This window comes from Roseibium sp. AWQ4_254, from assembly GCF_056161025.1.
The window spans coordinates 57672-112608 of sequence record NZ_JBSWYH010000010.1 but is presented as its reverse complement, the minus strand read 5'-3'; the positions used below and the strand labels follow the sequence as shown (position 1 = coordinate 112608).

The 54937-nt window shown below is 60.6% G+C and carries 58 protein-coding genes, 1 tRNA gene and 1 pseudogene (2 of these 60 only partly in view); 36 read left to right on the top strand and 24 right to left on the bottom strand.

The genetic code is table 11. From position 1 onward, the window contains the following. On the top strand, window positions 1-1020 hold the 3' portion of the coding sequence (gene lepA, locus ACXAIC_RS09880) for a translation elongation factor 4 (RefSeq protein WP_475176897.1). It extends 786 nt beyond the left edge of the window; the window shows 1020 of its 1806 coding nt (coding positions 787-1806); the start codon falls outside the window, past its left edge; it ends in the stop codon at window positions 1018-1020. Between the two features lie 73 nt (window positions 1021-1093). Further along, window positions 1094-1678 (top strand): PhnA domain-containing protein, encoded by a 585-nt coding sequence (locus tag ACXAIC_RS09875; RefSeq protein ID WP_475176896.1) that lies wholly within the window; start codon window positions 1094-1096, stop codon window positions 1676-1678. Window positions 1679-1754: 76 nt separating this feature from the next. Here ACXAIC_RS09875 and ACXAIC_RS09870 read toward each other — a convergent pair whose 3' ends face one another. Continuing rightward, the gene (locus ACXAIC_RS09870) at window positions 1755-2612 is read right to left on the bottom strand and encodes a LysR family transcriptional regulator (RefSeq protein ID WP_475176893.1); all 858 of its coding nucleotides are present in this window, start codon (window positions 2610-2612) and stop codon (window positions 1755-1757) included. 103 nt (window positions 2613-2715) lie between these two features. Between ACXAIC_RS09870 and ACXAIC_RS09865 the strand changes: the two genes are divergently transcribed. Then, window positions 2716-3126, top strand: coding sequence for a tautomerase family protein (locus ACXAIC_RS09865; RefSeq protein ID WP_475176891.1), 411 nt, complete (start codon window positions 2716-2718; stop codon window positions 3124-3126). 33 nt (window positions 3127-3159) lie between these two features. On the opposite strand, the gene ACXAIC_RS09860 is transcribed toward ACXAIC_RS09865, so the two are convergent. Together ACXAIC_RS09860 and ACXAIC_RS09855 are read right to left on the bottom strand one after the other, a co-directional pair. Further along, the gene (locus ACXAIC_RS09860; RefSeq protein ID WP_475176888.1) at window positions 3160-3759 is read right to left on the bottom strand and encodes a short chain dehydrogenase; all 600 of its coding nucleotides are present in this window, start codon (window positions 3757-3759) and stop codon (window positions 3160-3162) included. Continuing rightward, complete coding sequence (locus tag ACXAIC_RS09855) at window positions 3756-4118, bottom strand: MerR family transcriptional regulator (protein WP_475176883.1); 363 nt, start codon at window positions 4116-4118, stop codon at window positions 3756-3758. The genes ACXAIC_RS09860 and ACXAIC_RS09855 overlap by 4 nt, the downstream gene beginning before the upstream one ends. A gap of 174 nt (window positions 4119-4292) precedes the next feature. On the opposite strand from ACXAIC_RS09855, the gene ACXAIC_RS09850 reads away from it, so the two are divergent. Together ACXAIC_RS09850 and ACXAIC_RS09845 are read left to right on the top strand one after the other, a co-directional pair. Continuing rightward, window positions 4293-4517, top strand: coding sequence for a type II toxin-antitoxin system CcdA family antitoxin (locus ACXAIC_RS09850; RefSeq protein WP_475176879.1), 225 nt, complete (start codon window positions 4293-4295; stop codon window positions 4515-4517). Next, a complete protein-coding gene (locus tag ACXAIC_RS09845; protein ID WP_475176875.1) occupies window positions 4517-4816 on the top strand; it encodes a CcdB family protein in 300 nt (99 codons plus the stop codon). Before ACXAIC_RS09850 ends, ACXAIC_RS09845 begins: the two co-directional genes overlap by 1 nt. Window positions 4817-4853: 37 nt before the next feature. Here the strand turns inward: ACXAIC_RS09845 and ACXAIC_RS09840 are convergent, their stop codons facing one another. Further along, window positions 4854-4991 (bottom strand): hypothetical protein, encoded by a 138-nt coding sequence (locus tag ACXAIC_RS09840; protein WP_475176871.1) that lies wholly within the window; start codon window positions 4989-4991, stop codon window positions 4854-4856. Between the two features lie 133 nt (window positions 4992-5124). Here ACXAIC_RS09840 and ACXAIC_RS09835 point away from each other — a divergent pair, with 133 nt between their 5' ends. The 4 genes from ACXAIC_RS09835 (at window position 5125) to pheT (ending at window position 10949) form a co-directional block, all read left to right on the top strand. Beyond that, window positions 5125-6042: a LysR substrate-binding domain-containing protein gene (locus tag ACXAIC_RS09835; protein WP_475176866.1), complete on the top strand. Its 918-nt coding sequence runs from the start codon at window positions 5125-5127 to the stop codon at window positions 6040-6042. Between the two features lie 664 nt (window positions 6043-6706). After that, entirely contained in the window at window positions 6707-7789 is a 1083-nt protein-coding gene (gene pheS, locus ACXAIC_RS09830) for a phenylalanine--tRNA ligase subunit alpha (RefSeq protein ID WP_475176861.1), read from the top strand. A gap of 26 nt (window positions 7790-7815) precedes the next feature. Then, window positions 7816-8469 carry a phenylalanyl-tRNA synthetase subunit alpha gene (locus tag ACXAIC_RS09825; protein WP_475176856.1) on the top strand — a complete coding sequence of 218 codons (654 nt, stop codon included), beginning with the start codon at window positions 7816-7818 and terminating at the stop codon, window positions 8467-8469. A gap of 62 nt (window positions 8470-8531) precedes the next feature. Further along, window positions 8532-10949 (top strand): phenylalanine--tRNA ligase subunit beta, encoded by a 2418-nt coding sequence (gene pheT, locus ACXAIC_RS09820; RefSeq protein WP_475176850.1) that lies wholly within the window; start codon window positions 8532-8534, stop codon window positions 10947-10949. A 98-nt stretch (window positions 10950-11047) separates the two neighbouring features. On the opposite strand, the gene ACXAIC_RS09815 is transcribed toward pheT, so the two are convergent. Continuing rightward, window positions 11048-11386 carry a hypothetical protein gene (locus tag ACXAIC_RS09815; protein ID WP_475176845.1) on the bottom strand — a complete coding sequence of 113 codons (339 nt, stop codon included), beginning with the start codon at window positions 11384-11386 and terminating at the stop codon, window positions 11048-11050. 201 nt (window positions 11387-11587) lie between these two features. Between ACXAIC_RS09815 and ACXAIC_RS09810 the strand changes: the two genes are divergently transcribed. Then, a complete protein-coding gene (locus ACXAIC_RS09810) occupies window positions 11588-12211 on the top strand; it encodes a nucleotidyltransferase family protein (RefSeq protein ID WP_475176838.1) in 624 nt (207 codons plus the stop codon). A 125-nt stretch (window positions 12212-12336) separates the two neighbouring features. Here the strand turns inward: ACXAIC_RS09810 and ACXAIC_RS09805 are convergent, their stop codons facing one another. From ACXAIC_RS09805 to ACXAIC_RS09785, 5 genes are read right to left on the bottom strand one after another with little or no spacing between them, the layout of a single operon-like run. Further along, complete coding sequence (locus ACXAIC_RS09805; RefSeq protein WP_475176832.1) at window positions 12337-13308, bottom strand: alpha/beta fold hydrolase; 972 nt, start codon at window positions 13306-13308, stop codon at window positions 12337-12339. Window positions 13309-13351: 43 nt separating this feature from the next. Then, window positions 13352-13495 carry a phenolic acid decarboxylase gene (locus ACXAIC_RS09800; RefSeq protein WP_475176826.1) on the bottom strand — a complete coding sequence of 48 codons (144 nt, stop codon included), beginning with the start codon at window positions 13493-13495 and terminating at the stop codon, window positions 13352-13354. Between the two features lie 8 nt (window positions 13496-13503). Continuing rightward, the gene (locus ACXAIC_RS09795) at window positions 13504-14802 is read right to left on the bottom strand and encodes a multicopper oxidase family protein (RefSeq protein WP_475176820.1); all 1299 of its coding nucleotides are present in this window, start codon (window positions 14800-14802) and stop codon (window positions 13504-13506) included. 8 nt (window positions 14803-14810) lie between these two features. Next, window positions 14811-15656, bottom strand: coding sequence for a copper resistance D family protein (locus ACXAIC_RS09790; RefSeq protein WP_475176815.1), 846 nt, complete (start codon window positions 15654-15656; stop codon window positions 14811-14813). Further along, window positions 15656-16000: a copper resistance CopC family protein gene (locus ACXAIC_RS09785; protein ID WP_475176809.1), complete on the bottom strand. Its 345-nt coding sequence runs from the start codon at window positions 15998-16000 to the stop codon at window positions 15656-15658. Before ACXAIC_RS09785 ends, ACXAIC_RS09790 begins: the two co-directional genes overlap by 1 nt. A 434-nt stretch (window positions 16001-16434) precedes the next feature. Between ACXAIC_RS09785 and pncB the strand changes: the two genes are divergently transcribed. From pncB to dmeF, 3 genes are all read left to right on the top strand, one after another. Next, a complete protein-coding gene (gene pncB, locus ACXAIC_RS09780; RefSeq protein WP_475176803.1) occupies window positions 16435-17727 on the top strand; it encodes a nicotinate phosphoribosyltransferase in 1293 nt (430 codons plus the stop codon). A gap of 136 nt (window positions 17728-17863) precedes the next feature. After that, the gene (locus ACXAIC_RS09775) at window positions 17864-18136 is read left to right on the top strand and encodes a metal/formaldehyde-sensitive transcriptional repressor (RefSeq protein WP_475176797.1); all 273 of its coding nucleotides are present in this window, start codon (window positions 17864-17866) and stop codon (window positions 18134-18136) included. A 29-nt stretch (window positions 18137-18165) separates the two neighbouring features. Next, entirely contained in the window at window positions 18166-19152 is a 987-nt protein-coding gene (gene dmeF / locus ACXAIC_RS09770; protein ID WP_475176793.1) for a CDF family Co(II)/Ni(II) efflux transporter DmeF, read from the top strand. Window positions 19153-19178: 26 nt separating this feature from the next. On the opposite strand, the gene pabB is transcribed toward dmeF, so the two are convergent. The 9 genes and pseudogenes from pabB to ACXAIC_RS09725 form a co-directional block, all read right to left on the bottom strand. Then, on the bottom strand, window positions 19179-21041 hold the full coding sequence (gene pabB, locus ACXAIC_RS09765) for an aminodeoxychorismate synthase component I (protein ID WP_475176788.1): 1863 nt from the start codon (window positions 21039-21041) through the stop codon (window positions 19179-19181). A gap of 143 nt (window positions 21042-21184) precedes the next feature. Continuing rightward, window positions 21185-22672: a methyl-accepting chemotaxis protein gene (locus ACXAIC_RS09760; protein ID WP_475176785.1), complete on the bottom strand. Its 1488-nt coding sequence runs from the start codon at window positions 22670-22672 to the stop codon at window positions 21185-21187. A 596-nt stretch (window positions 22673-23268) separates the two neighbouring features. Continuing rightward, window positions 23269-23565 (bottom strand): annotated as a pseudogene (locus ACXAIC_RS09755) (transposase); the annotation flags it as partial. 58 nt (window positions 23566-23623) lie between these two features. After that, entirely contained in the window at window positions 23624-24013 is a 390-nt protein-coding gene (locus ACXAIC_RS09750; RefSeq protein WP_475176782.1) for a transposase, read from the bottom strand. Between the two features lie 158 nt (window positions 24014-24171). After that, complete coding sequence (locus tag ACXAIC_RS09745) at window positions 24172-25071, bottom strand: hypothetical protein (RefSeq protein WP_475176779.1); 900 nt, start codon at window positions 25069-25071, stop codon at window positions 24172-24174. A 72-nt stretch (window positions 25072-25143) separates the two neighbouring features. Beyond that, the gene (locus ACXAIC_RS09740) at window positions 25144-25494 is read right to left on the bottom strand and encodes a transposase (protein ID WP_475176776.1); all 351 of its coding nucleotides are present in this window, start codon (window positions 25492-25494) and stop codon (window positions 25144-25146) included. Window positions 25495-25511: 17 nt separating this feature from the next. Then, a complete protein-coding gene (locus ACXAIC_RS09735; protein WP_475176773.1) occupies window positions 25512-25901 on the bottom strand; it encodes a transposase in 390 nt (129 codons plus the stop codon). Window positions 25902-25996: 95 nt separating this feature from the next. After that, complete coding sequence (msrA, locus tag ACXAIC_RS09730; protein ID WP_475176767.1) at window positions 25997-26650, bottom strand: peptide-methionine (S)-S-oxide reductase MsrA; 654 nt, start codon at window positions 26648-26650, stop codon at window positions 25997-25999. A 196-nt stretch (window positions 26651-26846) separates the two neighbouring features. Further along, complete coding sequence (locus ACXAIC_RS09725; RefSeq protein ID WP_475176764.1) at window positions 26847-27173, bottom strand: hypothetical protein; 327 nt, start codon at window positions 27171-27173, stop codon at window positions 26847-26849. Between the two features lie 356 nt (window positions 27174-27529). On the opposite strand from ACXAIC_RS09725, the gene ACXAIC_RS09720 reads away from it, so the two are divergent. From ACXAIC_RS09720 to ACXAIC_RS09705, 4 genes are all read left to right on the top strand, one after another. Then, window positions 27530-27619, top strand: a tRNA-Ser gene (locus ACXAIC_RS09720). Between the two features lie 745 nt (window positions 27620-28364). Continuing rightward, entirely contained in the window at window positions 28365-29462 is a 1098-nt protein-coding gene (locus ACXAIC_RS09715) for a tRNA-dihydrouridine synthase (protein WP_475176760.1), read from the top strand. Between the two features lie 533 nt (window positions 29463-29995). Beyond that, entirely contained in the window at window positions 29996-30526 is a 531-nt protein-coding gene (locus tag ACXAIC_RS09710) for a DUF5946 family protein (protein ID WP_475176753.1), read from the top strand. A gap of 188 nt (window positions 30527-30714) precedes the next feature. Then, window positions 30715-31356 carry a glutathione S-transferase family protein gene (locus ACXAIC_RS09705; RefSeq protein ID WP_475176749.1) on the top strand — a complete coding sequence of 214 codons (642 nt, stop codon included), beginning with the start codon at window positions 30715-30717 and terminating at the stop codon, window positions 31354-31356. A gap of 17 nt (window positions 31357-31373) precedes the next feature. On the opposite strand, the gene ACXAIC_RS09700 is transcribed toward ACXAIC_RS09705, so the two are convergent. Beyond that, complete coding sequence (locus ACXAIC_RS09700) at window positions 31374-32411, bottom strand: LacI family DNA-binding transcriptional regulator (protein ID WP_475176746.1); 1038 nt, start codon at window positions 32409-32411, stop codon at window positions 31374-31376. Window positions 32412-32564: 153 nt separating this feature from the next. Here ACXAIC_RS09700 and ACXAIC_RS09695 point away from each other — a divergent pair, with 153 nt between their 5' ends. The 10 genes from ACXAIC_RS09695 (at window position 32565) to ACXAIC_RS09650 (ending at window position 41531) form a co-directional block, all read left to right on the top strand. Next, window positions 32565-32744 (top strand): hypothetical protein, encoded by a 180-nt coding sequence (locus ACXAIC_RS09695; RefSeq protein ID WP_475176742.1) that lies wholly within the window; start codon window positions 32565-32567, stop codon window positions 32742-32744. Between the two features lie 30 nt (window positions 32745-32774). Further along, complete coding sequence (locus tag ACXAIC_RS09690) at window positions 32775-33917, top strand: TRAP transporter substrate-binding protein (protein ID WP_475176736.1); 1143 nt, start codon at window positions 32775-32777, stop codon at window positions 33915-33917. A 122-nt stretch (window positions 33918-34039) separates the two neighbouring features. Next, entirely contained in the window at window positions 34040-34555 is a 516-nt protein-coding gene (locus tag ACXAIC_RS09685) for a TRAP transporter small permease (RefSeq protein ID WP_475176732.1), read from the top strand. A gap of 11 nt (window positions 34556-34566) precedes the next feature. Beyond that, window positions 34567-35898, top strand: a complete 1332-nt coding sequence (locus tag ACXAIC_RS09680) for a TRAP transporter large permease (protein WP_475176729.1) — start codon at window positions 34567-34569, stop codon at window positions 35896-35898. Between the two features lie 8 nt (window positions 35899-35906). Further along, a complete protein-coding gene (gene hisD / locus ACXAIC_RS09675) occupies window positions 35907-37220 on the top strand; it encodes a histidinol dehydrogenase (protein ID WP_475176724.1) in 1314 nt (437 codons plus the stop codon). A 3-nt stretch (window positions 37221-37223) separates the two neighbouring features. Then, window positions 37224-37976: an SDR family NAD(P)-dependent oxidoreductase gene (locus ACXAIC_RS09670; protein WP_475176721.1), complete on the top strand. Its 753-nt coding sequence runs from the start codon at window positions 37224-37226 to the stop codon at window positions 37974-37976. After that, window positions 37973-38968 (top strand): zinc-dependent alcohol dehydrogenase, encoded by a 996-nt coding sequence (locus ACXAIC_RS09665; RefSeq protein WP_475176716.1) that lies wholly within the window; start codon window positions 37973-37975, stop codon window positions 38966-38968. The genes ACXAIC_RS09670 and ACXAIC_RS09665 overlap by 4 nt, the downstream gene beginning before the upstream one ends. Window positions 38969-38979: 11 nt before the next feature. Beyond that, a complete protein-coding gene (locus tag ACXAIC_RS09660; RefSeq protein WP_475176711.1) occupies window positions 38980-39270 on the top strand; it encodes a UxaA family hydrolase in 291 nt (96 codons plus the stop codon). 12 nt (window positions 39271-39282) lie between these two features. Beyond that, a complete protein-coding gene (locus ACXAIC_RS09655) occupies window positions 39283-40464 on the top strand; it encodes a UxaA family hydrolase (protein ID WP_475176705.1) in 1182 nt (393 codons plus the stop codon). Window positions 40465-40526: 62 nt separating this feature from the next. Beyond that, a complete protein-coding gene (locus ACXAIC_RS09650; RefSeq protein WP_475176699.1) occupies window positions 40527-41531 on the top strand; it encodes an Ldh family oxidoreductase in 1005 nt (334 codons plus the stop codon). 47 nt (window positions 41532-41578) lie between these two features. On the opposite strand, the gene ACXAIC_RS09645 is transcribed toward ACXAIC_RS09650, so the two are convergent. Beyond that, window positions 41579-41833 (bottom strand): hypothetical protein, encoded by a 255-nt coding sequence (locus ACXAIC_RS09645; protein WP_475176694.1) that lies wholly within the window; start codon window positions 41831-41833, stop codon window positions 41579-41581. 383 nt (window positions 41834-42216) lie between these two features. Here ACXAIC_RS09645 and ACXAIC_RS09640 point away from each other — a divergent pair, with 383 nt between their 5' ends. Continuing rightward, the gene (locus ACXAIC_RS09640; RefSeq protein WP_475176689.1) at window positions 42217-43263 is read left to right on the top strand and encodes a GlxA family transcriptional regulator; all 1047 of its coding nucleotides are present in this window, start codon (window positions 42217-42219) and stop codon (window positions 43261-43263) included. A 152-nt stretch (window positions 43264-43415) separates the two neighbouring features. Then, complete coding sequence (locus ACXAIC_RS09635; RefSeq protein ID WP_475176686.1) at window positions 43416-44708, top strand: Hsp70 family protein; 1293 nt, start codon at window positions 43416-43418, stop codon at window positions 44706-44708. 198 nt (window positions 44709-44906) lie between these two features. Here the strand turns inward: ACXAIC_RS09635 and ACXAIC_RS09630 are convergent, their stop codons facing one another. Both ACXAIC_RS09630 and ACXAIC_RS09625 read right to left on the bottom strand, forming a co-directional pair. After that, window positions 44907-46313: a PepSY-associated TM helix domain-containing protein gene (locus ACXAIC_RS09630; RefSeq protein ID WP_475176680.1), complete on the bottom strand. Its 1407-nt coding sequence runs from the start codon at window positions 46311-46313 to the stop codon at window positions 44907-44909. Between the two features lie 81 nt (window positions 46314-46394). Next, window positions 46395-46814, bottom strand: coding sequence for a hypothetical protein (locus tag ACXAIC_RS09625; protein ID WP_475176676.1), 420 nt, complete (start codon window positions 46812-46814; stop codon window positions 46395-46397). A 360-nt stretch (window positions 46815-47174) separates the two neighbouring features. On the opposite strand from ACXAIC_RS09625, the gene ACXAIC_RS09620 reads away from it, so the two are divergent. The 7 genes from ACXAIC_RS09620 (at window position 47175) to cobM (ending at window position 54541) form a co-directional block, all read left to right on the top strand. Then, the gene (locus ACXAIC_RS09620; protein WP_475176673.1) at window positions 47175-47426 is read left to right on the top strand and encodes a DUF6732 family protein; all 252 of its coding nucleotides are present in this window, start codon (window positions 47175-47177) and stop codon (window positions 47424-47426) included. Then, window positions 47423-48571 carry a sirohydrochlorin chelatase gene (locus ACXAIC_RS09615; RefSeq protein ID WP_475176667.1) on the top strand — a complete coding sequence of 383 codons (1149 nt, stop codon included), beginning with the start codon at window positions 47423-47425 and terminating at the stop codon, window positions 48569-48571. The genes ACXAIC_RS09620 and ACXAIC_RS09615 overlap by 4 nt, the downstream gene beginning before the upstream one ends. Before the next feature lie 12 nt (window positions 48572-48583). Then, a complete protein-coding gene (locus tag ACXAIC_RS09610) occupies window positions 48584-49240 on the top strand; it encodes a precorrin-8X methylmutase (protein WP_475176662.1) in 657 nt (218 codons plus the stop codon). Between the two features lie 288 nt (window positions 49241-49528). Next, the gene (cbiE, locus tag ACXAIC_RS09605) at window positions 49529-50725 is read left to right on the top strand and encodes a precorrin-6y C5,15-methyltransferase (decarboxylating) subunit CbiE (protein WP_475176657.1); all 1197 of its coding nucleotides are present in this window, start codon (window positions 49529-49531) and stop codon (window positions 50723-50725) included. Beyond that, window positions 50725-51450 carry a precorrin-2 C(20)-methyltransferase gene (gene cobI / locus ACXAIC_RS09600; protein ID WP_475176652.1) on the top strand — a complete coding sequence of 242 codons (726 nt, stop codon included), beginning with the start codon at window positions 50725-50727 and terminating at the stop codon, window positions 51448-51450. The genes cbiE and cobI overlap by 1 nt, the downstream gene beginning before the upstream one ends. Next, window positions 51420-53774, top strand: coding sequence for a precorrin-3B C(17)-methyltransferase (cobJ, locus tag ACXAIC_RS09595; RefSeq protein WP_475176646.1), 2355 nt, complete (start codon window positions 51420-51422; stop codon window positions 53772-53774). The genes cobI and cobJ overlap by 31 nt, the downstream gene beginning before the upstream one ends. Beyond that, entirely contained in the window at window positions 53771-54541 is a 771-nt protein-coding gene (gene cobM / locus ACXAIC_RS09590; protein ID WP_475176643.1) for a precorrin-4 C(11)-methyltransferase, read from the top strand. The genes cobJ and cobM overlap by 4 nt, the downstream gene beginning before the upstream one ends. A 49-nt stretch (window positions 54542-54590) precedes the next feature. Here the strand turns inward: cobM and ACXAIC_RS09585 are convergent, their stop codons facing one another. Further along, window positions 54591-54937 carry the end of a metallophosphoesterase family protein gene (locus ACXAIC_RS09585; protein WP_475176640.1) on the bottom strand. 1000 nt of this gene lie beyond the right edge of the window, so 347 of the gene's 1347 nt are visible here — the last part of the coding sequence; its start codon lies beyond the right edge, outside the window — the gene reads right to left on this strand; its stop codon occupies window positions 54591-54593.

Below are 54937 nucleotides of genomic sequence, written 5' to 3'. Positions count from 1 at the left end.
ATCACCGGGTCCATCAAGGAAGTGGCCGACACGCGGGTCGGGGATACGATCACCCTGGACAAGAAGCCCTGTGCCGAGCCGCTGCCGGGCTTCAAACCAGCCCAGCCGGTTGTGTTCTGCGGGCTCTTTCCTGTGGACGCCAATGACTTTGAAGACCTGCGCGCCGCCATGGGCAAGCTGCGCCTGAACGATGCCAGCTTCTCTTTCGAAATGGAGACGTCTGCGGCGCTCGGCTTTGGCTTCCGCTGCGGTTTCCTGGGCCTGCTGCATCTGGAAATCATTCAGGAACGCCTGTCGCGCGAATTCGATCTGGACCTGATCGCCACCGCCCCGTCCGTGGTCTACCAGATGACCATGACCGATGGCACCGATATCGACCTGCACAATCCGGCCGACATGCCCGATGTGGTCAAGATCGATGAAATCCGCGAGCCCTGGATCCGGGCGACCATCATGACACCGGACGAGTATCTGGGCGGCATCCTGAAGCTTTGCCAGGAGCGGCGCGGCATTCAGGTGGATCTGTCCTATGTGGGCTCCCGCGCCATGGTCGCCTATGACCTGCCGCTCAACGAAGTGGTATTTGATTTCTACGACCGGCTGAAATCCATCTCCAAGGGCTATGCTTCCTTCGACTACCAGATCTCCGATTATCGGGCGGGCGACCTCGTCAAAATGTCGATCCTGGTCAACGAGGAGCCGGTGGACGCCCTCTCCGTTCTTGTGCACCGCAGCCAGGCGGAACGGCGCGGACGGGCCATGTGCGAGAAACTGAAGGACCTGATCCCACGGCACATGTTCAAGATCCCGATTCAGGCTGCCCTTGGCGGCCGGGTGATTGCCCGTGAAACCATCGCCGCCCTGCGCAAGGACGTGACCGCCAAATGTTACGGTGGCGACGCCACCCGGAAGCGCAAGCTTCTGGAAAAGCAGAAGGCGGGTAAAAAGAAGATGCGTCAGTTCGGCAAGGTGGAAATTCCACAGGAAGCGTTTATTCAGGCGCTCAAGATGGACGAGTGAGCAGCGGCCAGGCTGAGACCGGTGTCCCTGTCTCAGTCCCTTTAGGCTCCACACGCAACAAAAGGAATGTTCCATGAGCGTTGAACAGGCCGTTTCCGAGCGCGCCGGCCATAAGTGCGAACTCAGCGGCGCGGCTGAGGACCTCGTTCTTTTTCAGGTCGGTCCGGACGCAGATGGCACAGCGGACACAACCCTTCTTCTCAGCAAAGCCTGCGCGGATCAGATCTCCGGTGCGGCGGAACTTGATCCGAACCTCTGGCATTGCCTGAACGAAAGCGCCTGGAGCCAGGTCCCGGCGGTTCAGGTCACCGCCTACCGCCTGTTGACAAAGCTGCAGGGAGAAAGCTGGGCCCGCGATCTGCTTGACATGCTCTATCTGGAAGACGAGGTCCTGGCCTGGGCGAAGACCGGCCACGAGGAGGCGGACCAGAGCGAGGCTGCCAGCGACCCTCACAAGGATACCTATGGCGCTGTTCTCAGCGCGGGCGACACCGTGACCCTGATCAAAGATCTGAAGGTCAAGGGTGCCAATTTCACGGCCAAACGCGGTACGGCGGTGCGAAATATCAGTCTCGTTGCAGATAACCCAACGCAGATTGAAGGCCGGGTGAACGATCAGCGGATCGTCATTCTGACCGAATTTGTGAAAAAGTCCTGAGCGCGCAGGCGCTCAGGGGGCCGGTCCACAGATCAGCTCCGGTACGCCTTTGGGTTCACGCCACTTTCGCCGCCACTCAGCATGTTTCCTGAAAGGCCTTGAGGATTGCTGCAGCCACCGTGCTGGTGCCGGTATTGGTATCGGACGGGCGCGCGAACAGCGCCATCCGTGTCTTTGGCAAATCCGGCAGCTGATAAACAGTTCCAATGTCCCGCCCCCCTTCCGGAATGTTCCGCCGGTTCAGGCAGGCAATGCCAAGCCCGGCTGAAACGGCTGCCTGGACCGCGCCAACGCTGGTTCCGGTAAAAACATTGTCAAAGCCTATTCCGGCCTTTCTCAAAACCTCTTCTGCGAGCCGTTTCACCGAGCAACTGTTTGTCAGCCCGACAAGAGGCAGCTGCTTGCCCGATGGCCAGTCGAAGGTTCTGGAGGCAACCCAGACAAGATCTTCTTCAAAGGCGGTTTGTGCCGGAACGCCGACATCGTCCGAGTGGACCATGACCACATCCAGCAGTCCTGCCTTGAAGTCTTTAAACAGTGGCTCGGATGATCCCACCGACACCTCCAATCTGTGATGTGGAAGAGACTGTGTGAGCTGGGCAATCACCTGCGGCAATTTATTTCCCGCTGCGTGATCGCTGATCCCGATCAGCAGCCGCGACACTGTCTGCGCACCTGCCACGTTTGCCGCAACCCGGTCATGCAATTCGATTAGGCGGCGCGCGTCTTTCAGGAACCGTGCGCCGACGCTCGTCAGACGGACCGACCGGGGCGACCGGCTGAGCAAGACGCAGCCAAGGCGGTCCTCCAGCTTTCTGATCCGCAGGCTAACCGCAGACTGGCTCGCCCCGACCATGGCCCCTGCCCGGGTGAAACTACCGGTTTCAGCCACACGAACAAACGCCCTCAGAAGATCCATATCCAGATTTTGCATGCATCTATTTTAAAATTGAATTTCTGAAATATCAAAGATTTGTTTTCCTCATCAAAAGGCAACTGCTACCTTGATTTCACTATCTTTTCAGAGGGAGAGCTCCATGCCGCTTGCACAAATTTCCATTCTCAAAGGTTCAAAGACACCGGACCGGAAGACTGCGATCATGGATCAGGTCTATCTGTCCTTACGTGAGACCTTTGATGTGCCCGCGGATGACCGCTTCATCACGATCACGGAACACGAGCCGGATGACTTCGCCTATGGCCTCCACTATGGCGGTGTTGACCGCTCCGATGAGCTCGTCATTGTGCAACTCACCGTTAGCAACACCCGGCCCTTGGAGAAAAAACGGGCCCTGTTCAAACGGCTTGCCGACGGCTTGGAACGCGAAGCTGGTCTGCGGCCCGATGATATTTTCATCAATCTGGTTGAAACAAAAATGGAGAACTGGTCGTTCGGATATGGGATCGCGCACTATGCAGACCGGCCACCTGAACCCGGCTCCGTCTAGCACCACCCTCAACAAATCGCCGGGCGCCTTCCATCAATCCACGGTCACAACTTGCCCGGTGATGGCCCCTTCAACGCATTTGGCATAGGCCAGCCCCACGCGCCGGGACGGCACCGGATCGTGGCCCGGGAACCAGGCGCCATACTGATCGGCGGACACCTCCAACAGTCCAGGACTGACAACGTTGATGCGCACCCCTCGGGGAAGGTCGATGGCAGCGGCCGTCACGAACCCGGCCAGGGCCCCATTGGCCGTCGCCGCCCCTGCGCCCATACGTACCGGATCCCGGTCCAGAATGCCGCTTGTCAGGGTGAACGAACCGCGTTCGCTCACCTGGGTCAGGCCCGCCAGGACCAGATTGATCTGGGTGAGCACCTTGTTTTCCAGACCGAAACGGAACCGGTCTGCCGTCATCTCGCTCAATCGCCCAAATTCAACTTCACCAGCTGCCGAAAGCACCGCATCAACCGGTCCGGTCTCCCGGTATAGGGCCTCGACGCTTTCCGGCACGGCCAGATCCACCCGGCAGTCCCCCGACGAGCGGCCGGCGGTGATGATCTCATGGCGGCCGGACAACTCCGCATAGGCTGCCTTGCCCACATCCCCTGAAGCACCAACAAGCAGAATTTTCACGGGCCGTCTCCTTCAATTTTTCTGTATGCTGCAATCTTGTAAGCCAGCACCTCCTGGCACCGGTCCAGATCCGCCCGGCGCTGCTGAAGCCTCTGCTCATGCTGGAGCAAAATGGCCTTACGCTCTGGAATGCTACTGTCCCCTAACCGGTAGAGCGCCGCAAAATGCTGCATTTCCTTAAGCGGCATTCCGGTCTTGCGAAGCCAGTAAAGCAGAGTGAGCCATTCGACATTTTCCGGCGAAAACCGGCGCAAACCGTCCGGCCCGCGCTGAACCGCCGGGACAAGTCCTGACTTTTCATAAAACCGGATCGTATCGGCGCTGAGACCCGATCTGGCCGCCGCTTCTGAAATACGCATGGTGTCTCTTTCGTACTGTCCGGCACAGCCTACGGGGCTGGAGCCGCTCCAGGTCAAGACAAAAGACGCGGGTCGGCGATTGCTGCCGACAGACATGATTGATGTGCTGCCTGTCTCACGCTAGGCTTGTCTCCCGTGACAAACAGATCCGGATCACCACGGCGGAGACCGGCCATGCGCCCCAGTAAAATGTTCAATGTCGCGATTGATCCACGGCTCGCGAAACAGGCAAGCGACTTGAAACTTGATCTCGCCAAAGCAGCGGAAGAGGGTTTGAAGCAGGCTGTGCGCGCAGAGCGGGAACGGCTCTGGCGCCAGGAGAATGCGACGGCGATTGAAGCGGCCAATGCCTTTGTCGACAAGAACGGCTTGCCGTCTGAAAGGCATCGTCCGTTTTAATGGCCCGCTTTGATGTTCACCGGCTGGAACATCCCGGCACCCTCGCCCTGGTTCTGCAAGCCGATCTTCTGGATGGGTTCAACACCCGTGTTGTGGTGCCGCTCGTCACCGGTGAGGAATTCAGCACCCGGATTGAAGGCCTCAATCCGCTTCTCACCATCAACGGGCTGAATTATGTGATGCTGACACAGCATCTGGCCACTGTCCCGACCGCAGATCTTGGAGATGTCGTCTGCAATCTCTCAGAGCTGGAAGAAACACTTTCTGCAGCAACAAAGCTGCTGTTCGACGGGCTGTAAATTCAGCCCATGCGTGATCCAGCTTCTCCCCGGCCGTTCAGCGCCGGTTCAGCGGCAGGTCCGCCAGTTCACGCGGGCTCATGCGCTGGATGGCCGGGTGGGACAAAGGGTCGGTCCGGTCCGTCCAGCTCGGGGGGGCGGTGCGCAGATGGCGGCGCATAAACAGTTTCATCATGAGGATCAGTTTCCTTCTTGTTGTTGTCTTCATGGCCAAATCCTTTTCCTGAATTTAGCGATGCTGATTATCTAGTCGCTTTTTCCCTTTTAAAAAATCGACTTCTTCTGGCTTTCGATTTAGATTTCCTAAAATGAAGTCCTTGAACCGCATTCACCTGTCCGGCCTGCGGGCCGTGGAAGCCGTGGGCCGCCTCGGGTCGGCCAAGGCCGCCGCCGAGGATCTGGGCGTCACCGTTGGCGCTGTCAGCCAGCAGGTACAGAAAACCGAAGCCCAGCTGGGCGTGCCCCTATTTGAGCGCCAGAACCGGTTGCTGGTGCCAACGCCCCATATGCAGGCCATGCAGCCCCATCTGACCGCGGCCATGTCGTCGCTCGCCACTGCGATTGCGACCACAAGCCGTGGCCGCGAGGATGCGCTGACCATTTCGGTTGCCCCGGTTTTTGCGGGCAAATGGCTGGTCTGGCATTTGAAGAAATTCACCAAGGCCCATCCGGGCATAAGGGTCCGGGTGGAGGCAACAATTGATCTGGTCGACCCGGATCTGAGCGACGTGGATCTGTGCATCCGGGTCGGCCGGGGCCCTTATCCGGGTCTTCGGGCCGAAAAGCTCCTGCGCCACCGGGTGTTTCCTGTCTGCAGTCCGGCGCTGGCCGAACAGTTCCGGCACCCTTCGGACATTGCCAGACTGCCCATCATCCATGATCCCGGCCAGCCCTATTCCTGGAACACCTGGCTGCATCTGTTCGGCCTGGACGAAAGCATTTTGCAGGACGGCCCGAGCTTTTCCGACGGCTCCCTGTGCCTGGATGCGGCCATTGCCGGCCAGGGAGTGTTTCTCGCCTGGGAAACCCTGGCGGTCTATGCGGTCCAGGCCGGGCAGGTCATTGCCCCCTTCCCCCAACGTCCGGCAACGGATCTGTCCTATTGGCTCCTCAGCGGCCGGACCGCGCCCCAGACCAGGGCAAAAGCGGCGTTCGGCACGTGGCTGAAACAGGAGCTGCAAAGCTCGATCGGGCGGGCCAAAGGGGCGGATAAGGTGGAAAGCTAGTGTGGTGAATTTGAAATATGCCTCACTTTTGCAGTCACCGCCGGAGCGTATTTCAAATTCGAAAACCACACTAGAAACATAAACTTGTCAATCGCCCTGTTGACTCTGACGTTCGTATGGAGCGTGCCGGGAAATGTGACGAACTTCAGAGTCAGGTGACGGGTGCGTTCCCTCAGCCCTTCGCGCCGCACCGGCCCTGGGCGGAGAATGCTCAACATATGAATGAGGTTCCGGCTCTTGGCCAGGATGGCGCGAGAATGCAAGGAATGTGCGGGCAAACGTCCTGGTTTCAAAAGACCGGAGGAGGAACGGGCCGGACCTCTCCTGCCGCTTCCCCCTTGTCTTTCTCACGCCTTTGGGTAGAGTGCCGCCATGATGAATTGCGCTGCCCCTTGTTGTGTTCTGGACCGTGCTGCCCCGACCGGGCGGACATGCGGGGTCTATTTGCGCGCGCCGGAGCGTCAAGGTCCGGCCTGCGGACGATTTACGCGCTGAGGCGCCTGGTCCGCAGTCTTTGAAATCAAGCGCCTTTTTCCGTCATCCGGGGCTCACGCAATAATGCGTTGAGGCCGTGGCCTTCCGCGTGAATATTCGCTAAAAGACCCCGACTTTCCGTTTCGAACACAGCCCGCGCCCGATACGCGGCACCGACAACCGAGCACGCATGTCCAATCTCGATACCTTAGAAACCGATCTTCTTGCGGCCATTGATGGCGCTGAGACCGAAGCCGCCCTGGAAGAGCTGCGGATCAACGCCCTTGGCAAGAAAGGCAAGATCTCCGAGCAGATGAAGACCCTCGGCAAGATGACCCCGGAGGAACGCCAGGTGATGGGGCCGGCCCTGAACGGCCTGAAGGCCCGGATCACCGAGGCGCTCAACACCCGCAAGGACGTTCTGGCCGCAGCCGCGCTGGAAGCACGGCTTGCCAGTGAGACCGTGGATGTCACCCTGCCGCTGCGCCCCGCGCCTGCGGAAACCGGCCGCATTCACCCGGTCAGCCAAGTGATCGATGAACTGACGGCAATTTTTGCGGATATGGGCTTTTCCATTGCCGAAGGTCCCGATATCGAAACCGATGAGCTGAATTTCACGGCGCTGAATTTTCCGGAAGGCCATCCGGCGCGCGAAATGCACGACACCTTCTTTTTCAACGAAAAGGAAGACGGCGAGCGGCTGTTGCTGCGCACGCATACGTCTCCTGTGCAGATCCGCACCATGCGCACCCAGGAACCGCCTATCCGGGTGATCATTCCGGGACGGACCTATCGCTGCGACAGCGACCAGACCCACACGCCCATGTTCCACCAGGTGGAAGGCCTCGTCATCGACAAGGAAAGCCATTTCGGCCATCTGAAATGGGTGCTGCAGGAATTCTGCAAGAGCTTCTTTGAAGTCGATGACATCAAGATGCGCTTCCGTCCGAGCTTCTTCCCCTTCACAGAGCCGTCCATGGAACTCGACATTCAGTGCGATCGCTCCGGCGGAGAAGTGAAGATCGGCCAGGGGGAAGACTGGCTGGAAATCCTGGGCTGCGGCATGGTGCACCCCAATGTGATCCGCAATTGCGGCCTCGATCCGGATGTCTATCAGGGGTTCGCCTGGGGCATGGGGATCGACCGGATCGCCATGCTGAAATACGGCATGCCGGACCTGCGCGCTTTCTTTGATGCGGATCTGCGCTGGATCCAGCATTACGGCTTCCGCCCCCTCGACCTGCCGACCCTGTTCGGCGGCTTGTCCACCTGATCACCTGAACCCTGGGGCGATTGTCCATGTCCTTGCTGACCCGCATTTACCTCATCGCTGCGCTGTTGATGGCCGCAACGCTTCCGGCAACAGCGCAGACAGACAACAAGCAAGAGCGTGTTGCAACGCCGACCTCGTTTCTGGAGGCCTGTGCCGAGAAGATCGAGAACCGGGGTAGGTTGCGGTTTTGCGACACGTATTTCCGCGACAAGCTGGGCACGGAAGCCGACGCCCTGCTCTATCTCAGGGACCGGATCACGACGCTGCGCGCCAATCACGAGGCCAGCTCTGCGGAGAAATACCAGAGCTTTCTCCAGGCGATCTACATCGTGGCCTTCCTGACCATTGCCTCCATGGTGCTGATCGCCAGCGACCGGCGCATTGGCGGCACGGCCAAGTGGGCGGGGCTGACCAGCACCGCAGCCCTTCTGGTCATGGTGGTCATTGTGGCTCTGGGCTGGCTCGGCAAGTACCGGGCGGAATATGCCGCCCAGGTGGAGCTGGGCATCCTGCGCGACCGGATTGAGGCCGAAGCGGCCCAGGTTATTGCGACGAACCAGCAGATCACGCCGGACATGGTGCGCGAATGGTCCGGCGAGTTCGCCGATATCGGCCGCCGCTTCGCCGAAAGCTATGGCAATGCCACGGTGGTGCCCGAAGTCGGCCGCCTCGGCAACTGACCCAGGATTTGACCCGATTTGCGGCCCAGGCATGGCCGCCCAAGCGATAAAGAGTAAAGCACATGAAATTCACCCTTTCCTGGCTCAAGGAGCACCTGGAAACCGACGCCCCCCTGGAAGAGATCGTTGAGCGTCTCACTCTGATCGGGCTGGAAGTCGAAGAGGTCACCAACCGCGCCGACCGGCTGAAGCCGTTCCGCATTGCCAAGGTTCTGGAAGCCGAGCAGCACCCAAATGCGGACCGCCTGCGGGTCCTGAAAGTCGATACGGGCGCAGGCGAGCCGGTGCAGATCGTCTGCGGCGCCCCCAATGCCCGCGCCGGGCTTGTCGGGGTTCTGGGCAAGCCGGGCGACTATGTGCCCGGCCTCGACATCACCCTGTCCGTTGGCAAGATCCGGGACGTGGACAGCTTCGGCATGATGTGCTCGGAGCGGGAGCTGGAACTCTCCGAAGAACATGACGGCATTATCGACCTGCCCGCCGATGCCCCCGTTGGCATGGCCTATGCGGAATGGGCCGGGCTCGACGAGCCGGTGATAGAAATCGGCCTAACCCCCAACCGTCCGGACTGCACCGGCGTTTACGGCATTGCCCGGGACCTAGCCGCAGCCGGGCTCGGCAAGCTCAAAGAGCGCTCTCACGGCCAGATCCGGGGCAGCTACCCCTGCCCGGTTGGGGTGACGCTGGATTTCGGCGCCACCAAGCCCATGTGCAAGGCGTTCGGCCTGCGCCTGGTCAAGGGGGTGAAAAACGGCCCGTCGCCAAAATGGCTTCAGGACCGGCTGACGGCCATCGGCCTGCGTCCGATCAATGCGCTGGTCGACATGACCAACTACATCACCTTCGACCAGGGCCGTCCGCTCCACGTTTTCGACGCGGACAAGGTGCACGGACATCTGGTGGTGCGCCGGGGCAAGGACGGCGAGAAGATCGACGGGCTGAACGGCAAGACCTATGAGATTGACGATACGGTCTGCGTCATTGCCGATGACAACGGCGTGGAAAGCCTGGGCGGCATTCTGGGCGGCGAGCCCTCCGGCTGTACCAACGAGACCGTCAATGTGCTGATCGAATCCGCCCTTTGGGACGAAGACGATATTGCCGCGACCGGCCGCAAGCTGGGTGTCAATACGGATGCCCGCTACCGGTTCGAGCGCGGGGTTGATCCGGATTACATGATGCCTGGCCTCGATTATGCCACCCAGATGGTGCTGGACCTGTGCGGCGGTGAGCCGTCCGAGCCCCTTCAGGCCGGGTCCGTTCCGGAGAGCAACACCATCATCGATTTTCCCTATGCTGAAATCAAGCGCCTTTCGGGTGTCGAGGTGTCCCAGGCCGAAGCCAACCTGACCCTGAAGGCGCTCGGCTTCTGGATTTCCGGCTCCGGGGACACGGTCAAGGTGGCCGCTCCCAGTTGGCGCCCGGATATTGAAGGCAAGGCGGATCTCGTGGAAGAAGTGGTACGCATCATCGGTCTCGACCGGGTGCCGCTGACGCCCCTGCCGCGCCTTGGCACCGTTGGCCGCAAGGTTCTGACACCGGGACAGATCCGCCGGAACAAGGCCCGGCGGGCACTGGCCGCCCGGGGCTTCAACGAGGCGGTCACCTGGTCCTTCATCGGCCGCACTCAGGCGGAGCTGTTCGGGGGCGGCAGTGCGGCGCTTGCGCTTGCCAATCCGATTTCGAGCGAAATGTCCGACATGCGCCCGAGCCTGCTGCCCGGTCTTCTGACCGCCGCCCAGCGCAATGCAGACCGGGGCTTTGGCGATGTGGCCCTGTTCGAAATCGGCCAGATCTTTGAAAGCGATGCGCCGGAGGGCCAGAAGATGGCCGCCGGCGGTGTGCGCCGGGGCACGGCCAGACTCCACGGGGGCGGCCGCCACTGGTCCGGCACCTCTGCGGCGGTTGATGTTTATGACGCAAAGGCAGATGCGGAAGCCGCTCTTGCAGCCATTGGGGCTCCGGTTGAAAAACTGCAGGTCGTTGCAGACGCGCCAGCCACGTTCCATCCCGGCCGTTCGGGCTGTTTGAAGCTCGGCCCGAAAAACACCCTGGCCGTTTTCGGGGAAGTGCATCCGCGAACGCTGGCCGCGCTGGACCTGGAAGGCCCGCTGGTGGCGTTCGAGATTTATTTGGACGCCCTGCCCCAGCCGAAGTCCAAAGGGGGCCGCTCCAAGGGCTCGCTGGATGCAAGTCAGCTGATGCCGGTGCGGCGTGACTTCGCCTTCCTGGTGGGCAAGGATGTGAAGGCCGAAACACTTCTGAAGGCTGCCCGCGGGGCGGAGAAAACCCTGATCGCCGATGTCACCCTGTTCGACATTTATGAAGGCCAGGGGGTCGCGGATGATCAGAAGTCGGTCGCCATCGACGTGCTTTTGCAGCCGCGCCAGAAAACCCTGACCGATGAGGATATCGACGCTGTGTCGAAAAAGATCATCGCCAATGTGGAAAAAGCCACCGGCGGCACGCTGAGAGGATAAGTCTCCCGCCGCCTGTTTTGCCTGGGACCGGCCCCGTGGCTCAGCTCTCCGGAGCGGGGCCTAGGGGCCGGTTTTTCTATTTTTCCAGTCCGGGCCCATCAGTCGTTGAATTTGAAAGCTCGCGGATTAACGCAGGAGCGAGCCAGACAGCGCCTTTTGTCCTTGGTCGGCACCCAGTTGTTGCCCGCCACCTCCCCATGGGGGCAGAAACTGCGGTTGGCCACGTAGCGGTCGAATGTATACTCACCAGTGCTCAAAAGCACGGCACCCCTCTGCTCGATCATCGCCTGCACCTGGGCGCAGGTCATGGCACGGGTGTCGGGCCGCCGGGACTGGGCCTCGGAGGGCTGAACCGCCAGAAGGAAAAGCCCCGCCCCAAGGGCTCCGGCCACCGCCGGTGCTGCAAGGGCCGCACATGTCTTTGAAAAACGGGTCATGAAACCGATCCTGGATTAATCAACCTTGCCGTGAACATGGCACCGACTGCCGCAGTGTCAAGCAGCCAGGCACGTGTGGACACGCCACAATTTTCTCCTGCCGGGGCACGCCCCCAAAATCCGGGATGGAGCTCCGCCGAGAATCGGCTAGGCTGGTCAAGACCGCTCTCCCTCCTTCCCTCGGGACTTTTGACCTCTCCCATGGACCGCGCCCTGCTAGACCGATTGGGCACCCCTTACGGCGCCGCCGAAGAGGACCGCCTGCATCATCTGAAGGAGATCCTCCTTCAGGCGCCGCACATTCTTCAAATGCTGCGCACCCTGCGCGACCTTGCACTGCCCGATGCCTGGCTGGTTTCCGGCGGGATCTATCAGACTGTCTGGAATGTCATTACCGAACGTCCGCTGTTCCATGGCATCAAGGATTTCGACCTGATCTATTTTGACGGCACCGACCTGTCCTATGAGGCTGAGGACGCGGTGATCAAGCAAGTGAATGCGGCACTTCCCGACCTGGCCGATCTTCTGGAAGTGCGCAATCAGGCACGCGTGCACCTGTGGTATGAGAAGCGCTTTGGCCGCCCCTACAGACCGCTTGACTGTTCCATGGACGCCCTGACCACCTATGCCGCCAGAACCCATGCGGTGGCAGCGCAGATGGACAGCTCAGACAGGCTCCACCTCCACGCCCCCTTCGGCCTCGCCAATCTTTTTGGGCTGCGGCTTGTGCCAAATCACGGGCAGCCGAACGAGGAGACCTACACGGAAAAAGCCGCGCGCATGAAGGCCCTCTGGCCGGAACTGACGGTGGAACCGTGGGAGTGAATGAACGCGAGCGGGCCACCGCTGCGTCTGCGTGAGCGGTTCATCGGGCAAGTGGCGCAACGCTGGCGATGGGCTGCTTTCCATCACCCGAAAGGCCGGTTTGCAAACCGGGCCGCTTTGACCTCTCAGTGGTCAGCCTTTCTGGTGAACTGCCGCATCAGGAAATCGACAACCTGCGGAACATGCGGTGTGAACAGATCGCCGCCATGGCCGGCGCCCTCAACCCAAACGAGCTCGACTTGTTCCGCGCCGCCCTGTTTTTTCAAGGTATCGAAGAGCCGTTTTGTCTGCCGCGGAGAGACCACCTTGTCCATTGTTCCCGTCATCAGCAAAAAGTTGGGAAGCTTCTGCCCCTTTGGCAGATTGGCGATATAGATCTCAGGACTTGCGGCATCGGCAGCGGCCTTGTGCGCGGACACGTCCTTGCCGATGAGAATACTCTCGGGCAACATGTCTGGACTGTGCGCCGCACTGTTCTGGCGGCTCCCCTCCGGACTGACGGAAAGTGTGTCATTGCCGCGGCTGCCCGAAACTTGGCGCTCGCTTTGGTGTTGGACCGGAGTATCAGACAGTCCGTCAGCGGCATGATCTCCGGCCAGATCATAAAGACTGGAAGGCGCATACCACGACACAACCGCATCAAGCATCGTTTCGGGATCTTTGGCAGATAAAGCCCCCACCCATAACGCCAGATGTGCGCCCGAAGACTGTCCCCAAACAGCAATTTTTTGCCCGTCGTAGCCATACTGATCCGCATTTTCGCGCAGGAATGCCAAGGCTTTTTCAACATCATTGATCTGGGCCGGCCAAATCTCATCGGTCGAATAAGTGTAATCGAGCGAGGCAATGGCAATGCCAGCTTGCAAAAGAGCTTCAACGCGGCCGTAAAGCGAAACCTGCGTCCTGTCGTTGCGAAACCAACGCCCGCCATGGATGAAAATCAGCAAAGGCGGATTTTTTACGCCGTCAGGCATGTAGAGGTCGAGCGTGTTGCGCGGCTTATCGCCATAAGCAATCGCCTTGGCTTCGGTCTGTGCGAAGGCCTGCCCCGCCATTGTGAAAAAGCTTAGCAAGACCGCTAGAATGGGCGTTCTCATATGTGCTCCATAGGGTTGTTTCAGCTAAATGACCCTGAGACTTTCAGTTTTTGCGGGCCGCATAGCCCAGTGGCAGGTCCTCCGGCACGCAGTTGATCACAGTTTCGTCGCCGGTACGACAGGTTTCGACGAAGCTCAGGGTTGCGAATTCATCAATCTCCAGCTTCAGACAGGTTGGGAAAACCAATGTGCCTGCTATGTGACCTCCACCCAGGTGCGCATGCCCCCAAACGCGTGACTGAGCATATGGCAGTGCAGCATCCATTTGCCGGGATTGTCGAACCTGCACAGGATCTCCCGGCTTTGCCGTGGAAAGACGAGGGTGGTGTCCCGCAAATCCCCCAAGCTGCCATCTTCATTTGCTTCAAAGAAGTGGTGACCATGAAGATGCATGCCATGCGGGAAAGACGTGTCATTCACCAATATGATTCTGGCGGTTTCGCCGTTTTGGAAGGATGCAAACGGACGGTCTTGCATCCCGGAGAGGTCATTGAACGCCCAGACATCCGCGCCGCCATGCAGCCCGCCCATGGCGCCCCCCATCATGTGAAGGGTGAGCGTGCGGTCCGGTTTTGTGACTGGCGGAATAGCCGGCGCAGGCAAGGCCGGAACCGCCTCCCGCCGGCGGGTTTCCCTGGTCCCGCGAACCGCGATGGACCCGAGCTCGTAAGGGCCCTGCCGGCTCATCATGTCGAGACGAACAGGGCCTTTAACATCCAGAACAAGATCAGCCCTTTGCGCAGGGGCCAGCATGAGTGTCTGAAACGGACGCGGTCCGGAGACAGCCATCCCGTCAAGCGCGATCAGCTTGCCTTCAGCCCCTGAAACGGCAATTGGAAAAATGCGGTTGGCTGCGGCGTTGATGACCCGCAACCTGATCCGGTCCCCCAACTGGACCGTGTCACGGGACAAGAACGCCCGCGCAAAGCTGCCCAACAGCCCGGCATGGGAGACACTGTGGGGGTTGGTATAGTCGCCGGTCAGCGTGCCATCCCGCTCCATCCGCCAGTCTGAAACGAGCGCAGTGACATCGTGGTCCACATCAATTGCGTCATCGTCTTCGATGATCAAAGGGCCAACCATGCCCCGGGCCACCTGCTCATGCGAGGTGTGATGCGAGTGGTACCAGAAGGTCCCCGCATCTGGCGGCACGAAGCTGTAGGTCCTCGTGCTGCCTGGTGCAATCACGGTTTGGGTCAGCCCGGGCACACCGTCCATGCTGTTGTCCAGCCGGATCCCGTGCCAATGAACGGCGGTTCCCCGGTCCAGGGCGTTCTCGACCTCGATGACCGCTTGCACACCCCGTCGCAGGCGCAGTTCGGGGCCCGGCATGGACCCGTTGAAACCAAGCATCCGTGTGACGCCTTCTCCATTCGGCAGGATCTGCGCTGTGACCTGTTCCGCTTTGAGGCGGTGTGCAGGGGTAGCCGCCCAGCCCTCCAGGGGCAGGAGCCCCAAAGCGGCAGAGCTGGCGAGAAACTGTCGGCGGTTCATGGCTTTCCTCATGACGGCAAAGTCAAAACAGATGTGAGACAGGCTGTTGTCAGCAAGATTGCAAGCACGAGGCCCCATTCCAGCGAGATCGATCTGGAGAGTTCCACAGCGGCACGGCTATCGCGGGCGGCCAGCCGAGGGACAAACCGGAACTTGTTCATCGCCGCGAGCCCCAAAAGACCAGCCACCAAAAGACTTTTCAGCAGAAGCGCCTGACCATAGCCTGTCACAACAAGCGTGGTCAGTGAACCGGTCAGCGCGGTCCCCATCACCAGCCCCGCCAGAATGAGCAGCGGGACAAAGACAGCCGCGGCCCGGCCAAACCGATGACCAAGCGCAGCGGCTTCCTGCAGCCTGCTGGAGGACGCCAGGCGTTTCAGCGGCGTCAGGATGCCGATCCAGAGCGCGACCGCTCCCAGATGAAACACGAGAAGCGCATTCAGCCAGGGCGTGTCGTGATCCGGAACATGTCCGGTGACGGCGAAGGAGAAAAGCGCCAGCATGCCCCCGGCCGCTGAGACCCAAAGCCCCACCCGGCCAAACGCCAGGCCACCGAGCAAGAGGGCCAAACCCGCCATGCGCAGGCTCAACGCGGTGCCCACATGTGTTGCCCATAAAAGCCCAAGCATCTCAGGATCTGTCATGCCGCTCGCCTCCCCCGTGAGCGCGGCCCCTTGCAGGAGAAAACCAGCGGCAGCACCGGCAAGGCCCAAAAGGCCAAAGGAAAATGCGGCCCGGCGGATCCGGGCCAGATGAAAGAGCAGGCCTGCAAAGACAGTCCCGGCCGATGCGAGGATCCCGAGATATAGGCCGAACTTGGCCACGGCCGCCGCAAAACCCCACACATCCGGCATCAGTCACCGACCGTGAAGCTGAACGTTCCGTTCATGGCGTGACCATCGCTGCCGAGACCACGCCACTCGATCTGATAGAGCCCCGCCCCAAGGGCAGGCAGCGGAAGGGCATAGCGCGGTACAAACCCTGAGCCCCCATCCAGATCAAGGTCCCTACTGTCTTTTCCCGCATGGGTGAGGGTCACGCGGGTGAGCCGGATCGCGCCCTTGAACTCCATCGCGATCTCAGCAGGCACGTCTGTCACAACCGCGCCATGGGCCGGAACCGTGGCCTCCAGCGGAGAATGCGCTGCAACCGGCGTCGCAAAAAACAATATCAAGGCAGCAGCCAAAACCCGTTTCATTCTGTCCTCCCATGCCCATTTGGGCGATCATTCTACGCCAGAAAATCCCCGCCTGGTGGCAGGTCTGCTTGCAAGAAACCCTGCGGAGCGTTTCCGGTTTGGCCAGCGCGCCTGGGAACTCTGCCGGACGTTGACGGAAAAGCTAGTCTTTCCAGTTGCTGGAAGGTCAAGAGGGTGGAGCACAAATGAATGTTGCTCCGGCCCGTCCTGAGCGGCCATCAACGCCTGCCGCACCAACGGCGCAAAAGGGTGGCGGTGACTTCCTGTCCACCGCAAAAAACCTGGCCTTGCAAGACAGGATTCCGGATGCCCTGACACCATCAGACGATTTCATCCAACTGCAAAGACATTGGACCTTCCCGTTTGCTGGGTTTATACCAAGCCCTCTCCCCGTCCACGCGGCATCAGACAGTTAGACAAAGAAACGCAGTTCCATGGTCGACATTGCCACCCGAGTCCACAATCACAAATGGAAGATCGACCCGATTGTCCGGTCGCTGATCGACACGGATTTTTACAAGCTTCTCATGTGCCAGTCCGTGTTCCGCAACAAGCCGGACACCATCGTCCGCTTTTCGCTGATCAACCGCTCCACCAAGATCCGCCTGGCCGAAATGGTCGATGAGGGGGAGTTGCGCGAGCAGCTGGACCATGTGCGCTCCCTGTCCCTGACCCGGGGCGAAAGCACCTGGATGCGCGGCAACATGTTTTACGGCAAGCGCCAGATGTTCCGCTCCGATTTCATGGAATGGTTCGAGAACCTGACCCTGCCGCCCTATCAGCTGGACAAGCGGGACGGTCAGTATGAGCTGACCTTTGAAGGCTCCTGGCCAGAGGTGATGCTTTGGGAAATCCCGGCTCTGGCGATCCTGATGGAGCTGCGGTCCCGGGCCGTGCTCAATTCCATGAAAAAGTTTGAGCTGCAGGTGCTCTATGCCCGGGCCATGACCAAGCTGTGGGAGAAGATCGAGAGGCTGCAGAGCCTCAGCACCCTCAAGATTGCCGATTTCGGCACGCGGCGGCGCCATTCCTACCTGTGGCAGGACTGGTGTGTGCAGGCCATGATGGAGGGGCTGGGCAGCAAATTCAGCGGCACCTCCAATTGCCACATCGCCATGCAGCGCGATCTGGAGGCCGTCGGCACCAATGCCCATGAGTTGCCCATGATCTATTCGGCCCTGGCCGAAACGGACGAGGCGCTGGCAGAAGCGCCCTATGACGTTTTGCGCGACTGGCATGAAGAACATGACGGCAATCTGCGCATCATCCTGCCGGACACCTATGGCACCAAGGGGTTTTTGGACCGGGCACCGGACTGGCTCGCCAAATGGACCGGCATCCGCATTGATTCCGGCGATCCGGCCACGGCGGCCGAAATTGCCATTGACTGGTGGCAGGCGCGCGGTGAGAACCCAAAAGACAAGCTCGTGATCTTTTCCGACGGGCTGGACACCCAGACGATCATCGATCTGCACGGGCAGTTTTCCGGCCGGGTGCGCACCTCGTTCGGCTGGGGCACCTTGTTGACCAATGATTTCCGCGGCCTGACTCCCGGCGACACGCTGGCCCCGTTTTCACTGGTGTGCAAAGCGGTTTCGGCCAATGGCAATCCGACCGTAAAACTCAGCGACAATCCCAACAAGGCCATGGGGCCGGACAGCGAGATTGCCCGCTACAAACGGGTGTTTGAGGTGGGTGAGCAGGAAAGACGGGACATCGTCGTCTAGCGGTCAGACGCTCCGTCCACCCCCAAAAATCGCGCCCTTTGCAGCCCCTATGCGGCCTGTTCTGGAGACATTCGGCTCCAGTCTCCCTTGCCCAATATAGTATACCCCTCTATACTATATAAAGAGGAAAGACCCCATGTCCCACGTCATCCGCGAGAAAACCCGGCTTTTGGCCCGCATACGCCGTATCAAAGGCCAGATCGAGGGCGTTGAACGCGCTTTGGAAGGCGAGGCTGCTTGCGGCGAGGTGATGCGCCAGCTTGCCTCCGTGCGCGGCGCAGTGACGGGCCTGACCCGGGAGGTCGTGGAGGACCACCTGCGCGCCCATGTTCTTGGCGCGCCGAGCGAAGCGGACCGGGAAAAAGGTGTTGAGGAAATTCTGGAGATCCTCGGCACCTACATGAAATGACCTCATCTGCCCGCGTGAAAGGGTCTGATGTGAGCGAACAAGACGCTTCGGCCGGCCCCCATGAGCATGTTTTTTGGGGCGCAGATCAGGACCGGAATGAACGCAAGGTCTGGCTGGTGATCGCTCTGACCGCCACCATGATGGTAGTCGAGATCACCGCTGGCCATGTCTTTGGATCCATGGCGCTTGTGGCAGATGGCTGGCACATGTCCACCCATGCCGGGGCCATGCTGATTGCGGTTCTGGCCTACCGCTATGCCCGTCTGCATGCGCGCAACCGCAGCTTCAGTTTTGGCACCGGCAAATTTGGCGACCTCGCCGGCTTTGCCAGCGCGGTCAGTCTGGCATTGATCGCACTGCTCATCGGCTGGGAAAGCCTGATGCGCCTGGTCGCCCCGGTTCCGATCAGCTTTGATCAGGCGATCCTGGTTGCGAGCATCGGCCTGATCGTCAATCTGGCCAGTGCCTGGCTCCTGCGGGATGATCACCATCACCATCATGCACATGGCCACGGCCATGGCCATCACCACGGGCATGGGCATGAACACGGGCACGGGCACGGGCACGACAAAAAGCATGCCCCTGCCCACGCGCAGGACAACAACCTGCGGGCCGCCTATCTGCATGTTCTGGCGGATGCCCTGACCTCCGTGCTGGCCATTGCCGCCCTGCTGATGGGCCGGGCCTATGGCTGGACCTGGGCCGACCCGGTCATGGGCGTTGTCGGGGCTCTGGTCATCTCCCGCTGGTCTTGGGGACTGGTGCGGGACACGGGCGGTGTGTTGCTGGACCGGGTGCCGGACGCCCATCTGGAAGACAAGATCCGCACCACAATCGGAACCGGCAGCACCAAGATCACCGATCTGCATGTCTGGCGCGTGGGCCCGGGCCATTGCGCTGCCATCGTGTCTCTGGTGACGCAGGAGCCGCTGGCGCCAAGCGTTTACAAACAGCGCCTTTCAAAGATCCCGGAGCTGTCCCACGTGACCGTGGAAGTCCATGCCAAAGCATGTTGACACGGAACATCTGACCGGCCTTGGCATCAACCGGCCTGACGGCGGGCAGCGGCTTCCCTCCCCTGCTCCTGTTGAAGCAGGCGGGCCGTTTCTGTGTCCAGCGCCAGCAGGCGCCCGGGCACAAGGCCACGGACCGAATTGCCAACCAGGATTTCGTCTGCCGTTTCCAGATCTGAGCGGGTCAGATCGGCTTCCCGGGCCAGCCCCCGTTCCAGAAGACCGGCGCGTAACGTTCCGGGCAACAGCCCATGCCGCAGGGCCGGGGTCATCAGCACGCCGTCCTTTTTGACAAAAAGCGTCATATAGCTGCCCTCGGTCAGAAAGCCAGCTTCATTTTCAAACAGCACTTCCTGGCAGCCGGTCACAGCCTGATAGCGCTGGCGCGCCTCGTCATAAAAGGCCCGGTGGGTGGTCTTGTGGAACAGGAAGCGGTTGGACGACATGGTCTTTTCCCGCGCCAGAACCAGATTGAAGACGCTGTCCCGCTCCACCTTGGCCAATGCCGTTGAGCTGAGAGACACCTCTCCCTCCCGGCCGACCAGAAGACGCACCCGGCGCGGCCCTTTAAAGCCAGCCGCCTCGGCAACAAGTCTGGACCGCACGGCCTCAAGATCCAGCGGAAACCCGAAATAGGCGGCCGAGGACTGCAGCCTCTGCATATGCCGCTCCAGAAGCAGATACCCGTCCAGCGGGTCATAGGCCAGCGTCTCCAGAAGCTCGAAGCCGGGCACCTCCTCGCTCAAGAATTTCAGCTTGAGCGCACATTCGTCATATTCGGGCCCTGCGCCTGAGTCGAAAATCACACCGGAGCCGGCCCCCGCCTCTCCGGAGCCATCTTCCCGCAGCACCAGCGTGCGAATGGCCACATTGAAGCGGAAATCACCGCCAGGCGCCAAAGCGCCGATAGAGCCGGTATAGACCCCGCGTGGGCCGGTCTCCAGATCATGGGCAATCTGCATGGCGCTCAGTTTCGGTGCACCGGTGATCGAGCCGCAGGGGAATAGCTGCTCCACGATCCTGGCAAAGCCGACGTCTTCAGGCACGTCCGCGTCCACGGTCGAAGTCATCTGATGAAGGCTCTGGTAACGCTCGACTGCACACAGGCTGGTCACACGCACGCTGCCGGTCCGGGCAATCCGGGACAGGTCATTGCGCATCAGATCGACAATCATGGTGTTTTCAGACCGCTGCTTCGGGTCGCTGGCCAGCTCCTGCGCGATCCGCGTGTCTTCGGACGAAAAGCGCCCGCGCGGCGCGGTGCCTTTCATGGGCCGGGTGCGCAGCCGCCGTCCCTGGCGCTCTAAAAACAGTTCCGGCGACAGGGAAAGCACGGCCCGGTCGTCCATTTTCAACAAAGCCGCGAATTCCACCGGCTGGCGCCGCATCAGATCCAGAAACAGCCGCTCACAGCTGCCCTGATGCTGAAACCGGGCGCGCAAGGTCAGATTGACCTGATAGATATCGCCCTCGGCCAGGTGTCGGCGCACCCGCTCAAAGGCCCGGCCATAGGTGTCCCGGTCCATATCGAACCGGGGCGGGCTCACGCTGGCGGGCTCCGGCCCGGCGCTGTGCTCCAGCAGCGCTTTGGCTTGCCCGATGCTGAGCTCCCGGGGGGCGTCATAGACACCAAACCATGCCAGGGGTTCCCCGGTGGGCCGGAACCGTCGGCGCAGCTTCTCTTCAAAGGCAAAACCGAGTTCATAGGCCAGATACCCAGCCGCATGGCGCCCCTCCGCCTGCACCTCTTCCAGCCGCCTCAAACAGGCGCGGACGTCTTCCAGGCGGGAACAGGTGATGATCTCCTGCGGAGCCTCAAACAGGCGCGCGGATTTCTGTTTCAAAAGATCCAGAAGCAGGATCGATCCGGGCACAAGCGCGCGGTCAGACATCTTTCGGGCCGGTCCGTCTCAAGAGAACTCGCAAGAGGCGGCTCATGGCATTCCTGAAGCGCAAGGTCAAGCTTTGCCCTTGGCTCAAACGGAAAAGGACCGGCATTGCAACCGGCCCCGTTCACAGTGTTTGAAAATGCTGCCTATGCGGCTGCAACATCGTCCAGGAAAGTGTCGATGGCCTGGCGCATTTCATTGGTTTCGGCTGCCAGCGTCTGAGTTGCTGCCACCATGGAGGACGCTGACTGGCTCGTCTGCTCCACCGATTCCCGTACGCCGTCGATATTCTCCGCCACGTGCCCGGTGCCGTTGGCCGCTTCGGCCACATTGCGCGAGATTTCCTGGGTGGCACTGCCCTGCTGGTCAACCGCCGAAGCGATGGCCGCCGTGTAGCTGTTGACCTCATCCATGGTGGCTGCAATCACGCCAATCGACTCCACGGCCCCCTTGGTTTCCGTCTGGATGGCGGAAATCTGCGCTCCGATTTCTTCCGTTGCCTTCGAGGTCTGGGTCGCCAGTTCCTTCACTTCAGCAGCAACCACCGCAAAGCCCTTACCGGCCTCACCTGCCCGGGCCGCCTCAATCGTGGCATTGAGCGCCAGAAGATTGGTTTGCTCAGCGATTGCCTGAATGAGCGTGACCACTTCGCCGATCCGGTTGGCGGCCTCCGCAAGTCCGGCAACTTTCTGATTGCTGGTCTGGGCGTTTTCCGTTGCCTTGATGACAATGGCCGTTGTGCTTTCAACCTGCCTGGAAATTTCTTCGATAGAAGACGACAGCTCTTCGGCCGCAGTCGCCACCATCTGCACATTTGAAGAGGCGGTTTCGGACGCGGCAGAGACGGAGTTTGCCCGCCCGGACGTTTCCTGCGCGACGTTTCCCAGCTGCTGAGCGGACCCGCGCATTTCCTCAAGCTTTACGCCAACCCCGTTCAGGCGGGCGGAAATTTCCTCATTGAACGTCGCAATCCGCTCACTGACCGTACTTTGTTTCGTCCGCTCCAGCTCCGCATGCTGCGCATTTTCCTCCTGGAAGCGGATGGCTTCGGTCCGGGCCTCTTCCGCCTCGGTCCGGGCCTGATCGGACGCTGCAAACGCTGCTGTCAGGGAGTTTGTCATCCACCACAAAGCCGCTACTTCAGCCACGACAATCACGGCATGAAAGACAACCCTGGCAAAATTGGCCCCATTCGGAAACACAGCCCAGGGCAGCATGAAATTCATCGCAAGATGATGCACCGCAACCACTGTCGCATAGGCCACCAGAGCTCGCCAGTCGACCCAGCTGGCGAGGATTGCCAGGACCGCGAAAAAGTACATATGCCCGTCAAGCTGAAACGAGCGCTCTCCCGCGGGCACCGCCAAGGCGGCGACAAAAAGCGCTACAAGACCCGCTAGGGACATCGCGGTTGCCAGACGGGTTTCAATCCCGGAACCGTATTTGATCCAGGAAACCGTTGCCGCCGCCCCCAGAACAAGGGCACCGCCGATCACCGCAATCTCAGATACATGACCGACCCACACTGCCGTCCCTGCGACCAGAACAACATTGAACCAGGTGAAATAGATCACCATTTTGGCGAACCGGTTCCGGAATTGATCCATCCCCGAAACGTTGGCTTCCGCATTCATCACAAAGATCTCTCCAAAGTCACACCGGACCACCCCGCACATGCTCGCGCAACCGCAGCTGAGGCAACAAATCCGGCTCCAGCCTCATAAAGACGCTCAACAAACTCCTGGCCCGGCGACTGGGTAACCGCAATCCATGAACCGTCTTGAACGAAAACAATTCCCCCTTCGGCCTGCGCGATGACTTCAAAAGATGGCTTCCCCCAAGGGAATGCAACGACCGCAACCGGACCGGCGTCTCCCGGAATCAGCTCCGCCAGGAGCATCAGACAGCAGCATCCGATAAAATAAACTGCTGTGAAGATCTTCGCGGAACTTGTCATCTCCCGTGCCCTTAACACGCATTGCTTGCTTGAGAGCATTGCCTGTGACTTTTAATAAAGGCTGAACAGTTTCAAAAATTACTATAGGAAACTTTCATATTTCAGCTACGGAATCGACACAATTTCTCGGGATCTTGTTGAAAAAGCTCCCCTATTCCCGTGCCGCCCTCAGCCAGAAAATCGCATGAAGACCGCACGCTCCTGACAGGTCAGGAGCCGGGAGACGCGCAATTTTAAAGGACACAACTGCCTAGGCCGTGTGGACGGATTTGATCAAGATGAAGGCGGCTGCGATTGCGACGAAGGAGCGGAAGTTTCTGGCGGTTTTTCGCAGCGCAGGGCGACCCGTTTGAAGCGTTTGAGCTTGCCCATCATTTGGTCGATGCGCGCGCGGCCCCGATAGAGTGCTTTGGCGAAGTGCCTGGGAATGTCGCGCCGGTTTGATTTGTACGGGATGACCGGGACAGCCCCGGTCTTTCGCGCAGCCTTTCGATTGGCGTTGCTGTCATAGCCCTTGTCGGCAACGATGGCCCGGTGCTTGATCTCGGGGCCGGTTTCCATGAGATCGGTAAACTGCTTGCTCCACCGGTCAGTTCAAAGCCAAGCGGCAGGCCGTTCCGATCCGTTTTCAGATGGATCTTGGTGCCGAACCCGCCGCGCGAACGCCCGAGCACTTGACCTTTCTGCCCCCTTTGGCGCCTGCCGCTGAAACATGGGCGCGAATAACGGTGCTGTCGAACATGGCAATCAGATGCGCCCCTTCATCAAGTCCGGCCAGAATGGAAAAATAGTCCTCAAACACACGTGCCTTGCCAAGGCGGTCGAAGCGTTTCCAGACGCTGTTCCAGTTGCCGAACCGCTCGGGCAAAGCGCGCCAGGAGATGTTGTGAAGCGTGAAATAATGTAGAGCCTCGAGAAACAGACCGTCATTCTTTGCCTTCGCGCCAACCCGTGGCAAGCAGGCCCGGAAAACCTCCAGGGCCAGTTCGAAGTCCCGTTCGCTCATCTTGGTACACATCGCCGACCTCCAAATCACGTCGGCAACCTATGAATCACTTTGAAATCAAATCCGGAGTCCCAAAATTTATACCTGTGTCAATTCGTCCACACCGCCTAATGACGCAGAGCGGGCGGAGAATATGCGTTCGTCGAAGGCTCGCAGCGACTTTGTTACGCTCAGTCTGCTTGTTCTTTTACAAACTTGTCGTTGCTGAGATTATTGAGTTTTTCGACTTCTGTGTCTGAAAGGCATACCACTGGGATAAATTGCTCATTTGGGAGGTGCCAAAGCGTCCTGTTGCCACGGTCAAAAAGCTTCTTTTCAGACAATGCCAATAAGCCTGACGGAGTCCCTGTCTGGTAAAATGTCTCAATGAGATTTACGTTTCCGATAGAAGCCAACTCAATGCTTATTGTCCCTTCTCCTGGGAAATCGTCAGGCAAGCGGATGCTCACGACATCGGGCGAAAGCTCTTGGCCGAAGAGCCTGAAAACGGCTTTTATCTGTTCAAAGAGATAATCGACATCCGCTTCGCTGCTCTCGATGCCAAAGGTATAGCCCTGATCCAGGAACGTTATGTTTTCAAACGCACAATTGTGTTGCTCAGCGTATAGTGCCAATCCAACCATGAGAAAGAAGAGGTCGAGTGGTTCGGGATATCCTTGGGCCTCAAGGATTGTCAGTAGTTTTCCTTTATCAACATCAGTCTTGGAGAGGATTTTTAGTTCCTGAAGAGCAACTAAGAGTTCTTCCATCCGATCAAGCGAATAAGCGGATAGCGGCTGTTCCTGAGCGACCGCAGGTTTGTCAATAGTCGGATGTGCCGCGGAACTTGGTTTGTCTTTTTTAAGAGCGCGCCAGTCACTGAGCGCGTTGTGTATACTGAAACCGACACCCAGTAGGCCCGCCAAAGTGATTAGGACAGGCCCAAACTGCCACTCATTTTGAAATACAAAGGGGAGAACAACAGCAATGAAAGTGCATGCGAGGATCACCCATGCAATTATTGACACGTACGAAAAAAAAATTGAAAACGCCCTTAGAAACACAAAGAACCTCCAGCTAAAGCCTACCAATGAACGGCACTCCTAACGGATGCACGCTGCGGAAATGTACGGCATCACGTTGAATAAAATGAGATTAATTTTTCACGTTTTGTCATGAAGGCCGTTTTGAAGAAGGTATTTTCCTCGGTGGTCAGATTGGGCCGTGTGCACGGATTTGATAAAGATGAAGGCGGCTGCGATTGCGACGATGGAGCGGAAGTTTCTGGCGGTTTTCTCGCAGCGCAGGGCGACCCGTTTGAAGCGTTTGAGCTTGCTCATGACTTGTTCGATGCGCGCGCGGCCCCGGTAGAGCGCTTTGGCGAAGTGCCTGGGAATGTCGCGCCGGTTTGATTTGTACGGGATGACCGGGACAGCCCCAGCCTTTCGCGCAGCCTCTCGATTGGCGTTGCTGTCACAGGCTTCGCCACCGGTCAGTTCAAAGCCAAGCGGCAAGCCGTTCCGATCCGTTTTCAGATGGATCTTGGTACCGACCCCGCCGCGCGAATGCCCGAGCGCTTGACCTTCCTGCCCCCTTTGGCGCCTGCCGCTGAAACATGGGAGCGAATAACAGTGCTGTCGAACATGGCAATCAGATGCGCCCCTTCATCAAGTCCGGCCAGAATGGAAAAATAGTCCTTAAACACACCTGCCTTGCCAAGGCGGTCGAAGCGCTTCCAGACGCTGTTCCAGGTGCCGAACCGCTCCGGCAAAGCGCGCCAGGAGATGTTGTGAAGCGTGAAATAATGTAGCGCCTCGAGAAACAGACGGTCATTCTTTGCCTTCGCGCCAACCCGTGGCAAGCAGGCCCGGAAAACCTCCAGGGCCAGTTCGAGATCCCGTTCTGTCATCTTGCTGCACATCGCCGACCTCCAAATCACGTCGGCAACCTATGAATCACGTTGAAATCAAATCCGGAATCTCAAAACTTATACCTGTGTCGATTCGTCCACACGGCCTAGAGGCCGCCTGGGCAGGCAACCCCCGTACCGCCAATCCCGCAATAGCCCGCCGGGTTCTTGGCCAGATATTGCTGGTGATAGTCTTCGGCAAAATAGAACGTGTCGAGCAGGCGCAGCTCCGTGGTGATGGAGGCGGCAACGCCGGCCGCTTTCAAGGCCTGCTGATAGGCCGCCCGGGACGCTTCTGCTGCGGCCAGATCTTCTTCTGCCGCCACATAGATCGCGGACCGGTACTGGGTGCCGGTGTCATTGCCCTGGCGCATGCCCTGGGTCGGGTCATGGTTTTCCCAGAACGTTTTGAGCAGCGTGCCGAAGCTGATACCCGCCGGATCATAGGCCACAAGCACGGCCTCCGTGTGGCCCGTGCGCCCTGAGCAGGTCTCATGGTAGGTAGGATTGGCCGTATGCCCACCCGCATAGCCCACTGCAGTCACATAAACTCCCGGCAGCTGCCAGAAAAGGCGCTCCGCCCCCCAGAAACAGCCCATCCCGAAGAGAACAGTCTTTACACCGTCCGGATAGGGACCCGTGAGCGGACAGCCTGAGACAAAATGAGGCTCTGAGGGCAGGATCGCCTGCGACCGGCCCGGCAAAGCCTCGTCCGGGCTTGGCAGGGAAAATTTCTTTGTCAGCATGGTCATGAAGGACATGGCGCGTCTCCCGAACAGATCCCGGGCGCAGCAAACGCGGCGCTGGGGCAAGGAAGGCCAACCAGGGCTGGCCGCATCTGATCAGGAATGTGGCGCAGGCGCGGCAATTTTCCAAGGGGCGTTCGAACCGGAAGGTCCCTCTTTGCGCTCAAGGGCCAGCATCACTGCCATCGGGCAGCGGGCTTTATAGCGGAGGTCAGGCAAAAAGCGGTTCGGGACGCTGATGCCGTGCGCCCAGCCAAAGGCAAATAAGGCCAAACGGAGCCAGAACCGCCCAGACTGGACAGGTCAGAAGGGTCTGCACAACCGGATCCCAGACCACAGGCGGAACGCTCTTCTCAAGCATCTCCAGAAGACCCGGGATCGTTGCAGGAAACAGAGAGTTTAAAAACGGCCCAACGGCCTGAAAACTGACTTTAGATTGCGCGATTGATATGCTTGCATCCGAAATACCAGAAACAACGGCAGTCGCGACAAGAATAAGTCCAACCATACGAAATATAAATTTTAGCAAAACAATCATTTTATCTCCCAACTCGCCTCTTAATACGCTAAGTTATTAAAGATAATTCCACGTCTACGCACCGAATAATCCTCTGAAGGCGCGCCATGATTCCTTAGAGTAATAACGGAAAATCCTTGTTCAATAATTGATATGCAACACACATTCGTGACTTTTTCGAGACGCATCGTCAATTTTACCAATTTCCGTAAACTGACGCCGCCCGACCTGCAGCAAAAAGCGGAGCGCAGCCCCCGGTGCCAACAGGGCTTCTCAGCGCATGATCCACAGATCAAAAAAAACTCGTTCAGGTGCTTGCACTTGTCCTCTGGCTGAGTATATTGCGCGGCACTCAAGCGGGCCCCCCCGCAGGGTATGGACAGGTGGCCGAGTGGCTGAAGGCGCACGCCTGGAACGCGTGTATACGGGCAACCGTATCGAGGGTTCGAATCCCTCTCTGTCCGCCATATTTGCGTCTGCGGTAGCGCTCAACCCGAAAAAGGCGAATTGGGTTGTGCGAAGACCCATTGGACGCCATCTTCAGGCCGTTTCTACAAACATTCTGATGCAACTGGCCCGGTAAAACCAACCTTACCAAATAAGACCCTCTTCGACCGAGACATGAGCGCGTTCTGCAAAGCGCATGTTACAGGGCCGTATGGGATATCGTCCAGGGCGCGCGACAGGGCGCAACGCTCTCATGTCGTGGCCTTTGGTGGCTTTTTCAGGCCTGCCACGCTGTGTCACACCGCTTACCCGGCCAACAAGGCCAGCCTGCTCGCCTTTCCTTGGCGGCGAAGCTGAAAAACCAGCCAATAGGGTCTTGTTTGGTGAGGTTGATATTAGGCCAAATCTGACCAGATTGCGAAGAGCACTAGAGTGTGGCTAGCAAGCTTATGTTTCTATTATGGTTTTCGAAACTGAAATATGCTCCGGTGCGCGCTGCATAAAAGAGGCGTATTTTAATTCAACCACACTAGGTCAAAGCGGCTTGAAGCCGAATACCGGCATATGCCTGGGGCTCGACACGGCCAGCACCGCATTCCCTCTTCTTCCCGGTCTTCATGGTCTTTGGCAACATCTGCATCTGTTTTTTGGGCATTTGCTTTAATTTTTTGCAATTTCCGGATCTGGCGCAGAAGGGGCTCCGGCAAAGATTGACTCTTTGGTCAAAAATGATTGTCCTAGTCCTCAAAAACCAGAGGACACATTATGTCAAATGCGCTTTCGACACATTTCACCGGCCTTGAATTCGTCAATCCATTCGTTCTGGCTTCTGCGCCGCCTACGGAAAGCAAACGCAAAATTCTGAGGGCCTTTGAGGCTGGATGGGGAGGTGTTGTCACCAAGACGATTGGCTTGCACCCGGTTGAAAACGTCGCAGGACCCAAGACGATCTTTCAGCGTTCCAGCGAAGCCAAACCTTACGTTTCGCGCACAAAACGGCCAGACACGGTGGCCCATTCCTCTTGGAACTGGGAGCTGATTTCCGATCAGCCGCTTGATTTGTGGCTTCCTGATCTGGAGGAGATCAAGAGCACCTATCCCGACCGCATGCTCATTGCCTCCATCATGGCCGGGGCGGGCGGTGAAGACGAAATGAACAATTGGCGCAAGCTGGCAACCGCTTGCGTGACCGCCGGGTGTGACGCGCTGGAGCTGAACCTGTCCTGCCCGCATATGGACCGCAAAGACATGGGCGCGCATATTGCCAATGATGAAGACATCATCCGCTCGATCCTCAAGGCTGTCACCGGCGTGGTCAGCGTTCCGGTGTGGGTGAAACTCACGCCCTCAACCTCCTCTCTGGTGGAGGCCGCCGGGGTCGCCTATGAATCGGGCGCCGCCTCCATATCGCTGTGCAATACGTTTCCGTCTTTGCCCCTGATGGACCCTGAAACCATGAAATTCGAGGTCGAGGTCGACGGTCTCGTCACTTCCGGAGGCCTGGGAGGCGCGGCTATTCTGCCGCAAGCCCTGCAACGTGTGTCGGACATATCACGGGCGCATCCGGACAAGGCGATTTCCGGCATTGGTGGCATCCGGGGGTTTCGCGAGGCCTTCAATTTTATTGTCCACGGGGCGGGGAACCTGCAGGTCTGCACGGCCGCTATGGAAGAAAAAGGCAGCGGCGGGATTGGCGTCAAGCTCATCCAGGAACTGACAGAGGATTTGCGCGATTACCTGCAGCGCAAAGGCCTGTCGTCAATTGAAGAGTTCCGCGGGATCGCACGCGAACGCATTGTTGAGCATTCCCAGATCCGCCGGAAGAGCGAGGCCTATAATGGCGGCTACCGGACCGCGTCCTAAGATCGCCCCGGGCCATGGATCCAAAATCCGCGAGCGCCGGAGCTGCTGACTGCGCAGCAAGAGGCGCCCGCTCAGCGTCTCTCCAGCCGCAGGCAAAGGCCCGCCACCAGCGCCATGTCCCACGCGCCGCAGGGGATCAACTCTCCGGTTTTGGTGCCCCGCGTTCCCTCTGCCCAGAATGTTGCCAAACATCTGACGAAGTCCGTTGCCTGCCGGCAGCGGACTTCCGGAAAATCCGCTTTAACGTCAGCGGGAGGCGCAGCTGCAGCGGGGTCAATGACACGGATGGCGGCATGGCAACCAGCTGCCGCCCGCGCCACCCCACCCTGCGCAATCGGCGATCTGGGATTGTGTATTGCGAGGTTCCGGTCGCATGATTTTCCGCACGCCAGTCACCAGCTTTCGATTTGAGGGATGGGCGCAGCCTCTTCCCCTAACTCTGCCCCAATCGGCCGCTAGGTTTGCGTTCTCAAAAGACTGTCAAAGACCCAAACCACACACCCCTCTCAGGCGCAGGCTCAGATACGCAGATCATGCACGCCCTTCCCAAAACATCCCGCTGCCCCGGCTGTGGCGCCACACTTGATGTCATGGAAGGGCCAGTTCATGCCTATATGACCGCGTCACCGGCCTGTTTCGATCTCTTCAACAAGGTTCTGGCCATTGAGTACAGCGCCCCTCAATTTGCGGCCGCCCACCGCATGACGGTGGACACCTATGCGGTTCAGCATCCCGGCACGGAGAAGAGCCGACGGCAAATCCAGTCGGTGGGGCTGCATCTGGCGCGGCTTCATGTCCAGCTGACAACACCCTTGCCGCCGCAGAAAACCAACGAGGTCATGCTTGGCTTTTCCAGACATAAGGCCAGCCTGATCTTTCTGGAGCCGCCAAGCCGTTTTTCCATGTGCATCGCCGATGTGGCGCCCTTTGCCGGAAGCCCGGATCATAGCACCAAGATCCGGGACTGGGCGGCGGCCACCTGGTCCGATTGGGCGGACCACCACACCTACATTGAAGACTGGGTCAACAGCCACACCAGCGATAGGCTGGCCCGGCAGCGATAGCGGCGCTTGCCCCAAGCCCCCCACGCCGGACAGAGCTCTATTGCCGGGCAAGCAGTCAACAATGCAACAGGCACCGGAGCGGCCGGATCTGCCCCACGCTTGCGCGGAGCACAGCTTGATGCCCAGGACGGAGACGCTAGACTGCAGAGGCTGGCCCACCGGCCCACCTCACACACGAAGGACCCGTCATGCTCACGGTTTGGGGCCGCAAGACCTCGTCGAATGTTCAGGCGCTGATGTGGTGCATCGGCGAGCTGGACCTGCCCTGTCAGCGCCATGACATCGGCCACCGCTTTGGCGGGACCGAGACGGACGCGTTTTTTGCGCTCAACCCGAACCGGACAGTGCCGGTGCTTCAGGACGGCACCAACCCGCCTCTTTGGGAGACCGGTGCCATTTTGCGCTATCTCGCCAGCAGATACAGCCAGGGCCCGTTCTGGCCGGAGGAACTTATTGCCAGAACCGAGGTGGACCGGTGGGCGGAATGGTCGAAACTGAATGTCGCCCTTGCCTTTACCGCGCCGGTATTCTGGCGGGTGGTGCGCACACCGTGCGCCAGCCGGGAGCCGGAGAAAATCCAGGCTGCCGTCCGCGCCCTGGAGGCCAAGTTCAAGATCGCCGAGGACCGGCTCCAGTCACAGGCTTTTCTTGTCGGAGACGGGTTGACCCTCGCCGACATCCAATTCGCCCATGTGCTCTACCGCTACTATGATATCAGCATCGACAGAGCGCCCCTGCCCGCGCTTGAAGCCTATTATGAGAGACTGACCCGCCGCCCGGCCTACCGGCAGCATGTCATGGTGTCTTATGAGGATTTGCGGGCAGAGTAACAGCAAAAGGCAGCGCTTTACGCCTCCCGCGCCGGACCCAGTGTCTTGCGCATGCTGATGGATGTTGGCAACTCGACGCTGTCCGGCCGCCCGCCCCCAAGCGCCGTCAGCAGCGCCTGGGCTGCATATTGGCCCATGCGGCGGTGGGGCACATGGACGGTGGTCAGGGGAACCGGGGCAACACTGGCCAATTCAATATCGTCAAAGCCGGTCAGGGAGACCTCCTCCGGCACTTTCAGACCCATGGCTCCAGCCGCCCGCAAAGCACCAACAGCCAGAACGTCATTGCCACACATAACCGCCGTTGGCCGGACCGGGGCGGACATGAGGGTGCGGAAGGCCCTGTCCCCGTTTTCAATCGAATAGTCAGCTTCCACGAGCTGAAGACCGTCCGGGTCAAGGCCCATTTCCATCAAGGCCACGCGGATCCCCTCCACCCGGGCCCTCGCCCGGTCATTGTCGGCCGTCGGCGCTGAAATGCAGCCGATGTGCCGGTGCCCTTCCGCCAGCACCCGCTGCGCCAGGGCGTGCATCGCCGACTTGTTGTTGAATCCCACGGACAGGTTGCTGGAGTCCGGATCGGACACCCAGGTCAGAACCACCGGAATGTTGCGCTTTTCCAGATAGGTATAGATCTGAGGGTCCCGCTGATATCCGATCAGAAGCAGAGCATCCGCTCCGCGCACGGTTAGGGTCCGGATCTGCTCTTCTTCCAGCTCCGGCCGGTAAGAGGAACTGGCCACCAGCAAGGTGCAGCCGTTCTTGTGCAACTCCTCCTGAAAGGCCTGCAGGCCCCGGGCAAAGATAGCGTTTTCCATGGTCGGAATGATCGCACCGATGGTGTTGGTGCGGCCGGCAGCAAGAGCCCGGGCGCTGTAATTGGGCGAATATCCGAGCCGGTCAACAGCATCCATCACCGTCTTCAAGGTCTTTTTCGTGACCCTGTCAGGCAGGTTCAGACATCTTGAAACAGTGGCCGTTGAAACACCTGCCGCATTGGCAACATCGGCCAATGTGGGCACGCCGCTGATCTTGTGTTTGGGTTCATTTGCCATAAGTCCGGCGTACCGCTGCTCCCCTTTTCTTATCGTCCCTGATCCTGCCTTACAGATCTTTTCAGACTGCGGGAACCGTTTTTCCGCTTGCAATGCATAATGTAAGCGCTTACATTTTTCAATGCCGGGGAAATTGATCGTTGGGAGGTGATCATGTTTTTGGCTCTGGCGGTGCTTTTCTTCGCCGTCTTCGTGATCAACGTTTCGGTCGGTTCTTTTGGCGGAATGCCGTTTTTCGGAAATGCCGGTGAGATGCTTTGTTTGTTGGCCGTGTCGGTTGCGTTCACGGCGGCAATCCTGAGGAAGGAAGCGGACAAAAAAGCCGGCAAATAACCGGTCAGAACCGGATTTTGGGAGGAGACTATGAAGAAAACTGAAGACCTCGCCTCGTGCGAGCGCCGGACCTTTTTAAAACTGGCCGGGGCCGGAAGCTTTACCGCTGCCCTTGTGGCAGGTGCGGCCGGCACGCTCTGGTCCGAGCAGGCTGCAGCCCAGACCGCGCAGGAGGAGCGCGCACGGGAACAGGCCGCCGACCACATCATGACGCTGGCCACCGCCTATGTGCTGGGCGCTTCGCGCAGCTACCCGATCATGCAGCTGGACCTGAAGGAAAACATCCAGAATGCCACCAATGGCAAAGTCTATGTGCGCCTGGCCCCCGGCGGTCAGCTTGGCGCTGGCGGGGCTCTCGCCCAGGCGGTCCAGGGCGGCACCATTCAGGCCGCCCAGCACTCACTGTCGAATTTCGCCCCCTTTGCATCCGCAGTTGACCTGATCAACATGCCGTATTTTTGCGGCTCCAATCAGCGTTTCACCAATCTTGTCACCTCAAAGGCCTGGAAAGAGGAGGTTCATCCCAAGATCGAAGCCTCCGGTTTCAAGGCGCTGTTTTATGTTGTGATCGACCCGCGCGTGGTCGCCGTGCGCAAGGGCGGCAACAAGGTCCTTACGCCGGCGGATCTGGATGGCGTCAAATTCCGCGTTCCCGGTTCGGCCATGCTGCAGCAATATTACCGCATGGTCGGTGCCAACCCGACCCCGGTCGCCTGGGGCGAGACCCCGTCCGCCATCAAGCAGGGGGTTGCCGATGCGCTCGACCCCTCCGTCGGCGCGCTCTATGTCTTCGGGTTCAAGGACATCCTGAGCCATGTCACCTTCACCCAGGCGGTGCCGGACAGTCAGGTCTATTCCATGAATCTGGAATGGTTCAATTCCTTGCCCTCCGACGTTCAGGAAGGCATTGAATTTGCCGGTGACATCACCGCACAGCAAAACCTTGCCAAGGTCCCCGCCGCCCGCTCCTACGCCATGTCGGAACTGGTTAAATCGGGGGTGGAGTTCCACTCCCTGACCCAGGACCAGCTGGCCGAATGGCAAGCCGCCGGGGGCTACCAGCGCGAGGAATGGGATCCGTTCAAGGTTGAACTGGCCGGATCCATGGAGGCCTTTGCGCGGCTCGAAGAAGCCGCCGCCTCCCAGAGCCGCTACTACGTGCACGACGCCTGAGCCCCAAAAAGACCACAACGGACCGGCGCTGACACAGCGCCGGTCCGGACCCGCCCGACGTTTTCCATTCCGCAAGACCGCCGCATCAGACCCTGTCTGATGAGACCGGTGAAGGAGTGCCTATGCCGACTGTTCTCAAAGCCGTCGACCGCAACGGTGAACGCTGGCTGCTGCTGGTGTTCTACGTGATGCTCGTCCTGACCATGTTTGTCGAAGTGATCCGGCGCGAGGTCTTCGCCTATTCCTCGATCTGGGGGGAAGAAATCGTCCGCTACTCCTTCATTTATCTGGTCTGGATCGGCGCTGCCGCCGCCGTGAAGGAACGCGGCCACATCCGCATTGACGTGATCATGCAATATGCCGGACCGCGCTTCAAAGCCCTGCTCTATATCTTCGGCGACCTGGTGATGGCCGCCGTGGCGGTGATTGCTCTCTACTGGTCTTTCGAAACGGTTCTGGTCTCCGCCAAATTCGGGTCCGTCACCCATGGCCTGCGCATCAGCCAGGTCTGGTTCCTGATGGCCGTGCCGTTCGGCTTCGCCCTGGTCCTGTTCCGCCTGGTCCAGTCCTTCCTGCGTGATCTGCGCGACCTTCGTGACGGGCGCCCCGTCTATGAAGGCGACAAACTGTTCGACTGAGGGAGGTCGCGATGCTCTGGCAACATCTTCAGCAACAGACCGTCGAACTGGGATGGTCCTTTTACGGCCCGGTTCTCATTTTTGTCGTCCTGGTCGCCCTTGCGGTGCCGGTCTGGGCCGCCATCGGCGCCGCCTCGATCGCCATGCTGGTGATCTCCGGTGCCCTGCCGCTTTCCCTGGTGGGCGAAAGCCTGTTTCACGGCATCGACCATTTTGCCCTGACAGCGGTGCCCCTCTTCATCCTGACCGGCGACGTTCTGGTGCGCACCGGGCTCAGCCGCAAGTTTCTTGACGTGGCCGAGGCCTTGACCTGTTGGGCAAAGGGCGGGTTCGGCTCGGCCACCGTTCTGGTCTGCGGCATGTTTTCCGCCATTTCCGGATCCGATGCAGCCGGGGCCGCAGCCGTAGGGCGCATGACCATCGAGCGGCTGGTGGACAGCGGCTACCCGCGCCCCTATGCCTGTGCCCTGGTGGCCGCAGGCGCCTGTACCGGCATCCTGATCCCGCCCTCCATCGCCTATATCATCATCGGTCTGGTGCTGGGCATCTCCGCCTCCACGCTGTTTCTGGCCGCCGTGGTCCCAGGCCTGGCCATTCTGGTCTCCATCCTGGTCACTAACATCGTCATGAACCGGATCTACGCCTATGAGAGCGGCGGGCTGATGACCTTCGGGGAATGGGCCAGCAATCTCGGCAAGGCGCTGAAATCGGGCTGGTATGCCTTCATCGTTCCCGGCGTGATTTTCTATGGCATCTTCTCTGGCCGCCTGACCCCTACGGAAGCCGGTGCGGTTGCGGTGATGATTACCATTGCGATGGGCTTCCTGCTCGGCACGCTGAAACTGTCGGACTTTCCGGCCATGCTGGTCAGCTCGGCAAAGGTCAATGGCGTGATCGTGCCGATCATCGCCTTTTCCCTGCCCCTTGCCCAGGCACTGGCGATCCTCGGCGTGCCCCAGGGATTTGTCTATGCCGTGACCTCGCTCACCAATGAACCGGCCCTTTTGATCCTGCTGATGATCGTCATCCTGATTGCGGCCGGCTGCGTGATGGAGACCACACCCAACATCGTGATCCTGGCACCGATCCTGAAACCGCTGGCCGACAATATCGGCATGAACGAGATCCAGTTCTGCATCATGATGATCACCGCCCTCGGGGTTGGGTTCATCACGCCGCCCCTTGGCCTCAACCTCTTCGTGGTGTCTGGCCTGACCGGGGAATCGATCCTGAAGATCGCGGCCCGTGCCATCCCCTTCGTCTTCTTCATGCTGCTCGTGACCCTGCTGATCGCCTATGTCCCGGCGATCTCCACCACGCTTCTTCCCGATATTTACAAGTAGGACCCGCCATGACTGTCGACTATCTGAAAAAAGCGGTGCGCACTTCCAAGACAGACGCCTCTGAAACCACCCGGATCGTGCAGGAAATCCTGGATACGATCGAAGCGGGCGGTGATGCGGCCGCCCTCGACTATGCCGCACGCTTTGACAAATATGACGGCGCAATCCTGCTGGACGAAGCCGCGATTGAGGCCGCAACGGCAAAAGTGCCGGATAAGCTGAAGCGGGATATCGAATTTGCCCATGCCAATGTGAAGCGCTTTGCCGAAGCCCAGAAGCAGACCTGTGTGGATGTGGAGGTGGAAGTGGTGCCCGGCCTGACCGCCGGCCAGAAGAGCATCCCCGTGGAGACTGCCGGGTGCTACATTCCCGGCGGGCGCTACAGCCATATTGCCAGCGCCATCATGACCGTGACCACCGCCAAGGTGGCGGGCTGTGCGAACATCATTGCCTGTTCGCCGCCGCGCCCGGGCATCGGCATCAATCCCGCCATCATCTATGCGGCCAAGGTCTGCGGCGCTGACAAAATTCTGGCCATGGGCGGGGTCCAGGGCGTGGCCGCCATGACCTTCGGCCTGTTCGGCCTGCCGAAAGCCAATATTCTGGTCGGCCCGGGCAACCAGTTTGTGGCCGAGGCCAAACGCATCCTGTTCGGCCGGGTCGGCATCGACATGATTGCCGGGCCGACCGACAGCCTGATCCTGGCCGACAGTTCGGCGGATCCGGAGGTGGTGGCCTCCGACCTCGTCGGCCAGGCCGAACATGGCTACAATTCTCCGGTCTGGCTGGTGACCGACACACGCTCTCTGGCCGAAGCGGTGATGGCCAGGGTGCCGAAGCTGATCGACGATCTGCCCGAGGTGAACCGGGACAATGCGGCGGCCGCCTGGCGCGACTATGCGGAGGTGATCCTGTGCAGCAGCCGGGACGAAATGGCGGCAACCTCCGACGCCTATGCGCCCGAACACCTGACCGTGCAGGCCCGGGACCTTGACTGGTGGCTGGAGCGGCTGGCCTGCTACGGCTCGCTGTTTCTGGGCGAAGAGACAACGGTCGCCTTTGGCGACAAGGCCTCCGGCCCGAACCATGTGCTGCCCACCTCCGGCGCAGCCACTTATACCGGCGGCCTGTCGGTCCACAAATACATGAAGATCGTCACCTGGCAGCGGGCGACCCGAGAGGGGGCAAAACCGGTGGCGGAAGCCACGGCCCGGATTTCCCGCCTGGAAGGCATGGAGGGCCACGCCCGCACTGCCGATATCCGGCTCAAGAAGTACTTCCCCGATGAAACATTTGACCTGAACGCCGAGGCCGGGATCTAAAGGATGAGCGGCCTCTTTGACATTTCCGGCAAGGTAGCCTGCGTCACCGGCGCCAATTCGGGACTTGGGCGCCGCGCGGCGACCGTACTGGCCTCTGCCGGGGCAAAGGTGGTTGGCGTTGCCCGGCGCGAAGCGGATCTGGAGGACTGGCGCCGGACCGCCGGAGGCGCCACAGCGTCGGTTCCGGCGGACCTCAGCCAACAGGGCAGCCTCGACGAAACAGCCAATCGGATTGCCGCGCCGTTCGGCTCACCTCAGATCCTCGTGCATGCGGCCGGGATTAACACCCGTCAGCCTGCCGATAACGTCACCCGGGACGGCTGGGAGCTGACCCTTGCCCTCAACCTCACGGCGCCCTTCTTTCTCAGCCAGGCCCTTGTCCCGGCCATGCGGGCCACGGGCTGGGGCCGGATCGTGACCTTTGCCTCCCTGCAAAGTTTCCGGGCCTTTCCAGGCGGGATCGCCTATGGCGCGTCCAAGGGCGGGGTCGGGCAGATGACGCGGGCCATGGCCGAGGCCTGGTCGAAGGACGGCATCACCGCCAATGCCATTGGCCCCGGCTTTTTTCCAACGGAACTCACTGCCGCCGTTTTTAAAGATGACGCAAGGGCGCAGCGCAACGCCGCACAGACCTGTGCCGGGCGCAACGGCAGGCTCAGTGACATTGATGGGCCAATTCTCTTTTTATGTTCAGAAGCTTCCGCGTATGTAACAGGGCAGATTCTTATGGTTGACGGAGGTTTCACCGCAAAATGAAAGCACTTGTTTACACCGGCCCGCAAACGCAATCCTATCAGGACACCGCCGATCCGGTGCCTAGCCCCGCAGAATCGCTGATCCAGGTGGCCCAAAGCGGCATTTGCGGCTCGGACATGCATGCCTTTCTAGGCCATGACGAACGCCGCCCGGCGCCACTGATCCTGGGCCATGAAGTCTCGGGCACCGCCCTCTCCGGTGCCTTTTCAGGCCAGCGGGTGACCGTCAATCCGCTCGCCTCCTGCGGCACGTGCGAGTTTTGCCTCTCTGGCCGGGACAATCTGTGTCCGGAGCGCAAAATCATTTCCATGCCCCCACGCGAAGGCGGCTTCGCAGAGTTTGTCACTGCCGCAGATGGCAATCTGGTGGCCGTTCCGGACCATGTCAGTGACGAACAGGCCGCCCTTACCGAGCCGCTGGCCTGCGGCTGGCATGCGGTGCGGCTCGCCATCAAGGCCCTGTTCAAGGGACCGGCGGACGCAAAAGCCCTTGTCATCGGCGGCGGCACCATCGGCCTTGGCGCAGCCTTGTGCCTGAGGGCGCAAGGGGTCAGCCAGATCCGCATTGTCGAACCCCATGAGACCCGCGCCCGCTACCTGAGGACCCGGTGTTCCCAGGAGGTGCTGACGCCTCAGGAGAGCGAGGCCAGCGGGCTCTATGATCTGGTGATCGATGCGGTCGGGTTTGAGACGACCCGTGCAGCCGCCTCCGCCCGGATAAAACCGGGTGGCGTTATCGCCCATATCGGACTGGGCTCGGCGGAAGGCGGGCTCGATATCCGGCGCATGACCCTTCAGGAAATCACGTTCATCGGCACCTATACCTATACGGCCCAGGACTTCCGCGACACTGCCAGAGCCATGTTCGAGGGTCACCTCGGCCCGCTCGACTGGGTGGAGGTTCGGCCGCTTTCCGAGGGGCTGAAAGCCTTTACCGACCTGCGGGACGGCAAGGTCGCCATTCCCAAGATCCTTTTGAAACCCAATCCATAAGGAGACGCTCCATGTCCGAAATTCCTCACCTGCTTGTCCATGAGCACGCCGACAATGTCGGCGTGGTTGTGGTGGAAGGCCTGACCAGCGGCACCGATATGCTGTGCTGTGTCACCCATGACAATTCCACCTTCCGGCTGACCGCCGGCGCGGATGTGCCCATTGGCCACAAGATCGCGCTGAAGGACCTCAAGGAGGGCGATACGGCCACCAAATATGGTGAGGACATCGGCAAGATCATCGCCGACATTCCCAAGGGCGGCCACGTGCACACCCACAATTGCAAAACAAAGCGCTGGTAAGGAGCCGTGACCATGTCTTCCAAATATTCCAACATCACGGTGAAAGCCTACCGGCGCGAGAATGGCCGGGTTGGCGTGCGCAACCATGTGGTCATCCTGCCCGTGGACGATATCTCCAACGCAGCCTGCGAGGCGGTTGCCAACAATGTCAAAGGCACGCTGGCCATTCCCCATGCCTATGGCCGCTTGCAATTTGGTGAGGATCTGGATCTGCATTTCCGCACCATGATCGGCACTGGCGCCAATGCGAATGTGGCCGCTGTCGTGGTCATCGGCATCGAACCGGGCTGGACCAGGCGGATCGCCGACGGCATCCGCAAGACCGGCAAGCCGGTGGCCGAATTCTCCATTGAGCAGAACGGGGACTTTGAGACCATCCGCGCCGCCTCCTGGAAGGCCAAGGAATTTGTCCATTGGTCGAGTGAATTGCAGCGGGAAGAATGCCCGCTTTCGGACCTTTGGATCTCCACCAAATGCGGTGAGAGCGACACCACCACCGGCCTCGGCTCCTGCCCGACCGTTGGCAACATGTATGACAAACTGCTGCCGGAAGGCATTACCGGCTTTTTCGGTGAAACCTCTGAAATCACCGGAGCGGAACATATTTGCCAGAAGCGGGCTGTCAACGAGGAGGTCGGCAAACGCTGGTACAAGATGTGGAAGGCCTATCAGGACGAAGTGATCTTTGCCCACCAGACCGACGACCTGTCCGACAGCCAGCCGACCAAGGGCAATATCGAAGGCGGTCTGACCACCATTGAGGAAAAGGCCCTCGGCAATCTGGAAAAGATCGGCCGGACCTCCTGCTACATCGACATTCTGGAACCGGCGGAAGAACCCACCTCCGGCAACGGCCTTTATTTCATGGATTCCTCTTCGGCGGCAGCAGAATGCGTGACGCTGATGGCCGCAGGCGGAGCCGTCATCCATACCTTCCCGACCGGCCAGGGCAATGTGGTTGGCAACCCCATCGTACCGGTCATCAAGATCACCGCCAATCCGCGCACGGTGCGCACCATGAGCGAGCATGTGGATGTGGATGTATCCGGCATCCTGCGCCGGGAGATGACCATCGATGAGGCCGGTGACGCACTGATCGACATGATCCGCCGCACCGCCAACGGGCGTCACACCGCCGCCGAGGCTCTCGGCCACCGGGAGTTTTCCATGACAAAACTCTATCGCAGCGCCTGATACGGGTCAGGGCAGCCGGGCAGCCGGTTGCCCTGTCCTGCCCGTTCGGCAAGGATGGGACCATGACGCAATCAGAACGCCTGACCCTGGAGCAGGCCACCCGGCTCCTGACATCGGTTTTCACTGCCGCCGGAGCCAACCTACCGGTGGCCCATTCCGTTTCGGCAGCCCTTGTGGCGGCAGAGGCGGAAGGCCAGAGGGGGCACGGGTTTTCCCGCGTCGCCGACTATGCTGCCCAAATGCGCAGCGGCAAGATCCGTGCGCAGGCCGAGGTCAAGATCCGGCAGACCGGCACGGCCAGCCTGTTAGCCGATGCGGATGGCGGCTTTGCCTATCCGGCGCTGGATCTGGTGATCCGCGAGGGGGCCGATCTTGCCCGCGCCCATGGCTGCGCAAGCCTGGGCGTGACACGCTCCCACCATTGCGGCGCCCTTTCCGTGCAGGTGGCCAAATTGGCCAGTCATGGCCTGGTGGCGCTGATGGTTGCCAACACCCCGGCGGCCATGGCCCCTTACGGGGGCAGCACAGCGTTTTTCGGCACCAACCCGATTGCCTTTGCCGCCCCGCGCGAAAACAGCGACCCGCTTGTCATCGACCTGTCCCTGTCCAAGGTGGCGCGCGGCAAGGTGATGGCGGCCCACAAAGCCGGAGAGCCCATTCCCGAAGGCTGGGCGCTGGACCGGGAAGGCCAGCCAACCACGGATCCGGCCGAGGCGCTGGCGGGGACCATGCTGCCCATTGCAGATGCAAAAGGCACTGCCCTTGCCCTGATGATCGAGATCCTTGCCACGACGATGACAGGGGCTGCATTCAGTGCGGATGCTTCGTCTTTCTTCACCGCCGAAGGGCCTGCGCCCCATGTCGGCCAGTTTCTAATTGCCATGACACCCCAGGACGCGCATTTCAGCCGTCGGCTGGACGTCCTGCTTGACCGACTGCAAGCCCTGGAGGGTGCGCGCCTTCCCGGAAGCCGACGCGCCGCAGCCCTGCGCGCGGCGCATGCTAACGGCCTTGAGGTGGCGTCGCTCCAGCTGGAACATCTCAGGACATTGGCACGCGGCGTGTGAGCCTCGCGAAGCGGGTTTGACCCTGCCGGTACCGCGACGCAGATTTTTCAGGCGGCGTCGGTCTTTTGCGCAAGATCCGCATTGGCGGCCCGGTTGCCTTCCTCGATATTCTGCAACACGATTTCCATCGCATGTTCCGGGGTCAGCCGGGTTTCGTCCTGCAGGGCAATCAAGCTTCCGACAACCTGACTGGCGACCGCCAGCAATTCAGCCGGACAAAGTTTGTCCTGATAGGCGCACAAGGCACCGACCATCTCCCGGCGCGCTTCAAGATGAAGGGACTTCGGCACAACTCGTCTCATGACAGCAACCTCATCAAAGTTCGGCAATATTCTGATTTAAAATCACGTTCAAAAACCGGAAAACACGCATCAAATCCCAAAATGCTTAGAACTTGAAATATTCAAAACACCTGTTCATATTCTCATTTTTCGGACATAGATCTCAAACCTCGCATTTGCTTCAATCTTTACTCTAATCGAGCCATCATATTACGTTGCCTAACACAATCCAAGGCGAAGCTCGCATAAAGTGCATTGACCCTTACGACGCCCCTATAACGAGCACCCTTGCCGTGATGGGCTGCGGGTCGCCCTGTTTCCAGCCTCTCCCGCCTGCCGCTGATACCGGTCTGACACGACAAGAGACGTGACCGGTGACAGGTCCCTCTGTATAAGATGCGGGAATGACGAGTGAGACCAGATGCCGAAAGATTGGCTTCCTGTTGGTCGACGGGTTCGCCCTGATGTCGATTGCAGCGGCAGTCGAGCCCTTCCGGGCTGCCAACCACCTCGGGACCGGGGATCATTTCACCCTGACCTATTATTCGCTGAACGCCGGTAAGGTGCGTGCCTCCTGCGGCGCGCAGTTCGAGACCGAGCCCCTCGGTATCCTCAGCAATCAGGTGGATATTCTGTTTGTGGTGGCAGGCAGCCGCCCCGTGTCTGCGGCCTCTGGACCAATACAGGCGGCGTTGCGCAAGCTGGCCGCCCATGGGGTGGCCCTTGGCGGAATTTCCGGCGGCGGTGCCCTGCTTGCACGGGCCGGGCTGATGGACGGCCACCGGTTCACCGTACATTGGGAACATTTTGAGGAACTCAGCGCCCATTCGGACCGCTATTTTCTGGAGCGGCGTCTCTTTGTGATCGACCGCAACCGCTATACCTGCGCGGGCGGGGTTGCCGCGCTCGACATGATGCTGGCGGTGATCACATCCGAACTGGGCCTGGAGCTGGCCACCACCGTCAGCGACTGGCTGGTCCATAGCGGCATGCGCAGCCCGGAGGAGCCCTTGCGCTCGCGCTATCTGGGCAGTGCAGCAAGCCTCAACAGCTGCGTGGTCGCTGCTGTCGATCTGATGGAAAGCCATGTGAGCGACCTTCTGACTTTGGACCAGATCGCCATGCTGGCCGGGGTGAGCCCGCGCAAGCTTCAGCGCAATTTCAAATCCGATCTCGGCATCAGCGTGATGCGCTGCTACATGGATATCCGCCTGCACAAGGCCGATGACCTGTTGCGCAAGACAAGACTGGCCGTCGCCCAGGTGGCCTTTTCAACGGGCTTTGTGGATCAGGCCCATTTTGCCAGCGTCTACCGGGAAAAATACGGCCTGTCCCCGACCGAGCGCCGCAAGCGCAGCCGCCCGGCCTCCCTGACAGAGGGCCGGAGCGGACCGGTCAGCGCAGCCCCGGCCGATGCAGAGCAGCACAGTCCCGTTCTGGAAACGCAGTAGATTTTCTCCCGCCGGATCAGGGATTGCTTGCCTTTTCCCGCAATTGGCCGTATTCAGCGCGGCCATTCCAGTTTCGCGACAGTCTCCTTCACCGGCCCTTTCAGGCACCGGTCCTCCCGCGCGCTGCCGTGAATAGCCAAAGGTGAGTTGAGATGAGAAGAACAATCGGATTGGATTTCGGAACATCTAACACCGTTGCCGTGGCTGCAGAAGACACGGGCAGCACCCGGCCCGTTGCCTTTCAGGACCAGGAGCACGGCTTCACCTCCCTGCCCACCGTGCTCAGCTTCCTGGACCGGGGGGCCGCGCGGGCGCTTAATCCGGAGGTCGGGCCCTGGGCGATCCGGCAGTTTCTGGAGAGCTTCGGCGATGTGCGCTTCATCCAGTCGCTGAAAACCTTCGCCGCCAGCAGCCTCTTTAAGGGCACCGGTGTCTTCGGGGTCCGCTTCGAGTTCGAGGACCTGATGGCCACGTTTTTGCGCTGCGCTTTCGAGCGCGCCGGAACCAGCTTCGATCCCTCCGCAACACGACTGGTCGTGGGCCGTCCGGTTGAATTTGCCGGGCACAATCCGGACGTGAAGCTGGCCATGGACCGGTACCGCAAAGCCTTCCGGAAAGTCGGCTTTGAGGATATTTTATTCGTGATGGAGCCGGTCGGCGCCGCCTTTTCCTACGCACAGACCCTGACCCGGGACACCACGATCCTGGTGGCAGATCTGGGCGGCGGCACCACTGACTATTCCCTGATGCGCTTTGAAAGCACCGGCGGCCACATGACGGCTTCGCCGCTTGGGCGCGGCGGTATCGGCATTGCCGGGGACACACTGGACTACCGGATCATCGACAATGTGGTGTTGCCGAAACTGGGCAAGGGCTCGACCTATAAAAGCATGGGCAAGGTGCTTGAGATCCCGCCGAACCTCTTTTCCAATTTCGCCCGCTGGCACATGCTGTCGATCTTCAAGACCTCGGATGATTTCAAGGAACTGAAGAAGCTGCTGCGCTGGTGCCAGGATCCGGACAAGATCGAGCTGTTCATTGAGCTTGTGGAAGAGGACCAGGGCTATCCACTCTACAAGGCCGTGTCTGAAACCAAGGCCCTGTTGTCGTCTCAGGACGAAGCGGACTTTGCCTTTGCCCCGCTCGGCGCCGGCTTCAAGGCCGCGGTCACGCGGGCCGATTTCGAAGGCTGGATCGCCGGGGACCTGGCCAAGATGAACAAGGCGCTTGATGCCACGCTGGCAAAGGCGGGCCTCAAGGAGACAGATATCGACCGGGTATTCATGACCGGTGGCACCTCTTTTGTGCCTGCCGTGCGCCGCCAGTTCGCGGCCCGCTTCGGGGACGAAAAGATGTCCGGTGGCAACGAACTCACCTCCGTCGCCAATGGCCTTGCGTTGATCGGCGCGCGGAAGGACGCGGAAGACTGGGCTGTTGCGGCGTAAAACGGACGCTGCCGCGTGACCGGCAAAGACTGCGGTCACATGCCCGGCGTTCGCGGCCAGGCTCCCAGATCCGGCCAAGATTGTCAGGTCAAGCTCGCCCCTTCACTCTGGTATTCGGCATGGGGCTTTGCGTCTGCCGTTTGACACAAAGAAAGAAGAAAAAACGGGCACTGACAGGGCCAGCGCCCGGGGACCGTGTCAGCCAAAGGCCTTGCGCAGGCTCGGAATGCGTTTGACGAGCAGATAGTCGAGCGCCAGAACGGTAAGCAGAGTGATGCCCACAAGCGGGAATGCCAGCGACAGAAACAGCATCAGGATCATGGCGCCGCGCCAATGGGGCAGGTCGTTCGGCGTCTTTGGGGCAAAGACCCTCAGCACCACGCCCTTGGGCCGACGCATCCACCACAAAACCACGCCGGAGACACACAGGAAAATCACCGACAGGCACACAAGTGTGTTCAGCAGCAGGTTCCAAAGGCCCATAAGCCCCATATGGAACGGAATGCCCACCGCCATGGCCTTTCCGGCCAGCGAATAGTCGGCGAAGGCCACGTTGGCCAGCACCTTGCCGGTATACTGATCCACATGCACGGTCCTGTCGGCAAAGGGATCATCCGCATCCGAACTCATCGTGTCCTGATTGATGGTCCAGACCCCCGTTTCACCGCGCGGGAAGGCAATTCGGTAACGCGCGGTGAAACCAATAGCCTTGGCAAGGTCGGAGATGCTGTCCAGCGTGACCGGCACACCGGGTGTCGTTCCGGCCACACCGGCGTCAGACCCGGAGGCCGGCATCGGCGTCTGTTCCAAAGCCCAGGGCACATCGGACACAGCGCCGTGGTTCATGGAGGCATGGGTAACGTCCGACAGGGGCACATTGTTCCATTTTTCCGCCGGGAAGGTGTTCCAGGCCTGCACAAGCTTGCCGCCCCAGACCCCTGTCCAGGACATGCCGGTGATCAGGAACAGCAGCAGCAAAAACGAGACATAGATGCCGACGGTCACATGCAGCGCCTTCCAGAGCTCCCGGCCCGTTCGGCGCAGATCGGGAATGAAGGCCTGTGCCAGGGCTCTGTCCCGAGGCCACCAGAGATAAAGACCGGTCACGATCAGAATGAAGGCTAGGCCAGCGGCGATTTCCAGCAACCGGTCGCCGGGCGTGCCGAGCAGCAGGTCGCTGTGAATGTTGTCGGCAAAGTCATACCAGCCCTTGCGCCGGTTCCAACTGTCGATAATGTCCCCGGTATAGGGATCGACCGCGACCATGGTCTGGACACCCTCATGCTTGATCCGGAAGACGGAGACGCTCTCCGCCGACCGGCCTTTCAGCCATTCCACCGGGGTGCTGCCGGGCTGGCTTTGAAGGGCGGCTTCGGCCTGCTGCGACACGCTCAGTGGCGCTGCGTTCTCAGGCACGGAGACCGTTATTTTCTCGCCATCCCGGCCATCGATATAGCCGATATACATCATCGTCATGCCGGTCGTGGCCAGGGTGAGCAGAAAGGGGATGACAAACAGACCGGCGTAAAAATGCCAGCGCCAGGCCGCCAGATAGAAACGGCTGGGGGAAGACGCCTTCGCGGCGCCGTCAGAAGACAAGCTCATGGAAACTCCAGTGCGAACCGCAACCGGGATCAAACCGGTCCAGCTCAACTCGTTTGGGATCTTGGAATGCGAACGGAGATGTCAGCTTCCATGAGGCGGCGCGCGCGCGCCAAGCGGCCCAAGGCCGACCGGCATCCAGGCGGTCTCTTGCCAGACCGGGACCGGTTGGGGAGATGGCGGGGGAAAAGCAGGTTCCGGCACCGTTTCGGCAGCCAGGACCGCGCCGATCCCGGCAAAGACGCAGGGCGTATGCGTACGGTCCTGATCGTCCTGCGGACCGGCCGGGGCCGGTCTCTCCCGGCCCTCTGCGTCCAGCGTGACGGTTCTGATGCCATCTGCGGTGCACAGCGTCACTGTGAAGCCGCCATCCGCCGTTTTGCCGGGCATATAGCCCTGTGGCATCAGGGCGGTCAGCACAAATGGGATCAGCAGCAGCGCGATAGCTACCGCCCTGACATTCACCCGCCTCACGCCTTGAAATCTGTGCCGGAAACGCTGCACGCGCCAGCTGCTCCTCAAACCCTCTGAACTTCTGCTTGTGTCAATATCCCAGTCTCTGCGGAAAAACAATCTCCCGGGCCGCCTTCGGCCAGGCAGATGTTGAGCGTGGCGCAAGGACGCCGCATTCGCGCTTGATCCGCCGCATCCCCTCCCCTAGATTGCCGCAACCTGACGGCGTCCCTTGAGGGACTGAAAGCGATTCCGGATGCGGTTGACCCAACCAGGGGACCAAGGCCGGAGCTGTTGACGGCATCTTCTGACGGACCGGGCAACCGGACCGCCTTTTGTGTGTTTGCTTTCATCTTCTCCGGTGCGCCGTTACCATTGTGCCTTCACCGGCATCTGCCATCGGGAGAGACCATGCCCCACCGGATTATTCTTGCCGGCCTGTTTGCCGCCGCCTTGCCCGCCAGCGCCTTTGCCCATGGGGGCCATCTGGGCGAGCTGACTGGACATTCCCATTGGATCGGCGCAGCCGCACTCGCCGCAGCCGCGCTCGTGGCCGGTCTTGTTGCTTGGAAAGACCACAAGAAAAAAGCTTCAGAAGACGCGACGAAAACGGACAAAGACGCTGAAGGGGACCGCAACGCAGAGCCCGAGGCCGCCCAATGAGCGAGAAACTTGGCCTGATGATCTGCGGCCATGGCAGCCGTAACAAGGGCGCGGTGAAGCAATTCGCCCAGCTGGCGGAAGGCCTGACCGCCCGGTTTCCGGACTGGCCCGTCGAATACGGCTATCTGGAATTTGCCAATCCGGTGATCCATGACGGCCTCAACAAGCTGCGCGAACAGGGCTGCACCCATGTGCTGGCAGTCCCCGGCATGCTGTTCGCAGCCGGTCATGCCAAGAATGACATCCCCTCCGTCTTGAACACCTATCAGGCCATGCATCCGGAGATGAAGATCTCCTATGGACGTGAGCTGGCTGTTGACACCCGTATGGTCAAGGCAGCGGGCGCGCGCATTCAAGAGGCCATCGACGCAGCTGACACCGACGTGCCCCTGCACGAGACCCTGCTTATGGTGGTCGGGCGCGGCGCGTCGGACCCCGATGCCAATTCCAATGTCACCAAGATTACCCGCCTGTTGTGGGAAGGCTTCGGCTTCGGCTGGGCGGAGACCTGCTATTCCGGCGTGACCTTTCCGCTGGTGGGGCCGGGCCTCGACCATGCGGCCCGGCTTGGCTACAAGCGCATCATCGTCTTCCCCTATTTTCTGTTCACCGGTGTTCTGGTGCAGAGGATCTACAACACGGCGGATGAGGTCGCGGCCCGGCACCCGGAGATCGAATTCCTGAAGGCAGTGTATCTGAACGACCATCCGCAGGTGCTCGACACCATGGCCGACCGGGTGCAGGAAATCCTGCAAGGCGCCAATCTGATGAATTGCCAGATGTGCAAATACCGGGAGCAGGTGCTGGGATTTGAAGCCGAGGTCGGACTGGCCCAGGAAAGCCACCACCACCATGTGGAAGGCTTGGGGGCGGAAGCCGAATGCAAGCTGTGCGACGAATTGTGCACCGGCGCCTGCGAAAAGCAGGTGCAGGCTGGCGGCCACCACCATCATGATCATAGCCATCCCCATGACCACAGTCACGATCATGGGCACAGTCATGGCCATGGTCACAGCCATGGCCACGGGCACAGCCATGGCCACGGGCAATCCCATGATCACAGCCATGACCATGGCCATCACCACCATCCCTACCCGCATGCAGATCACCCGCACGGACCGAAATCCATGAAGCGGCCAGGTTAGGAGCCGCAAAACGTGAACGACCGGCAGCCTTCCCCTTATGCCTATGAAAAGGATCCAGCGGAAATCTACCGCCAGTCCTTTGCGATTGTACGGGCCGAAGCCGATCTGACCGGCCTGCCGGAGGCCTTGGCCCCTGTGGCCGTCCGGCTGATCCATGCCTGCGGCATGACGGATCTGCCCCGGGACCTGGCCTGGTCGGGGACGGTTCTGGACGCAGCCCGGAAGGCCTTTGCCCGCCGGGCTCCGGTGTTATGCGATGTGGAAATGGTGGCCCATGGAATCATCCGCTCCCGTCTGCCGGAAGGCAGCCAGGTGATCTGCACGCTGAATGATGACCGCGTGCCGGATCTTGCCCGGCAGCTGGGCACGACCCGCTCTGCCGCTGCAACCCATTTGTGGCAGGATCATCTGGAAGGTGCCATCGTTGCGATCGGCAATGCCCCGACCACCTTGTTTCAGCTGCTGGAGACCCTTGCACAGGGCGGTCCAAGGCCCGCCCTCGTACTCGGCTTTCCAGTCGGTTTTGTCGGCGCGGCAGAATCCAAACAGGCGCTGATTGAAAATGAGCTGACCCTGCCGTATCTGGCCCTCAAAGGCCGCCGCGGCGGCTCTGCCCTTGCAGCAGCAGCCGTCAACGGGCTGGCGGCAGGCTTGCCGGAGGAACGCTGACATGGCTCCAGATCGGGATAAACACAAGGGCAATAGCAACGCAGCCGCTGCCAGGGGGCGAAAGATCGGGACCGGCAGCGGACCGGCTCTACGCTCCCGCGGGTTCCTGGCCCATCCTGGCGGTCCCGCCGCAGGAGGGGAGAACCGGCCGTCCTCTGCACCCGGCGACAGCCAGACGCCTCCAGCTTCCAGATCCAGAGGCACGCGCTCTGTGGCTCCCTCATCGGATGGCAAGCCTGAGGCCCTGTCTGAGCCCAAACCCGTCAAACCCTACAGGCTGGACAGCGCATGACCGCGCCCTGGCTCACATTGATCGGCATTGGCGAGGATGGCGGCCTGTCAGGCAGCGCGCATGCGGCCCTGGAGCGGGCCCGGATCGTTTATGGCGGCGCGAGGCATCTGGAGCTGGCCGGTCCGCTCGCGGCCGAAAAAAGACCCTGGCCATCACCCTTTGCCGCAGTCTTTGAGGAGCTTCGGAACCTGAAGAACCAACCGGTTGCGCTCCTGTGTTCGGGCGACCCCATGTGGTACGGCATGGGGTCTTCGCTTTTGAAGCATTTTTCCGCCGGGGAGTTAGCGGTGCTGCCGTCCCCTTCCGCCTTTCAACTGGCCGCCGCGCGCATGGGCTGGGCCCTGCAAGACTGTGACTGCCTGTCGGTCCACGGGCGCCCGCTGGATCTGCTGCGCGCTGCGCTTTACCCAGGCGCCCGGCTGCTGGTTCTGACCAGCGGTGCAGAAACCGCGCGACTGGCGGCCGGTCTTCTGAACGAAGAAGGCTATGGCCGCACCCGGATGACGGCTCTGGAACATCTCGGCGGTGAGCGGGAACAGCACCTGAGCGGCACCGCCGACAGCTGGGAAGTCGAGACCGCCGCACTCAACACGCTTGCACTTGACATTGCCGCCGATCCGGGCACGCAGGTCCGGCCCCGCACGCCCGGACTGCCGGACGAGGCCTTCCGCCATGACGGCAAGATGACGAAACAGGATGTAAGGGCCATCACCCTTGCGGAACTGAAACCCTATCCAGGCGCCCTCCTGTGGGATATCGGTGCAGGCTGCGGCTCTGTCGCCATTGAGTGGCTGCGCGCCGCCAGCCGCACCCGGGCCATCGGCCTGGAACCGGTGGCCGCCCGCCGGGAAATGGCGGCGGACAATGCCGTGGCCCTTGGGGTGCCCCAGCTTGAGCTGATCGATGCCGTTGCCCCGGAGGGGCTTGCGGGACTTCCGAAACCTGACGCCGTCTTTATCGGCGGCGGCTTGACCACCCCCGCATTGGTCGAGACCACCTTGAAGGCGCTTTCCCCCGGCGGCCGGCTGGTGGCCAATGCGGTGACCCTGGAAAGCGAAGCGGTTCTTCTGGCGGCCTATCAGCACCATGGCGGCAGTTTGAAAAAGCTGGCCGTTCACCGGGCCAGTGCGGTGGGAGGCCTGACCGGCTGGCGGCCACACATGCCCGTGACACAATGGAGCCTGATACGCTGATGAGCGGCATTCTTTACGGAATTGGCCTTGGTCCGGGAGATCCGGAGCTGATGACCTTGAAAGCGCATCGGCTGATTGCCAGCGCCCAGGTCATCGCCTATCCGGCGCCTGACAGCGGCCCCAGCTTCGCCCGGTCCATTGCGGCCGGTGTCATTCCCGATGGGGCCCGCGAGATCCCGATTGTCGTGCCCATGCGCGTTGACCGTTTTCCCGCGCAGGAAATTTATACCAAAGCCGCGGAGGAAATCGCCGCCTTTCTGGAAACTGGTGCGGATGTGGTGACCTTGTGTGAAGGCGATCCGTTCTTCTATGGCTCCTTCATGTATCTGTTTGAGCGCCTGTCCGGGCGGTTCCAGGTGGAGATCGTGCCGGGCGTAACCTCGCTCACCGCCTGCGCCGCACAGCTTCAGCGCCCGCTGACCGCACGCAAGGATGTGCTGACCGTCCTGCCCGGCCCATTGCCGGATGACGAGCTGGCCCGGCGGATCGAAGCCTCCCAGGCGGTTGCGATCATGAAGGTCGGCCGCCATCTGCTCCGCCTGAAGGCCCTTTTGGAGCGGATGGGCCTGCTGGATCAGGCCGGCTATGTGGAGCGCGCCAGTTTACCTGAGCAAAAAGTCTCCCGCCTCATTGACCTTAAGGCAGAAACAGCCCCCTATTTTTCCATGATCCTTCTTTACAAGGGAGACGAAGCGTGGACGCTTCCCCCATCCTTTTTGTCCTGAACCAGGCGGGCCTCGACACGGCCGAGGATGTCGCCAAACGGTTTTCGACCGCCCGCATTCACGGCCTGGCGGGCCGGGTGCCGACGGCGGACACCCAGTTCAACGAAACCATCGAGCACCTGCAGCTGCTCTTCAAGGCCGGGCATCCGATTGTCGGCTTTTGCGCCAGCGGTATTCTGATCCGGGCGCTGGCGCCGATCCTGTCGGACAAACATACCGAGCCGCCAGTGATTGCAGTGTCGGAGGACGGCTCCAGCATCGTGCCGCTTCTGGGCGGCCATCGCGGTGCCAATGAACTGGCCCGGATCCTGGCCCGGGCCCTTGGCGGCCATGCGGCGGTCACCACCGCCGGAGACACCAAGCTCGGGATTGCCCTTGACGTCCCCCCCAAGGGCTGGCGGCTGGCCAACCCGGAAGACGCCAAGCCGGTGATGGCGGAGCTTTTGTCCGGTGCCGAGGTGCGCCTGGAAGGGCGCGCCGACTGGCTGAACGATGCAAAGCTGCCGCTTGCGGACGACGCTGCCCTCTCCCTGGTGGCCAGTGAAAAGCCGGAGGCCAGCGGGCCCACCCGCCTTGTCTACCACCCGCAGAAATTTGCGGTCGGTGTGGGCTGCGCCCGCCATTGCGACCCGCGGGAACTGATCGATCTGGTGGAAACGCAGCTGGAAGACGCCGGAATAGCAACAGGCGCCATAGCCTGTATCGCCACCATCGACCTGAAGGCCGACGAGGCAGCGGTGACGGAGCTGGCCGCCCATCTCGACGTGCCCTTGCGCGTTTTTTCCGCCGAGGAGCTGCAGCGCGAGACACCGCGCCTCAAGAACCCATCCAATGTGGTCTATGCGGAAGTCGGCTGCCATGGCGTTTCTGAAGGTGCCTCGCTGGCCGCCGCTGGTGCGTTCAGCGCGCTGGTGGTGGAAAAACAGAAGACCGAGCATGCCACCTGTGCCATCACCCGTGCACCCCAACCCTTCGATCCGCACAAGGTGGGCCGGGCCAGAGGCCATCTGGCGGTGATCGGTATTGGTCCGGGCAAGGATGACTGGCGCACCCCGGAGGCCACCCGGCTTCTGTCCGAGGCCTCCGATGTGGTTGGCTATTCGCTCTATCTGGATCTGGTCAAGGACCATATCACCGGCAAGGCCCATCATAATTTCCCTCTGGGCGCGGAAGAGGACCGGGTGCGCTTTGCCCTGGAAGAAGCGGGCAAGGGCAAGACTGTTGCTCTGATTTCCTCCGGCGACGCGGGCATTTATGCCATGGGTGCCCTGGTCTATGAGCTGCTGCACAGAAATGAGGAATTTGGCGGTGTGTCGGACGCGGCAAAACGGGTGCAGGTCACCAATGCGCCGGGCATTTCCGCGCTTCAGGCCTGCTCCGCCCGCATCGGGGCCCCGCTCGGGCACGATTTCTGCGCCATTTCCCTGTCCGACCTGCTTACCCCCTGGGAGGCGATTGAAGCCCGGCTTCACGCGGCCGCAGAAGGGGATTTCGTGATCGCCTTTTACAATCCGGTCTCCAAGCGCCGCAGGACCCAGCTGGCCGCTGCCAGGGAGATCCTGCTGAAGCACCGGCCGGAGACAACACCGGTAGTGCTGGGCATCAATCTGGGCCGCCCGGACGAGACCTTGCGCGTGACCACCCTCAAAGCCCTTTCGGTGGATGATGTGGACATGCTAACCACCGTTCTGGTGGGCTCGTCCAACACACGGGCGATCATGAAGGGGGATGGCAGCATCTTCGTCTACACGCCGCGCGGCTATGCCAAGCGGATCGATGCCCTGAGACCAGTGTTTCATGCCGCTGACCCGGCTCCGGCCGCCCCAGACTTTCCAGAGACCCCAGTGCCTTCAGTCACAGACAGTCCGGTACCATCCGCGCCGCCTCCGCCGCCAGCCGGGAATTTGCCGGAGCCTGAAACGCTGCCCGGCAGCCCTGCCGAAAAGGCGCCGGAGACAGGCCTGCCCCCGCTGCCCGATGCGCCTTTCGACGCCAAGTCCACTTCGGTTGCAGATGCGGAGGCCGATGCCCTGTACGAGACGCAGCCGGACCCGGCTCCCCAAAAGCACGCCAATCCTCTGTTTGAGGCGCTGCGCGAACGTGTGCCTGAGCTCCTGCCGGACCCGACCCCTTCGGTGCCGGAACCCCAATCCGACATGCAGGCGGGCATGCTGCTGGAATCCCTGCTGGAGCCCCTGCCCCGCACCGCAGACCAAACGCCCCCGGCAGAAGGACCGCCGGAGCCATCTGTCCCCCGGAGCGCGGAAGTGTCCGGCCAGTCCCCGTCAAACCGTCCCACTCCAGAGACAGATAAAAATTCATGACCGTTCATTTTATCGGCGCCGGGCCCGGCGACCCGGACCTCATCACCGTGCGCGGTCTGAAGCTGATCCAGTCCTGCCCCGTTTGCCTTTATGCGGGCTCGCTGGTGCCGGAGCAGATCGTAGCGGCCGCTCCGGCAGGGGCCCGGGTAATCGACACCGCGCCGATGACCCTGGACGACATCATCGCGGAGATCAGCGCAGCGCATGACAACGGGCAGGATGTTGCACGGGTCCATTCCGGCGACCCTTCCATCTACGGGGCAACGGCGGAACAGATGCGCCGGTTGGACGCGCTTGGCATTGCCTATGACATCACTCCGGGCGTGCCCGCCTTTGCGGCGGCGGCAGCGGCCCTCAAGACCGAGCTGACCATTCCCGAAGTCGCCCAGACGGTGATTGTCACCCGCACGGCCATGCAATCTTCCGCCATGCCCAACCGGGAGGATCTCGACACGCTTGGCCGGAGCGGCGCCACCCTGGCCATCCACCTGTCGATCCGCAATCTGCGGGAGATCGAGCGCCAGCTCACTCCCCATTACGGTCCGGACTGTCCGGTGATCGTGGCCTACCGGGTGGGCTGGCCGGATGAAGCGTTCATCCACGGCACGCTGTCAACAATCGCGGGGCAGGTGCGCACCTCCAAGATCACCCGTACCGCCCTCATCTTCGTCGGCCACGCCCTGACCCCCGGCAGCTTCCGCGACAGTGCGCTTTATGACGCCAACCATGTGCATGTGCTGCGGCCGAAAAAGGCGGGGGATGGGTGAGGCCAGCTCTGAAGCCATAGCGCAATTGCGGTCCCAATTTGCTGCGGCCTCAGACAAGGCCGAAAGAGACGGCAAGCACGCCCTCAAACCGTGTGTCCGAATCGGCCGCGCCGCACTGCCCCACGCAGAGATGCTTCGGCCAGATCACCCGTTCAAGGCCATGAGGCGACAGACCATGGAAGCCGGTCCAGGCTCCGGGTCCCGAAGGGCGCCACAAGAGACCGCCCGGCCCCATGCCGCCATGAAGCAGAATGTCCAGATCAAACGCTTCATCATCGTGCAGACAAGGCCCCAGCCACTGATGAGGGCTGCGACCCCGCTCTGGCTGTAATACAAGTGTCAGCTGCCGTTGCCGCCCGGTGAGACCGATCCAAAGCGGGCGGGACCCGTCGTCCT

Bases quoted from the DNA above. Each gene is read 5' to 3' on its own strand.
- ACXAIC_RS09630 (WP_475176680.1), bottom strand. From the start codon at position 46,313: ATGAGCTTGTCTTCTGACGGCGCCGCGAAGGCGTCTTCCCCCAGCCGT.
- ACXAIC_RS09715 (WP_475176760.1), top strand. From the start codon at position 28,365: ATGTCAAATGCGCTTTCGACACATTTCACCGGCCTTGAATTCGTCAAT.
- ACXAIC_RS09845 (WP_475176875.1), top strand. From the start codon at position 4,517: ATGGCCCGCTTTGATGTTCACCGGCTGGAACATCCCGGCACCCTCGCC.
- ACXAIC_RS09705 (WP_475176749.1), top strand. From the start codon at position 30,715: ATGCTCACGGTTTGGGGCCGCAAGACCTCGTCGAATGTTCAGGCGCTG.
- hisD (WP_475176724.1), top strand. From the start codon at position 35,907: ATGACTGTCGACTATCTGAAAAAAGCGGTGCGCACTTCCAAGACAGAC.
- ACXAIC_RS09725 (WP_475176764.1), bottom strand. From the start codon at position 27,173: ATGATTGTTTTGCTAAAATTTATATTTCGTATGGTTGGACTTATTCTT.
- ACXAIC_RS09620 (WP_475176673.1), top strand. From the start codon at position 47,175: ATGCCCCACCGGATTATTCTTGCCGGCCTGTTTGCCGCCGCCTTGCCC.
- cobM (WP_475176643.1), top strand. From the start codon at position 53,771: ATGACCGTTCATTTTATCGGCGCCGGGCCCGGCGACCCGGACCTCATC.
- cbiE (WP_475176657.1), top strand. From the start codon at position 49,529: ATGACCGCGCCCTGGCTCACATTGATCGGCATTGGCGAGGATGGCGGC.
- ACXAIC_RS09760 (WP_475176785.1), bottom strand. From the start codon at position 22,672: ATGAATGCGGAAGCCAACGTTTCGGGGATGGATCAATTCCGGAACCGG.
- ACXAIC_RS09680 (WP_475176729.1), top strand. From the start codon at position 34,567: ATGCTCTGGCAACATCTTCAGCAACAGACCGTCGAACTGGGATGGTCC.
- pheT (WP_475176850.1), top strand. From the start codon at position 8,532: ATGAAATTCACCCTTTCCTGGCTCAAGGAGCACCTGGAAACCGACGCC.
- pheS (WP_475176861.1), top strand. From the start codon at position 6,707: ATGTCCAATCTCGATACCTTAGAAACCGATCTTCTTGCGGCCATTGAT.
- ACXAIC_RS09810 (WP_475176838.1), top strand. From the start codon at position 11,588: ATGGACCGCGCCCTGCTAGACCGATTGGGCACCCCTTACGGCGCCGCC.
- ACXAIC_RS09710 (WP_475176753.1), top strand. From the start codon at position 29,996: ATGCACGCCCTTCCCAAAACATCCCGCTGCCCCGGCTGTGGCGCCACA.
- ACXAIC_RS09700 (WP_475176746.1), bottom strand. From the start codon at position 32,411: ATGGCAAATGAACCCAAACACAAGATCAGCGGCGTGCCCACATTGGCC.
- pncB (WP_475176803.1), top strand. From the start codon at position 16,435: ATGGTCGACATTGCCACCCGAGTCCACAATCACAAATGGAAGATCGAC.
- ACXAIC_RS09685 (WP_475176732.1), top strand. From the start codon at position 34,040: ATGCCGACTGTTCTCAAAGCCGTCGACCGCAACGGTGAACGCTGGCTG.
- ACXAIC_RS09660 (WP_475176711.1), top strand. From the start codon at position 38,980: ATGTCCGAAATTCCTCACCTGCTTGTCCATGAGCACGCCGACAATGTC.
- ACXAIC_RS09735 (WP_475176773.1), bottom strand. From the start codon at position 25,901: ATGTGCAGCAAGATGACAGAACGGGATCTCGAACTGGCCCTGGAGGTT.
- pabB (WP_475176788.1), bottom strand. From the start codon at position 21,041: ATGTCTGACCGCGCGCTTGTGCCCGGATCGATCCTGCTTCTGGATCTT.
- ACXAIC_RS09665 (WP_475176716.1), top strand. From the start codon at position 37,973: ATGAAAGCACTTGTTTACACCGGCCCGCAAACGCAATCCTATCAGGAC.
- ACXAIC_RS09640 (WP_475176689.1), top strand. From the start codon at position 42,217: ATGACGAGTGAGACCAGATGCCGAAAGATTGGCTTCCTGTTGGTCGAC.
- ACXAIC_RS09795 (WP_475176820.1), bottom strand. From the start codon at position 14,802: ATGAACCGCCGACAGTTTCTCGCCAGCTCTGCCGCTTTGGGGCTCCTG.
- ACXAIC_RS09840 (WP_475176871.1), bottom strand. From the start codon at position 4,991: ATGATGAAACTGTTTATGCGCCGCCATCTGCGCACCGCCCCCCCGAGC.
- ACXAIC_RS09690 (WP_475176736.1), top strand. From the start codon at position 32,775: ATGAAGAAAACTGAAGACCTCGCCTCGTGCGAGCGCCGGACCTTTTTA.
- cobI (WP_475176652.1), top strand. From the start codon at position 50,725: ATGAGCGGCATTCTTTACGGAATTGGCCTTGGTCCGGGAGATCCGGAG.
- ACXAIC_RS09615 (WP_475176667.1), top strand. From the start codon at position 47,423: ATGAGCGAGAAACTTGGCCTGATGATCTGCGGCCATGGCAGCCGTAAC.
- ACXAIC_RS09650 (WP_475176699.1), top strand. From the start codon at position 40,527: ATGACGCAATCAGAACGCCTGACCCTGGAGCAGGCCACCCGGCTCCTG.
- msrA (WP_475176767.1), bottom strand. From the start codon at position 26,650: ATGTCCTTCATGACCATGCTGACAAAGAAATTTTCCCTGCCAAGCCCG.
- ACXAIC_RS09645 (WP_475176694.1), bottom strand. From the start codon at position 41,833: ATGAGACGAGTTGTGCCGAAGTCCCTTCATCTTGAAGCGCGCCGGGAG.
- ACXAIC_RS09635 (WP_475176686.1), top strand. From the start codon at position 43,416: ATGAGAAGAACAATCGGATTGGATTTCGGAACATCTAACACCGTTGCC.
- ACXAIC_RS09815 (WP_475176845.1), bottom strand. From the start codon at position 11,386: ATGACCCGTTTTTCAAAGACATGTGCGGCCCTTGCAGCACCGGCGGTG.
- ACXAIC_RS09870 (WP_475176893.1), bottom strand. From the start codon at position 2,612: ATGCAAAATCTGGATATGGATCTTCTGAGGGCGTTTGTTCGTGTGGCT.
- ACXAIC_RS09835 (WP_475176866.1), top strand. From the start codon at position 5,125: ATGAAGTCCTTGAACCGCATTCACCTGTCCGGCCTGCGGGCCGTGGAA.
- ACXAIC_RS09775 (WP_475176797.1), top strand. From the start codon at position 17,864: ATGTCCCACGTCATCCGCGAGAAAACCCGGCTTTTGGCCCGCATACGC.
- ACXAIC_RS09875 (WP_475176896.1), top strand. From the start codon at position 1,094: ATGAGCGTTGAACAGGCCGTTTCCGAGCGCGCCGGCCATAAGTGCGAA.
- ACXAIC_RS09670 (WP_475176721.1), top strand. From the start codon at position 37,224: ATGAGCGGCCTCTTTGACATTTCCGGCAAGGTAGCCTGCGTCACCGGC.
- ACXAIC_RS09655 (WP_475176705.1), top strand. From the start codon at position 39,283: ATGTCTTCCAAATATTCCAACATCACGGTGAAAGCCTACCGGCGCGAG.
- ACXAIC_RS09790 (WP_475176815.1), bottom strand. From the start codon at position 15,656: ATGCCGGATGTGTGGGGTTTTGCGGCGGCCGTGGCCAAGTTCGGCCTA.
- ACXAIC_RS09855 (WP_475176883.1), bottom strand. From the start codon at position 4,118: ATGCGTATTTCAGAAGCGGCGGCCAGATCGGGTCTCAGCGCCGATACG.
- ACXAIC_RS09695 (WP_475176742.1), top strand. From the start codon at position 32,565: ATGTTTTTGGCTCTGGCGGTGCTTTTCTTCGCCGTCTTCGTGATCAAC.
- ACXAIC_RS09865 (WP_475176891.1), top strand. From the start codon at position 2,716: ATGCCGCTTGCACAAATTTCCATTCTCAAAGGTTCAAAGACACCGGAC.
- ACXAIC_RS09785 (WP_475176809.1), bottom strand. From the start codon at position 16,000: ATGAAACGGGTTTTGGCTGCTGCCTTGATATTGTTTTTTGCGACGCCG.
- ACXAIC_RS09825 (WP_475176856.1), top strand. From the start codon at position 7,816: ATGTCCTTGCTGACCCGCATTTACCTCATCGCTGCGCTGTTGATGGCC.
- ACXAIC_RS09750 (WP_475176782.1), bottom strand. From the start codon at position 24,013: ATGTGTACCAAGATGAGCGAACGGGACTTCGAACTGGCCCTGGAGGTT.
- ACXAIC_RS09805 (WP_475176832.1), bottom strand. From the start codon at position 13,308: ATGAGAACGCCCATTCTAGCGGTCTTGCTAAGCTTTTTCACAATGGCG.
- ACXAIC_RS09850 (WP_475176879.1), top strand. From the start codon at position 4,293: ATGCGCCCCAGTAAAATGTTCAATGTCGCGATTGATCCACGGCTCGCG.